This is a genomic window from Sporomusa sphaeroides DSM 2875 (genome assembly GCF_001941975.2).
Lineage (GTDB): Bacteria > Bacillota > Negativicutes > Sporomusales > Sporomusaceae > Sporomusa > Sporomusa sphaeroides.
Genome location: NZ_CP146991.1, coordinates 510172 through 566276, shown reverse-complemented (window position 1 = coordinate 566276; position 56105 = coordinate 510172). Strand labels below are relative to the sequence as shown.

Sequence of the window (56105 nt, the reverse complement as noted above, 5' to 3'; positions counted from 1 at the left end):
CAATCTAACCCAAGAAAGTCTGAGTGAACAGATCGACAAGTCAAGGTCGTACATATCCAAAATAGAGGCGGAAAATTCTGAGATGGAATTTAGTCTAGACATTCTTTTCGATATTGCGGATGCCCTAAAGGTGGATGTCGCAGCTTTTTTCAACCCCATTGATGTAGAAATCCGGGGCAGATATTTAAAGAACAAATAGATACAAAACGATCGTTCTGTGACGTACAAAAAATCAGCAACCATGCCCTCACATTACAATGAAAGGCAAGTTGCTGATTTTTATTATATTTGTTGGTTTTATCGTTTATAAACCCAATCAAACGCTACCAAATTCGTCCTACTCCACCGTAACGCTCTTCGCCAGATTCCTCGGCTTATCAACATCACAACCACGGGTCACAGCCGCATAGTACGCTAAGAGCTGCAGCGGAATGACTGACAGAATCGGCGTCAGGAATTTATCAGTGGCAGGAATATAGATGGTATGGTCAACATATTTTTCAATTTGCTCGTCACCTTTAAGACCGATGCCGATAACGACGGCATCGCGGGCTTTTACTTCTTTGATGTTACTGAGCATTTTTTCATAGACATCTTTTTGGGTAGCTAAAGCGATAACTGGTACTCCCTCAATGATAAGGGCCAGGGTGCCGTGCTTGAGTTCACCGGCAGCATAAGCCTCAGCATGGATATAGGATATTTCCTTAAGTTTTAGCGAGCCCTCCAGGGCTACTGCATAGTCTAAAGAACGGCCGATAAAGAATACGTCTTCTTTAAAGCCATACTGTTGGGCAAAGGTTTTTATCGGTTCCACGTCTTCCAGCAATTCATGAATCTGGTTAGGCAGATTCCGCAGCTCCCGGCAGAGTTCCCGGGCCTTTTCCTGCGCCAGCGTGCCTTTGAGCGAACCCATATGAATGGCTAAGAGCGCCATAACAATAAGCTGGGTGGTATAGGCTTTGGTGGAGGCCACGGCGATTTCCGGGCCGGCCCAGGTATAAATGACCTGGTCGGATTCACGGGCAATGGAAGAGCCGACAACATTGGTTATGGCCAGTGTACGGGAACCCAGTTTTTTGGCTTCTTTGAGCGCCGCCAGGGTATCCAGCGTTTCACCGGACTGGCTGATAATAATGGTTAGGGTTTGATCATCAATGATGGGGGAACGGTAGCGGAATTCTGAGGCGACATCGACTTCTACCGGGATGCGGGCCAGATTTTCCATCAGATATTTACCGACAATACCGGCATGATAGGCTGTGCCGCAGGCGACAACAGCAATTTTTTTGATGCCGGCAATATCCTCTTTGGTCCATTTGAGTTCGTCAAAGGTTACGCCGCTGTCATCTTTGGCCAGACGGCCGGTCATGGTTTCCCGGACAGCCTTGGGCTGTTCGTAAATTTCTTTAATCATGAAATGCTCATAACCGCCTCTTTCAGCGGCTTCGGCATCCCAGTTAACTTCAAACACTTTTTTGGTTACAGGCACACCCTGGCGGTTCATAACCCAAACAGAATCTTTGGTTACAATGGCCATTTCACCGTCATTGAGAATATAGGTTTTACGGGTGCGGCTGATGATGGCGGGAATATCGGAGGCAATAAAGTTTTCACCTTCTCCCAAACCGATAACCAACGGGTTATCCTGTTTGGTGCAGATGAGCTTGTCTGGTTCATCCTGGCACATAAATACCAGCGCGTAGGAGCCCTCGATTTGTTCGAGCACCTTTTTTACAGCAGCTTCAAAATCGCCCTGATAGCATTCTTCGATGAGATGGGCCACAACCTCGGTGTCGGTTTCGGAGGTAAATTTATGGCCTTTGGCAATAAGCTTTTCTTTCAGGTGCAGGTAATTTTCGATAATACCGTTATGCACGACAACAAATTTGCCGGTACAATCGGTATGGGGATGAGAATTGGCGTCAGACGGACGGCCATGGGTAGCCCACCGGGTATGGCCAATGCCAAGCTGGCCTTTGAGCGGATGGCTATCTACCTTTTTCGCCAGTACATTCAAGCGACCTACGCTTTTATCCACGTGTATTTCAGTGCCGTCAAACACGGCAATTCCCGCTGAATCATAACCGCGGTATTCCAGTTTGCTCATGCCTTCCAAGAGAAACGGTGCGGCCTGATCGGGTCCGATATAGCCTACGATACCACACATATATATAAACCTCCTAAATGTTAAATGCTGCAGAAAACTAGGAGTGCCCCGCACAGCAATACTACTGCCAGGCAATCCTGCTTTCCTTTTTGCTTGTAATCCGATAATTGTCCTGCATGCCGCCGTTTTGTTCCGCAGATCACCCTGCGGGTTTGTCGGCCGGCTAACGACTGACAGGGGCCGAGAGGCATCCGCTGACTGCTCGATAAACCTCTTCCTCGTCTGCTTGGAAAACCTCCAAGCACCAGCGCTTTTTTAATTTAGTTTCTGCCATAATGATTGTTATTATCCGGCTTATGCTGTTCATTCTCACCCCCCTGTTATTATCCCATACATATGCAAGGGAGCACTATTTAGTGCTCCCTTGCTGTATTCTATCTCATTGTAATATAGTTTACCATATTGGTCAATAACGTTTATTCCTGTTCTTGTTTAATTACCCCGGCAATGGCAGCGACAATGCGCTCCAGGTCAGGCAGCGAGGGGCCTTCAGCCATTACGCGGATCAGCGGTTCGGTGCCGGAAGGACGTACCAGTATCCGGCCATTATCCCCCAGTTCTGTTTCCCCGGCTTTAATGGCGGCAGCAATATTGGTGTTGGTTTCCCAGCCTTCTTTGCTCTTAACCCTGATATTAACTAAGAGTTGCGGGAATCTGGTCATAACCTGAGCCAGCTCTGACATCTTTTTGCCGCTTTGTTTTAAGGCGGCAGCCAGTTTCAGGGCAGTAATCAGGCCGTCACCGGTTGTACTGTATTGACTGAAAATAATATGACCTGACTGCTCACCACCAAGTACCAGGTTATGTTTCAGCATGGCTTCCAGTACATAGCGGTCACCCACCGGTGTGACAAGCACTTTGCCACCGGCATTTTTTATGGCCTGGTGCAAACCCAGATTGCTCATGACAGTAGCTACCAGGGTTTTTTCCGGCAGCGTATCCTGCCTGAGCATTTCCAATGCACAAATCAGCATGATCTGATCACCATCAACAGCCAGACCTGTTTCATCAACAGCCAGACAACGGTCGGCATCCCCGTCATGGGCCAGACCTAAGTGGGCCTGATGCTGTGCTACGGCTGCCTGCAGCTGTTCCAGATGGGTTGAACCGCAGCCGGCGTTGATATTAATGCCGTCCGGGCTGTCATTAAGGATAACGACCTCTGCCCCCAGCTTTTTAAAGGCAGCGGGCGCAGCCTCGCTGGCAGCACCATTGGCGCAGTCAACGACAATTTTAAGGCCGCTTAGCGTGGTTTCCACCGTACCGGCAGCATAGTCGATGTATTCGGCCAGCAGGTCATGGTTCCGGGTAATAAAACCCACTCCGTCAGCCGTAGGCCGGGGCATGGCATCGACTCCGGCTTCAATCAGGCTTTCCAGTTCATTTTCAACAGCATCCGGCAGTTTATAGCCTGTTCCGGCGAAAAATTTGATGCCATTATCCGGATAGGGATTATGTGATGCCGAAATAACAACTCCGGCCTGTGCTCGATATTTTCGGGTCAGATAAGCTACTGCCGGGGTAGGGACAACACCCAGCAGCACGGCTTCGCCGCCTGCCGAACAAATCCCCGCCGCCAGGGCTGCTTCCAGCATGTGGCCTGAGATACGGGTATCGCGGCCAATATAAAACACCGGCCGTTGATGCTCTTTGCCGAAATAATAGGTAGCCGCCCGGCCCATTTTAAAGGCCAGCTCGGGTGTAAGTTCAGCGTTAGCTAAGCCGCGTACGCCATCGGTTCCAAACAGTCTTGCCATAGAGGTTGCTTGCTCCTTTCAATTCCTGCGCAATTAAGGGGTTAAGGCTATGCCTTATATTCTTTTATGAAACTAATGGCCGCGTTCATGCCGTCAAGAGCGGCGCTCATAATGCCTCCCGCATACCCGGCACCTTCGCCAACCGGATAGAGTCCGGCGGTATTTACTGAGGCAAAATCCGGCCCGCGAACGATTCTTACAGGTGCCGAGGTTCTGGTCTCAACGCCGGTAAGCACTGCGCCCGGATGATCAAAGCCGCGAATTTTCCGGCCAAAATCAGGCAAGGCTTTAGCCAGCGTGGCTGTGACAAACTCAGGCAGGCATTGTCTGAGATCAGCCGGGGCTGCCCCCGGACGATAGCTCGGGGTAACCAGATAGTTCTTGCCGCCGCTCCGGCCTGCCAGAAAATCACCGACAGTCTGGGCCGGAGCGGTATAGTTCTTACCGCCTAAGGCAAATGCCAGTTGTTCATAGCGGCGCTGAAAGGCGATACCGTCAAGCACATGAGGACCATAATCGGCCGGATTGACGGTAACCGCCAGGGCGCTGTTAGCGATACCGGAATCCCGGCTAAACAGACTCATCCCATTTGTCACCACCCCGCCGTCTTCCGACGCCGCCGCGACCACCAGGCCGCCGGGGCACATGCAAAAGGAGTAGGCCGTCCGGCCTGCCGCCCGATCCTGATATACCAGCGCATAATCGGCAGCCCCCAGCTTGGGATGACCGGCGCTTACGCCGTATTGAGCCTGATCAATAAGTTCCTGCGGATGCTCGATGCGGACACCGATAGCAAAGGGCTTGGCTTCCATGGCAATACCGGCCTGGTATAAAAACTCATAAGTATCACGGGCGCTATGACCAATAGCCAAAAACAGGGCTTCACACGGCAGATAGCGGTTATCATTAATTGTCAGACCGCGCAGTTGGCCATTCTCAATAGCAACAGCTGTCAGCCTGGCCTCAAATTCCACCTGCCCCCCCAGTTCAATAATGCGGTTACGGATGGTTTTGACAACCTGCCTCAGCTTATCTGTGCCAATATGGGGTTTATGCAGATATTTTATTTCCGGCGGTGCGCCGGCCTCCACCATCAGAGCAAGGATCTCGGCCATTCGCGGGTCATTAACCCGTGTGGTCAGCTTGCCATCGGAAAAAGTACCTGCGCCGCCTTCGCCAAACTGTACATTGCTGATGGGATCGAATTTGCCGGTGCGCCAAAAGCCGGCAACATCCCCGGCACGCTGTTCCACATTCCGCCCCCGTTCAATCAGGAGCGGTTTATAGCCATGCTTGGCCAGCATATAAGCAGCAAATAAGCCGGCCGGTCCTGCGCCAACCACTACCGGCCGGTTATCTAACGGCTTGCTGCCCGGAATGATTTCCTCCGGCACGGCCGGAGTTACCATCGCAATATCTTTATCCCCTGGCAGCCGGGACAACACCTGCGCAGACGAAACGGCGGTCCCAACTTCTAACGTATAGACAAAATTAATAGTATGCTTCCGCCGGGCATCGACTGCCCGGCGGCTAATCACCACTTGACGGATTGCCGCGGCCGGCAGTTTAAGACGCTTGGCCAACAATTGTTCCAATGGCGCATCTTCGGTTAACGGCACGCGAAAATTGCTGATTTTGAGCAATAACCTTATCTCCTTTAACTATATATAACATGCTAACTACTGTTGCCGGCAGGTGGTGTGTTGACAACAGCGAAAATCAAATGCCAGTGGTGGAACATTGTCGATGCACCACCCGCCTGTTCCTGTCAGATTCTTTAACACAAACTACCGGGGTCCGATTTTTATAGTGACAGTAACCGTCGGCGGTGTGCCTGACACACCTTCGGGCAGTTGGAGTCTGACCTCTTTGTTCGTGTCTTTATTAATGCCGGCTAACATGACCGGCTCGGTATAAACGGCATCAAGCTTCTCAATCGTTTTGCCTGGCGTGTTCTCGCTTACCTCCACTTTCTCAGGCTGGGTAATAATACTCTGAATGACAAAACCTGCTGGCAGTTCCCCCTGGGTCACCGGCTTCACATCCACTGTTTTTTTGACTACCGCCGCCATTAACACTACGGTTACCCGCGTTTTTTCCGGATAAATAGTCAGGCCTTGTACTTCTCTGCCTTTGGTATTGACCGGAATTAGCTGCGCATCGATGGCAATATCGGCGTTTTTGCCTGCCAGATCCACAGGCGCCATTACCTTTTCCACGGTTTCAATAAGATGCTTCGGCCCTTCAATGGTAACCTTTTCATTCGCAATAGTAACTTTGCCTGTCAGCGTCCCCTTAGCCGGTGCGCCGGTCAGGCGCGCCTCCACCGGCACCTCACGGCTGACAACAGTTTCAATCTGTATCTGCACCCGCTCCGGGCTGACTTCAACAGCTTCCAAATTGGAAGGCAAGGCAGGCGTGACCTTAAGGTTATGACGGCCTTCTCCCAGGCCCTTTACATCAACATAGGCCGTAAGCTCCCGGTTAATCAGCCCGGCCACAATGCTCCGCGGACCGCGGACCTTCACCCGGACAGAGTCCGGCACCTCAGTAATGACATAACTGGTAGCTGCATTGCGCGCTTCCAACGGCATGGTGACCCAGGATTCTATGGGTGGATTTTGTTCATTCATAACATACAACCAGAGTATCACGGCTAAGATAACGGCAAAAATTTTAGGTGCCTGATTTTTATCTTCGCCGGGTTTTTTTAAGTATTTTTCAAACATTACGAAGGCCTCCAGCTAAAGAGATCGCTAAGCGAAGAGGTTTTGGCCACAAATAATGGGGCAAGGTGCTCTTTTAGTTTGTCGGCATCCAGATACCGGTGCAGTCTGCCGCCTCTGGCCAGGGAAATAATCCCGGTCTCTTCGCTGACAACAATGACAACCGCATCCGCCTGCTCGCTGATACCAATGGCGGCCCTGTGTCTGGTGCCAAGTTCTTTGGTCAGCGTCCTGTCGTCAGATAACGGCAGCAGGCAGCCTGCCGCCTGTATTCTGTTGCCGCGGATAATAACGGCACCATCATGCAGCGGCGTATTGGGAATAAAAATATTAATCAGGAATTCACTGGTCACCAAACCGTCGACTTTAATGCCTGTTTCAATATAGTCATTTAAGCCGGTATCGCGCTCCAGCACCATCAAGGCCCCAATTTTATTTTTGGACAGAGCCGTGACGGTTCGCGTCAATTCGGTAAACAGGGTTTCTTTTTCTTCCGCGTTGAGCTGGGAGCTGTTTTTGAAAAAGCGTCCCCGCCCTAATTGTTCCAGCGCCCGTCTAAGCTCAGGCTGAAAAACAACAGGCAAGGCCACCAGCACCACGGTCATGGTTTTTTGCAGCAGCCAGTTGATAACATTAAGCTCCAGCCATTTACTGACAAGGGTAGCCAGTAATAGCACGGCCAGGCCCTTTAACAGCGCGACCGCCCGGGTATCCCGGATCATAATATATAATTTGTATAATACATAGGCAACAATCGCCATATCGATGATATCAAGAAAGCTGATTGTAGAAATTATGCCCCGTATTTGTAATAACATGCTGTACACCTCAAACACACAATAAATTGCAGTACGACTATAACTTTATTCTCCCCAAAAATAGGAAAACCTTTTAGGTAATTAAAAAATATTAATATAAATAATATCAAAATTAGGCTTGTGCCTTTAGCACAAGCCTAATTGTTTCAATTGATAGATTACAGTTTTGCCATTTCACCGGTCCAGCCAAATTTGTCAGCAACACGTCCCTGCTGAATGTCGGTAATATAATCAAACAGTTTTTGCGAGGTTTCACCAATCTCATTATTGTTGATAGTGATTTTCCTGCCCTTCCAGGAAAGCTCGCCAACCGGAGAAATAACGGCAGCCGTGCCGGAGCCGAAAACTTCCTGGAGACGCCCCTGCTCATGCGCTTCGTATACTTCCTCAATGGAAATACGGCGTTCCGATACTTTCATACCCCAGTCTTTCGCAACGGCAAGCACCGAACGGCGGGTAATGCCGTTGAGGATACTGCCATTCAATGCCGGAGTAATAATTTCATTATCAATTTTGAAGAAGATGTTCATGGTACCTACTTCTTCAATATATTTTTGTTCAAGCGCGTCAAGCCACAATACCTGGGTATACCCTTCCTTTTTGGCGACTTCCGCCGCTTTCAGGCTGGCTGCATAGTTCGCCGGCGTCTTGGCTTCACCCAGGCCGCCTTTGACGGCACGGACAAAATGCTCCTCAACCTTAATGGCGACAGGCTTGAAGCCGGAAGCGTAGTACGCCCCAACAGGTGACAGAATAATAAATACAGTGTACTGATCAGCCACTTTTACACCGACAAAAGGATCGGTGGAAATGACAAATGGCCGGATATACAAGGAAGTCCCCAGCGATTTGGGCACCCACTCTTTATCAATTTCGATAAGCTTCTTCAGACCGTCATGCAGCACATTAACATCCATCTGCGGAATGCTCAGGATATCTGCCGAATGGTTAAACCGGTTCAGGTGGTCAAGCGGACGATACACAACAATACGATTGTCCGCAGTCCGGAAGGCCTTCATCCCTTCAAAAATAGCCTGACCATAATGCAGCACCATAGCTGCCGGGGAGATTTCAATTTGTCCGTATGGAACAATACGGGCATTGTGCCAGCCTTTACCGGTAGCATAATCCATCACAAACATATGGTCGGTAAAAATTTTGCCAAAACCGAGTTTGTCTTCCGGTGGAAGCGTACCGCGTTTATCAGCCAGTGTAACAGCAATATCTGTCATGTTAACAGGCCTCCTTGGGTTGTATATTTATGGTTATTATAGAGTGATTTTTGTATACATGTCAAGGTGTTTTTGTTGTTTTTCCAGGATAGACTTAGCAATAGTTACTGCGTGTCCTACCTGAGTGGGCGATGTACCACCCATGGAATTACGGGCGGCCACACAGGTTTCCACCGAGATCGCATCGATAATGTCGGCGGCAAATAACGGGGAAAATTGCTCGAACTCCTTCAGAGTTAAGTCGGTGAGCGTTTTTTGCTCACTTAAACAATAGGCCACGCATTTGCCGACAACCTCATGAGCCTGCCTGAAGGGCAAGCCTTTCTTAACCAGATAATCCGCCATATCGGTAGCATTGGAAAAGTCGGTCCTGAGCGCCTGCCGCATGGCACTCACATTGACCTTCATACCGCGCAGCATGGCGGCATATACTGTCAGGCTGAATTTCACGGTATCGATAGTGTCAAACAGGCCTTCCTTGTCTTCCTGCAAATCCTTGTTGTACGCCAGCGGCAAACCTTTTGCCACTGTCAGCATAGCCATCAGATGGCCAAACACGCGTCCGGTTTTGCCCCGTACCAGTTCGGCAACATCCGGATTTTTTTTCTGCGGCATAATGCTGGAACCGGTGCAGTGGGCGTCATCCAGCTCAATAAAAGAAAACTCGGTGGACGACCAGAGGATGATTTCTTCACTGATGCGGCTTAAGTGCATCATCAAAATGGAGGCAAAGGAAAGAAACTCCAGAATATAATCGCGGTCGCTGACAGCATCCAGACTATTTTCATAGATGCGGCCAAACTTCAGTTCACGGGCAACGGCTTCCCGGTCAATGGGAAAAGTAGTACCGGCCAGCGCACCGGCTCCCAGCGGCATAATATCGGCAGATTCCCACACACCCTTGAGACGCCGGAAGTCACGTTCAAACATGAAGAAGTAAGCCATCATATGATGGGAGAACAAAATCGGCTGCGCCCGCTGCAGGTGAGTGTAACCGGGCATGATTACGTCCGGATATTTCTCGGCGGTATCCAGCACAGCTTGCTCAAGCTCAAATAACAGTCCGGCAATCTCAGCCACTTGCTCACGCACATACATGTGGGTGTCAAGCGCCACCTGATCATTGCGGCTGCGGGCGGTATGGAGCCGTCCGCCAGCCGGGCCGATGCGTTCGGTCAGGCGTTTCTCGATATTCATGTGGATATCTTCGAGGGAAACCTCGAAGCTGAAGTTGCCGGCCTCAATGTCGGCCAGAATACCTTGCAGGCCGTCAATAATAAGTTTTGCATCTTCCTGGCTGATTATACCGCACTTGGCCAGCATGCGGGCATGGGCAATGCTGCCGGCAATGTCCTGGCGGTACATGCGGTTATCAAAAGAAATGGAGGAGGTAAACTCCTCCACCATTACATCCGTACTTTTGGCGAAACGTCCGCCCCACAATTTACTCATTGTTTTTCTTGGCCTCTGCTTTCATCATGGCTCTTACTTTGAGCGGCAAGCCGAACAGATTGATAAAGCCCTCAGCATCGCCATGGTTATATAATTCTTTGCTGTCGCCAAAGGTTACGATTTTTTCGTTATACAGCGAAAACGGTGATTGCGAACCGGCACTCATGATATTGCCTTTGTACAGTTTCAGACGGACAGTCCCGGTAACATTTTCCTGGGTGGAATCCACAAAAGCGTCCAGCGCCTCTCTGAGCGGGGCAAACCACATGCCGTCATACACCAGTTCGGCGTACTTGATGGCTACCTGTTCTTTGTAGTGCAGGGTAGCACGGTCAAGGGTCAGATATTCCAGTTCGCGATGAGCATAGTAGAGTATCGATCCGCCGGGATTTTCATACACGCCGCGGGACTTCATCCCGACAAGGCGGTTTTCTACGATATCGGCAATGCCAATACCATGGGCGGCACCGATGTCGTTAAGTTTGGTCAATAAGCTTACGGCATCCATTTTTACGCCGTCAACCGCTACAGGAATCCCCTTTTCAAAGCCAACTTCGATATAAAGCGGGGTATCTGGCGCTTTTTCCGGCGGAGTAGTGATCATATATACATCGTCTTTTGGTTCATTCGCCGGGTTCTCCAGGTCAGCGCCCTCATGGCTCAAGTGCCAGATGTTGCGATCCATGCTGTAAGGACGCGCCTTGGTAACAGGCACCGGAATACCGTGCTTTTCCGCGTAGTCGATGGCGTCTTCGCGGGAGCGGATGTTCCATACCCGCCAGGGAGCAATAATCTTGAGATGCGGAGCCAGTGCCTTTACGGTCAGCTCAAACCGCACCTGATCGTTGCCTTTACCGGTAGCACCGTGACAGATGGCGTCTGCGCCTTCCTTCAGGGCCACGTCAACCATCGCCTTGGCAATAATCGGGCGGGCAAAGGAAGTACCCAGCAGGTATTTGCCTTCATACACGGCTCCTGCCTTCAGTGTCGGCCAAACATAGCTCTCGACAAATTCTGCCGTTAAATCTTCAATATATACTTTGCTAGCACCGGACTTAATGGCTTTTTCCCGGACAGGAGCCAGTTCGTCGCCCTGACCAACATCAGCGCACATCGCAATGACTTCGCAGCCATAGTTTTCTTTCAGCCAGGGGATGATAACCGAGGTGTCCAGGCCACCGGAGTAGGCCAGTACTACTTTTTTAATATCACTCATTATGTATTGCCTCCTACTGTCTATATGGTTTCTTGAATTCCCTATGATAAAGTTTACACCGAATCAGGTATGAATGTCTATATCCTGCGGTGAATTGCCACCTAATCAGCCATCAACAATGCCATTATGGCTTTTTGCACATGCAAGCGATTTTCGGCTTCATCAAACACCACCGAATTAGGGCCTTCAATCACATCGTCGGTAATTTCCTCGCCACGGTGCGCCGGCAGGCAATGCATAACAAGGGCATCCTTTCTGGCCACTTGCATGATGGAGCTGTTGATTTGGAAACCGGCAAAGGCTTGCTTGCGGATGGCCTGTTCGCCTTCCCGGCCCATGCTGGCCCACACGTCGGTGTAAAGCACATCGGCGTCCTTGGCGGCGGCATAGGGATCATCCAGAATGGTAATCTTGCTGCCTGACGTTTTGGCAATGGCGGCAGCCTGCTCGACAATGACAGCATCAGGCGCATAGTTCTGTGGTGTGGCAACACTGATATCCATACCGACTTTAGCGCAAATATGGAGCAGTGAGTTGACCATATTGTTGCCGTCACCGATATAACACAGCTTGCGTCCCTTCAAGTCTTCGCCTTTATGTTCAATGGCAGTAAAGATATCGGCCATGGCCTGACAGGGATGCAGGAGGTCTGTCAGCGCATTGATAACCGGGATATTGGCATATTCAGCCAGTTCCTCAACTTCCAGGTGAGAAAATGTGCGGATCATAATGCCGTCAAGATAACGGGATAAGACGCGGGCGGTATCTTTGACCGGCTCGCCCCGGCCAATTTGCAGATCATTGGAAGATAAGAACAAAGCCATCCCGCCAAGCTGCCACATGCCGACTTCAAATGATACCCGGGTGCGGGTGGACGCCTTTTGAAAGATCATGCCCAGAGTCTTGCCCTTTAAGAGCTGATGCGGTTCTCCCGCCTTTTGTTTGGCTTTTAGGACTTTGGTAAAGTCCAGAATCTGATAAATTTCATCAACCGTCAAATCATGTATTGATAGAAAGTCTTTTCCTTTAAGACCCATTCGCTAAACACTCCCCCATAGTAAAGTTAAACAGCTGCCAGTGCTGCATCCAATATCTCTATCACTTCGTCCACATGCGCTTTGGTTATATTGAGCGGCGGCACAAACCGGAGCACATCGCCGGCGGTGCAGTTGATAATAGCGCCCTCTTTCATGCATTCATTTACGATGTCACGACCCGGGCGGGTAAGTTTTGCGCCGACGATCAGGCCCTTGCCGCGCACTGCCGTGATGAGGGCCGGATATTTGCCTTTAAGTGCATTAAGTTTAGTGACAAGATATTCACCCATTGCCTGTGCATTGTTCAGCAGTTTTTCATCCTCAATAACCTTCAGCACAGCATTGGCTGCCGCACAGGCCAGCGGATTGCCGCCAAAGGTGGAACCATGGTCGCCGGGGCCAAAGGCAGCGGCGGCTTTATCTGTGGCAATAAAGGCACCAATCGGCACACCGCCGGCCAACCCTTTGGCCAAAGTAACAATATCAGGCTTAATGCCAAGATGCTCATAGGCAAACATTTTGCCGGTCCGCCCCATACCTGTCTGAATTTCGTCCAGGATTAACAGGGCGCCATAGGTATCGCACAGGGCTCTTACCTCGGTAAAGTAATCCGGATCAGGAATATTTACGCCGCCTTCCCCTTGTATGGGCTCAAGCATTACGGCACAGGTTTTATCAGACATAGACTGCTTAAGAGCTGCGATATCATTGAACGGAACATGTTTAAACCCGCCAGGCAGCGGCTCATAGCCTTTTTGATATTTAGGCTGGCCGGTAGCCGTCAAAGTGGCTAAGGTCCGTCCATGGAAGGAATGTTCGGCAGTAATAATTTCCACCTTGTCGGCGGCAATGGTCTTGCCGTATTTCCGGGCTAATTTTATCGCGCCTTCGTTGGCTTCCGCCCCGCTATTGCCGACAAATACTTTGTCAAGGCCGCTTAGCGCAGCCAAAGTCTTGGCAAGCCTCGCCTGCTCCTCGGTGTAGTAAAGGTTGGAGCAGTGAATGATTTTACCGGCCTGGTCGGCCACGGCCTTCACCAGCTTAGGATGGGCATGACCTAAGACATTAACGGCAATGCCGCCAAGAAAATCTATATATTTTTTACCTTCATTATCATAAACATAAGGCCCTTCACCAGTCTCAAGCACAACCTGATACCGGGCAAACACCGGCAGGTAATTTTCCTGGTCCATATGAAATACTGTTTGTTTATCCACCAATATACCTCCTATATTTAACCACTTCAGTACCAATGCCTTCGGTGGTGAATATTTCTAAGAGCAGGGAATGGGGTTTACGCCCGTCAATAATATGGGTCTTGGCTACACCGGCTGCCAGGGCTTTTACGCAGGCTTCCACTTTGGGTATCATGCCGCCGTCAATGCTGCCTGACTTAATCATTTCCTGGGCTTCGGCCAGCGACAGGGTGGAAACGAAGGAACTCTTGTCATTATAGTCACGGTAGATGCCTTCCACGTCGGTAATCAGGGCCAGTTTCTCCGCACCTAATGCGGCGGCCAGTTCACCGGCCACATAGTCGGCGTTAATGTTGTAGGTAGCACCGTCTTTGCCCACGCCAATCGGGGAAATAACCGGGATGTATCCCTGGTCTAACAGGGTTTCGAGAATACCGGTATTGAGTTTGAGGACATCGCCGACAAAACCGATATCCACTTCTTTGACCTGACCGTTCTCCCTTACTTTGGCCAAATGCTTAGACGCAATAATGAGATCGGCATCTTTGCCGCTCAGGCCAATGGCTTTAGCGCCAAGGAAATTTAAATATTTAACGATTTCGCTGTTGATTTTGCCGACAAGCACCATCTCGGCGATGTCTACCGTTTCGGCATCGGTTACTCTGAGACCGCTGACAAAATTAGATTCTTTGCCCAATGCTTTCAGCATCGAGGTGATTTCCGGGCCGCCTCCATGGACGACGACAGGGCGGATACCGGCATATTTAAGGAAAATGATATCCTGCATGACGCTCTTTTTCAGTTCTTCATTAATCATGGCGTTGCCGCCGTATTTGATGACAACCGTGTTGCCGGAAAACCGTTGCAGATATGGTAAGGCTTCAATAAGTACAGCCGCTTTTTCTACTGAATTAATCATATAATCATCCCTTTCCCATTTTGAAATACTGTCTGGGCCTAAGCAAGCCAGCGCACCGGCTCATGTAGTATATTCACCGTTAATCTTGACATATTCATAGGAAAAATCACAAGTCCACACAGTGGCCGAGGTTTCGCCAAGCCCTAAGTCAACGGTTATAGCAATATCCTTAGCCGCCATGACTTCTTTGAGCTTAGCCGTATCAAAACCAACCGCTCCCTGACCGTTGACCACAATCGTCAAATCGCCAATGGTCAATGAGGTTTTATCAGGCTGGGTTGCTGCACCGGAGTAACCGACAGCACAAAGTATCCGGCCCCAATTGGGGTCCTGGCCGAAGAAGGCCGTCTTAACCAGCGGCGATTTGGCGATAGCCATAGCCGCCAGCTTGGCATCGGCGAACGATACCGCGCCGGTAACGTTGATTTCCAGGAATTTAGTGGCTCCTTCGCCGTCACGGACAATGAGCTGGGCCAGTTCGGTGCATACCGCCCGGAGCGCGGTGTAAAATTCCTGATAGGTTTGACTGCCGGCTGAGTCAATAAGCGCATTGCCGGCCTGACCGTTGGCCAGTACGGCCACCATATCGTTGGTACTGGTGTCGCCATCTACGGAAATCATGTTAAAGGATAATTCCGCCGCCTGGTTAAGTGCCTGCTTCAGTACTTCTGGCGCAATGGCGGCATCGGTAGTAATAAAACATAACATTGTCGCCATATTGGGGTGAATCATGCCGGCCCCTTTGGCAATCCCGGCAATTTTGCAAATCTTGCCGCCAAGGTTGAATTCATAGGCACAAGCCTTGGGAAACGTATCGGTGGTCATGATCGCGGCCAAGGCCTGCTCATGCCCGGTTTCCGATAAGGCGGCAGCCGCCTGGGCAATGCCTGACTTAATTTTATCCATTGGCAGACTGACACCGATTACACCGGTGGAAGCCACCAGAACTTCACAATCATCCAGGTTCAGCGCTTTGGCTGCTTCGTGGGCCATTGTCTTAGCATCTTTAAGGCCCTGGTCGCCGGTGCAGGCATTGGCGCAGCCGGAGTTGACGACAATAGCCCGGATTTTACCGCGGTCGCTGGCTTGACGCGAAACAATTACCGGCGCGGCCGCCATTTTGTTGGTAGTATACATGGCTGCCCCGGCTGCCGGCACCTTGCTATAAATCATCCCGATATCGGTTTTGCCGTTTTTCTTGATACCGGCGTGAACACCGGCTGCGGTAAACCCTTGTGGCGCGGTAATGCCGCCAGTAATTTTGGTTAGCATGGTATCTTCCTCCTGTTACTACTCGTATCCCCTCGGTGGTAAACCCTTTTGTTATCCTACTGCGTTATCACGGGTAGAGCGGAGCGTTGTCCAAGCCGGTCCGTTCTTCTATCGCAAACATAACGTTCATATTCTGTATTGCCTGGCCGGCTGCACCTTTTACCAGGTTGTCAATGGCGGCAATAGCAATGACCCTGCCGGTCCGTTTGTCAACATGCCAGCCCAGGTCGCAGAAATTAGTGCCGCGGGTATTCTTGGTAACCGGATAGCCGCCCCGTCCCAGTAGACGCACAAAATATTCATCGCCGTACAGGCTGCTGTAGGCTGCATCAACGGCTTCAGGACTTACCCCCTCTTGCAGTTGGGCATAGCAGGTGCTCAGTATGCCTCTGGCCACCGGAATAAGATGGGGGGTAAAGTTTATCACCAGTTCCTGTCCTGCCAGTTCTCCCAGTACGGCCTCAATCTCCGGCGTATGGCGATGACCGGCAACATTATAGGCTTTGACACTTTCGAACAGCTCGGTAAAGTGCGAACCCAGGCTCAGGCCCCGCCCGGCACCGGATACACCTGATTTGGCGTCAATGATAATGGATCGCAAATCGATAAGACCGGCTTTTACCAGCGGTGCCAAGGCCAGGATGCTGGCCGTTGTATAGCAGCCCGGGTTGCCGACAATACCAGCCTGCTTAACCTGGCTGCGGTTTAATTCTGTCAGGCCATATACGGCCTGCGCTTGCCTGTGGGTATGGGGTACTTTGTACCATTGTTCATATATATCAAAATTTTTAAAGCGATAATCGGCGCCAAGGTCAATAATTTTTACATTGGGATTTATCGCGGTGGCTTTGCGGCCTACCTCCATGGCATGCCCATGCGGCAAACCGATAAAAATCGCTTGACTCTCGGTCGCAATGGCATCTAAATCAGCCAAGCTTGCCAGCCTTTTTTCACAAAAACGGGTAAGGTGGGGATATATCTCATGAATAGGTGTATCTGGCTGGCTTTCTGAGGTAATATATAAAATTTCGGCAACCGGATGGGCTGCCAGCAGACGGAGCAGTTCCGCGCCTGTATAGCCGGTAGCTCCCACAATACTTATTTTCATGAACCTCGCTCCTTTGTAAATAATTATACATCACTCTTGAATAATAATGCAAGTATTTTCGTATTCATGTATACACTTTGTTAGAATAAAAAAATCCATAAGAAAAAAGAGGCTACAGATAAGTAACACCAGCCTCCTAAAATCGAATATCTCCGGTAATACATATACTGCGCCCGCAACGGGGGCATACTTTTTCGGTGCCGTTGTCCCGGCCTGTCAAACAACTGCAGCCACCGGCGCGATCAATTACTTTATAGCCGCATTCAGGGCAGAAGGTATTCGTACCGTCACCGCCAACATTGCCTATATATACATAGTTCAGGTATTTACGGGCTGTTTTATAGGCTAGCTGCAGTGTGCTCAGCGGCGTTGGCGGCGCCTCCAGCCGGTAGCTGGGAAAGTACCGGGAAAGATGCAGTGGTATATCGGCGCTTATGCCTGACAGCCACTCGGCCAGAGCCGCTATCTCGGCTGCCGTGTCATTAAGTCCTGGCACCAGTAGGGTGGTAATTTCAATATGACATTGTCCGGCTGCCTGCTCCACCGTACGTTTAACCTGCGCTAACTGTCCGGCACACAGTTGTTGATAAAAATCATCGGTAAACGCTTTAACATCAATATTCATAGCAGCAATAAACGGCAGCAGCTCGGTTAACGGCTGCTCCTGGATAAAGCCGTTGGTGACCAGCACATTACGTAGTCCTGCCGCCTGTACCAGCCGGGCAGTATCCATAATGTATTCATACCACACGCCAGGTTCAGAATAGGTGTAAGCAATCCCGATATTTCCCTGGTTAGCAAGCCGGAGGGCTAAGTCGAGCGCTGCCTGCGGCTCAAGCATTGTCACCGGCGGCTGCGCCTGGGCAATATGCCAGTTTTGGCAGAATTGGCAGGCAAGGTTGCAGCCCCAGGTGCCAAGTGACAATATCCTGCTGCCAGGGTAGAAATGGTATAGGGGTTTCTTTTCGATAGGGTCAAGCGCCTGGGCTGTAACCTGCGCATAATTTAGACTATAGAGTTTACCGCCGGTATTTTGGCGAACCCGGCAAAACCCTGTCCGCCCCTCTGTAATGGTGCAGCTTTTCGGACATAAACGGCAGAGCACCGCTTGTCCCTGCTGCTGGTAATGAAGCGCCTCATACACTGTTTTCACCTGCCGCCAGCTATATATACCGGGTTACGGTAAAACGGTATAACTCAATTTCTTCTTCCGGCCTGATCCCGGCCTTCTGCATCGCAATGCTTACCTGCCCGGCAACTGTATCCACACCTTCAAGGTCAGGCAGCAGCAAGCCGGAGCGCCGTCCCTTGCGCACAATAACCCCATAGGTTTTGGGGTCAAGCATGTCCATGCTCTCAATAGGCTCCGGTGCCTCCAATACATCTACCGAAATTTCAAGGTCAGCCAATTCACCCGGCGAGATGGGGTTAAACCGGGGGTCCTCTGTTCCGGCACTAACAGCATTCTGAATAATTTCCTCGGCAACAGTCGGCTGGGTAGGAGCAAAAGTGCCAATACAGCCGCGCAGTTGGCCGGCTTTTTTGAAGGAAACAAACACTCCCGCCCGCCTGCACAATTCCGCGGCAAGCTCTGCCGGCTTGTCCATCAGGCGGCCATGTTCCAGATAATAGGCAAGGCTTTCCCGGGCCAATCGCACCGGCACGCTTGGTGAACGCATGGCAACAACCTCCTATTTTTTCCCTTTGATTTTATAAGCCACGACAGCATACCCCACACCAAACGGGCCTTCATAAGAAGATACGACCTTTTCGGCGTCCAGCCCGCCCATAACCCCCATCAGGAAAAAAGCCGGTCTGAGCCCGCATTGTCCGGCTTCTTCAATCAGGTTTTCATCCAGATTGAGCAACGCTTTAACGTCGGCATTTTCCAAAGCCGCTACCAGCTGGCGGTCAAACTCAGCGCCTTTAGGACTATAGCCGGCCGGAGCATCGGGTGTAAGCCGGTGCGATAAGTCACCTGACGCAATGACGACTACCCGTTTGTCCATATGGCTGATAGCCGCCTGAACCGCTTTGCCAAAGGTATACATTTCCTCATAGGCCAGCATACCTATGGATAAATGCACAATCTGGCCTTTAAACCCGGCTTTGGCCAAATAGTAAAGCGGGACAAAAGCGCCATGATCAAGCTGCAGTGAAATACGATAGTTTTTTGCCACCGCATCGGTCAGCTCATTCAAATTAATGCCCAGCCGCTGCGAGTTGCGGATTATATGTTTAATTAGCAGATTATCTGTCTCAAAGCCAAGTGTCACATCAGGTGCATCAAATTGTGCCATACTGCCCCTGAGTCGGGGATGAATACTGACGGTGACGGCATCTTCAAATACCGGCCCATGCGGCGTAATGATAACAACCGTTTGCGGATTGGCCTCTTTTAGCATTTCAGATACCCGGACAGCCGCTTCCACGGTTTCCTTAATCCGCGCCAATTCCTCTTTTCCCACTTCCGGGATCATCAGTGGCGGGTGCGGCATGAACGCACAGCCAACCAAATTATCCATAGAATCTCTCCCTTTTCGGTATTACGCATGCTTCTTATCTTCCCACATTCTGGCTGAAATGATACGCAAGTCCTTTGGCAATATACTCAGCCAGTTTTTGCTGGTACGTTTCGCTGTTTAACTGCGCCGCTTCTGCCGGATTGCTGATAAAACCCGCTTCAATAAGCACTCCGGGTGTATTAACAGATTTCAATATAAGAATGTCAGAATCCTGCTTAACTTGACGTTTATTGCCAGGGGGAAAATTCTTTAATGCCTGCTGCATGGTTTCAGCTAATTGTTTGTTGCCGGCAAGCTTAGGATTGTAAAATACCTGGGCACCCGACCAATTCGTGCCTTTAATGGCATTGCAATGCAGGCTGACAAAAACATTGGCACCGGAACTATCGATAATTTCAACCCGTTTTAAGATATCATTGCGTTTGCCGCCTTTACCCCGGGTATAAAAGTCAATATCTCCCTCGCGGGTAAACACGGGGGTTGCGCCGTTGGCGGCTACGACTTGTGCCACTTTAAGGGCAATGGCCAAATTTATATTCTTTTCTTCAATGCCATTCCATTTAGCTCCGTCATCAATGCCCCCATGGCCGGCATCAATAGCAATCGTCTTGCCTGCCAGTACCGCTAAATTGGCATTCTCAATGTCATCCACCACAAGGTATCGTAATGTCAGGAGGTTTAATACCACTACGGCGATACTAAATACCACCGCATGCAATAATCGCTGGCGTCTCACTGCCCATAGCCGCATTTTTATCGCCACCTTCTCTGCCACTCTACTTACACTGTATTCTCTACCAGGCAATTACATGCTAAAATAAAGAGTAAGAATAGCTTTAACCTTTAGGGGTGATACGTTTGAAAACTACGCGTTTACGGGTAGGACGGATTGCAGCCTTGTTAGCCATAGTATTTGCCGTAACCTTTTTCTGGGCCGGCGGTGAGCTTTTGCTGCGTTCGTCTATGCCGAAAATCAATATTCTCCCGGCAGGAGCGGCTGAAACAGCAGCAGAGGTTGGCAGCGCCTGGGAACGGGTGCATCGGGTAATCTTTCTGAAGAGCGCCGTTGATGCCAAACTGGATAAAAGTACCTATGTCCGCCTGTCCGATATACCGTTGCCCATGCAGCAGGCCATCATTGCCGTTGAAGACAGCCGGTTTTATCATCATATGGGCTTCGATATTGAAGGAATTTTCCGGGCCACACTGGTTAATGTACAAACCGGGGCATTTACAGAAGGCGGCAGTACCATTACGCAGCAGCTAATTAAAAATTTATTTTTAACCCATGAACGGACACTGGTCCGCAAAGCCGAGGAATTTGTCCTCGCCATTGCGCTGGAAATGCGCTATTCCAAAGAAGAAATTCTGGAAATGTATCTCAACACCATCTACTTCGGTTCCGGTGCTTATGGCATTGGTGAGGCTGCTGCCATTTATTTCGGCAAACCGCCCTTCCACCTGAATTTAGCCGAATGTGCCCTGTTGGCCGGACTGCCTAACGCCCCGTCACTGACATCACCGTATGTCAATTTTACCGCCGCTAAGCAGCGGCAGGCCGTTGTGCTGGCAGCTATGGCCCGCAACAGCTATATTGGCCCGTCACAAGCCCAGGAAGCCAAGTTAACGCCAATTCTATTGGCTAAGTAAAGAGGTCCGGCAAAAAACGCCGGACCTTTACTATTTCGTTACAACCGTACTGCTACTGAGGCGCGTTAACTGAAAAAACCGCACCCCAAAGGATACGGTCAGCTGTCTACACTGCGGTCCATTACAACAATAACCTTAATCCGCCACTGTCCATCAATGCATTCAAGGTATTCGGCGTTGGCAAAATGCTGCAATACTTGAAGCAATGCAGCTCTCGCCGCCATTAATTCTGCCGTCCTCGCCGGTGTTATCGCGGGATCATCCAACTGTTTAAGCAAAGTGTTATAACTACCAATGGTAGACAATAGGGCCTTTTTAAGTTTGCGTTCCATATTTGCCCCCCTTTCCCCGGCTATTGCCGGGCTTTTTTCGTCCACATGAAGTGCATGCTTTCACCGGTTGCGTCTATGGTCCTATTTCTTATCTAACATATTACATCATTAGTACAACTTTATAAACATTTTTTACCCATATGCACAAGAAAATATTAATATAGCAGAAAAAACCAGCGGTGCGGTCCCCTCAACCGTCAGCATTACGGGCCGCCTTTATGCAAAATATGTGGGATACTGCCATTTATTTTTCCTCCTTGAAAATGGACATAAAAAACGCCGTAGGTATTTCCTACAGCGTAATATAAATTGAATTTATAGATATAATTCTTTAGATAGCTTCAATATCTATCTCAACAGCATTTTTTATTTCAGTTACTATTGGTGTGTACAAATCTACATCTATTTTAGGGGTAGAAAGTGAAACTATCATAGAATATCTAACTTTACTATCATATTTACCTAAATAAGCACGTTCACGCCACCAACCAATAACAGGGTAAACAGCAATAAAATTACAATCACATAAATCAACCGCACTTAGTTCACAAAAGTCGGAATGAATCGAACCCACATCCCTATTATCTGAACCTAAGTACCATCTTTCACTACCACTACTACCTTCGCCTTTATCTTTCTTGTCTTCACCTCGCATTTTAACATTAACACGCTTTTTAAAATCCTCAGGAGTTTCGTTAGCGTTAATAACATCAAATCTAAGTCCACAGGATGGATACCTATATTTATCTTTCCAACCAACTTCTCCAGGCCCAGGCTCGATAAAATATGATAAAGTGACTTTTAGCGTAACCGGCACCTCACCGAGAGATCGAAGTTGTTCTTTAGGCCAAGGTAATTTATGAAAGTGCATTTCATTCATGCTATTTTTTTCGAATGGTTGCAATTCGCCTTGAACTATAAGATTTACGCTATTATTCATGCACTGAATAGCTTTTTGTAAATCTGGAACGCCATATCCACATGCTTTTAGTAGGCGCCTACGACCTTTTGTTTTTGTATCTTCAATACAAAATTGTTTTTTCATTTTATCTGTCCAACTGGCCGAATGGATAATAAGTGCACGTATTGTTTCGGGCCAAGCATTAGGGTATTCTGCTAAAAGTTGTGCTCCCATCCATGCTGCCTGGGCAGTAGCTGAGCTGGTTCCCCATATAGTAGAAAACTGTTTCAATAAAGGACGATAGTTTGTGGTTAACAATGACAAATCTGTACATTCTGTAAAATCAAATCCATTAGTGGCCATATTGCCACCATCAAGGAGTATTTCTGGTTTTATTGGCCATTTACTACTCCAAGTTTCAGAGGTTGAGCTATATGGAGAAAGTTCACCAGCATCAGCCACAGCAGAATAGTCTTTATAGCTTGAATCAGAGATAACAATGCTTTGAGAATACGCACCAACAGTTATGGCATTCCATGCTTGTCCTGGGCTTTCGATGCTATGTAATGTACTTGAATCGGGATAACCAACTTTTGTAAGTTCATCAGGATAAACATTACCTGAACTAATAAAGAATAACCTTTTTTCACTTTCCTCATCTGCAGCAGAAGTTATGCTGTCAATGGATGCAGACCAAGAAGTCGGGCTACCATCTCGTGTATTATATTCTGGAGAGGTCACTGCCATACAAAGGATTCGTTTAGTGTTAGGATTGGATATTTCCGCCAAAGAAACAGCTTGTTCTGTTATTGCTCCATATAACTCATAGGGGTTTGCACCTTTAGGAGGCAAAATCTTCACGGACTCTAACTTTTGCGGAATAAAAATATTTCCGGTATCTTCTAAAGCTTGTCTTAAATCTCTATATAGTGCAATACCAGCCATTTCTGTTCCATGACCTTGGTGATCTCCAGTTCCCCATACCGATTTTACCGCTTGTACACCATCATCTTGAATGGCCTTATTCAGCAGAGGATGGGAAGAGGTGAGCCCTGTGTCCAATAAACAAATTGCTACATTATCATTCTGAAAATGAGTTCTTCTTAAAAGCTCATCAATCCATTCTTGTTGTTCAGTATTAGATAATTCTGCAAAGAAAGTTGTAGCCTCCTGTGCCCGTCTTATTTCCGCAATATATGGACATGTACTTATAAATATTTTTAGTTGTTCTTCATTGGCTAACACAAGCTTAACAATACGCTCTGGAAAAATAATTCGGTTATCATCTACTCTAACTTGATTTTGTTTGCAAATCTCCAAAAAGCTTATTTCTGCTTTTTCCCAAACTTTAAGTTCTTTATCGCTATAATCATAACGTAACCATACCTCACACCAAACAGGGGTGGAAGTTGGCATGGTCTTTTTATCACCAATCCCAAAGGAATCTAGCATAGCTAACTTGACATCTTCAATACTTCCAATCAAATCATTATTTTTGGGGTTACCGGTATGCGTTTGTTCAGTAGCATAAGCTTCTACTTTGTTAATAAAATAAGATTCTTTTCCGGCGGGGATATATACCGTTGCTTTAATTGTGTCAGATTCGCTATCCTCTTGAACATTTAAAAGACGTATGCCTTGCTGTCGATTTTCTAAGCGCTGAATTGCCAAATCATGTTGTGAGGCACTTGAAAATTCAAGGTATACGCCTTCTTTATAGCGAATTGCAGCAGCCTGCTTTTGCGTAATTGCGGCTTTATAAGAATTTTGCAATTTTGCTTGAATGAACGCTGCATGAGATTTGACATCTCTTTTTGGGTAAGAAGCCCCTCCCATTTGAGGTTTTGACACATAGGGCATAGCTTCTGCCGTATTAGTAAGGAAAATGTTCTTTTTATCTACAGCCATCCACTATGCCTCCTTTTTTCCATATATAGTATGGCGTTGCTTGACTAAATCTATCACCTGATGCTGAGAAATAGGAGTTCCACTTAGTATAGAATCCTTTATAGCATCTTCGCATACACGAGATATTTCTGCCTGACTAAGACCATCAGCAACTTTAATAAGTTGATTTGTAATTCTGAATTTTTTATCGTATGATTTTAACCTATAAGCAAATAATCGTTCAATTTCCTTATCTGTAGGCAATGAATAATGGAGAACATCATCAAAACGTCTGAATAATGCCTGGTCCAGCATTTTGGAATTGTTTGTTGCGGCAATTATTATACTATCAGATGAATCTTGTTCAATAAATTGGAGAAAAGAGTTTAATATTCTACGCATTTCACCAACTTCATTATCTAAATTTCTGTCTGCACCGATAGCATCAAATTCATCAAATAAATAAACTCCGATCATAGCTTCTATATTATTAAATACTTGACGTAGCTTGACACTTGTTTCACCCATGAATTTGGTGACAAGTTTATCCATCTGTACAGTATAAAGGGGAAGTGTTAATTCAGATGCAATTACCGAAGCAGTCAATGTCTTTCCAGTTCCGGGGCTGCCCTCTATTAAAATTTTTCGCCTATTTGTCAACCCATAAGAATATAACTTATTCCTATTTTTATACTCGTTTAAAATCCTTTTAATCCTATCAGAAATGCCATCGCTAACGATTAGCTCTGACAGACTATGCGAAGGAATGCTTAGTTCTAACATAGGATTTTGAGAATTTAACTGCACGATACTTCCACGTTTTGTTCCAACCTTGTCAATAAGTGTTTTTAGGTCACGAGCCATTTTGTCATGTCCTAATTTTGCTTCATGGGCAGCAATTTGCAACACAACGGTTTTGAACTTTTCATCATTATGGTCAACATATGCTTTCACTAAACTTTTTATTTGTTCCGCCGTTGCCATAGGAAATCACCTCCCATAATCATACTTATACATAATATATGATACTCTTTTAATAAAAAAACGGCAACAAAATTGTTGTTAGAAAATAACTTTGTCAACTGTACATGAATTGAAAAAATGTCATCCTTAGCTTGTGTGCCATTCAGACAGCGTTGGGTATGGTTATTCGGTTATATGTTTTAGTTTGTCGTTGCGTGAAACCCTTGTAAACAAAGGCTTTTTGGGCTTTAAGCATAAATCTATGTAGCCGTATCGCCAGTAAGCCCGGGGCTTGCCGGTCATGAGTAATATTTACCGCTCAATAAACCACTTACCATCAACGCAAAACAAATAAACCTGCTTGCCAGCAATTCTGCATGTGTACCTCATGCCATGTCCGCCAACCTTTAAGGATGCTGCCATTCGAACGTCCACAGTACGCGGTCAACCTCAAACTTGCGACCGTCTTCCCAATGCATGTAGAGGGACTTTATTTTTCCGTCCTTGCCATGATAAGCAGTTATACCGATAGATATTTTGTATTTGTTTTCCATGTCGCACCTCACCACAGAACATGCGTTTGTTTTCAGTATAAAACACTCGTTTGCAGTAACCACATAGTAATGGATAACCTAAACACACATAGGCCAGCATCGCTTTATAAAGTCTTTGCGCCGCAAGAAGCTCGAAGAATTATAAAACGCTTAGAACTACATTACACGCCTAAACACGGAAGCTGGCTTAACATAGCAGAAATCGAATTGAATGTTATGACCAGACAATGTCTTTCCCGAAGGATTGATACTATGTTTCGTCTAAAGACACAATTGCGATGCTGGGAAAATGAACGAAACCAAAAAGTATCGAAAGTTAGCTGGCATTTTACAGCGGATAATGCCAGGGTAAAACTAATATCTTTGTATCCCAATTTTGACTTGCAACAACATTAATTTTGAGTCCTCACATTAATATTTGTTTTAAATATCAACGTGTCGACAAACTAGCCTGTCACTAGTTTGTTACTAGCGATTAAATTTTTACTCGTTTTTAAGTGTTCTTAAAATCGAGTAAGAGGCTACGCATTAGTTGAGTAGCCGACTTCTCACACCACCGTACGTACGGATCCGTATACGGCGGTTCAATAGCTTAAGTGCAATACCTCGTATCTTTTGGCTATATCATCATAGCCGATGGATGCGAGGTATTCGTTCGTTAATGACCTGCATAAAATCCAGCTACCTGCAATACGCCAATATCCTAGTCGGGAATAAGACCATTCTCTAGCCTTCTGCTTTGGTATACCGTGGAGCATGAGGTTCTTAAATTTTGCGGAGGGTTTCTTCCACTGTTTCCAAAAGATTTGCCTTATTCTTCGGCGTATCCATTCGTTAAGAGATTTTATCTTGGAACTCATTTCAGCTATTGCATAATAGCCTAACCATCCGGTTGTATATTTCCTGATATTGTTTAGAATTGCCGGGATAGGCTTGGCTTGCTTTCTGCTTGTTAATTGCCTGATTTTGTTCTTGAATTTCTCCATCGACTTGGCATGTGGCCGTATACCCATTCTTTTCCCTGTCTTAAATAGGGAAAAACCTAGGAATTTAAGTTTTAATGGGCTCCCCGCCTTGCTCTTTTCCTGGTTTACCTTAAGTTTTAATTTGTTCTCAAGATATTTCGTGCTGCTGGTCATTACCCGCTCGGCCGCTCTTTGACTTTTGACGTAAATATTGCAGTCGTCCGCATACCTTACAAACTTATGACCTCTGCTTTCCAGCATTCGGTCGAAAGCCGTAAGGTATATGTTGCTGAGAAGTGGTGAAAGGTTGCCTCCTTGTGGCGTTCCCTCCGTTGTCGGACTGACTAAGCCGTTTGCCATAACGCCGCTCTTTAAGAACTTACGTATCAGCTTGATGACGTGCTCATCCTTAATTACTTCTCTTATCCTATCTATGAGAATGTCATGATTGACTGTATCAAAATATTTAGCGAGGTCTATGTCTACGACTCTGATATAACCCTGCTTATAATATTCTTCGGCCTTCTTCATGGCTTGATGGGCGCTGCGCCCCGGTCGGAAACCGTAGCTGTTTTCGGAGAAATGGGGCTCAAACATGGGTTGCATTACCTGTACTACGGCTTGTTGTACCATACGGTCTATGACCGTTGGTACTCCAAGGTTTCTCTTTCCCCCGTCTGGCTTTGGTATTTCTACTCGTCTGACCGGTTTGGGGTTGTACCATCCGGCACGAATACTTGCCAACAGTTCCTCTTTATGGTCCTTTAGATAGGGCAGCATTTCTTCTACTGCCATTCCGTCAACTCCCGGAGCGCCGCCGTTTCGCTTTACTCGTAGGTAGGCTGCATTGAGGTTGTCCCTGTGTAATATGGCTTCGAGCAAACGACTTGCACCGTCTTTCTCTGCGGTTTCAGGCGTAACAATGCTCCGCGCTCCGCTATTACTCTCTGTTTCCAACATACCCTCACACCGGTAGCCGACTTTCGTCGTTTTCTGCTCTCTTTGCATTGCTTCACCGTCCTCTCGTTCAAAGACTACTATTGTTCGGTCCTTCCCGGAAAAAAAATCCGGTACTATGACCTCTGCTGACTTCTTGCAATTTAGCCATACATCACTGCATGGGTTCTCCGGGTGTCATGGGGTTGCCTATGTCTTTCGGAGCCTTGCGAGACCTCCCCCGTTAAGAGCGATAACCTTCCCCTCATATATCTGCTACATTTACACCACAGGGTTCGGGCAGTATTGGACTTTGTTTTAGTTAGCAAACTCGTCCTCCCTGCATATGCCTTATATGTAGTTTCTATTCGTCAGACCAAGGGTTTGCATTAGGCTTACTTCAGATTCCGCCTCACGGCGGACACCCTTGCCCTCTGCTAACAGTTCCTACTGCCAAGCCTGTAGTGGACTTTCACCACCAAGTTATCACCCATTCGAGGCAAACTAAACAAAACCCCCTGCAGGAGTGGACCTGCAGGGGGTTCGCATTTTGATAAAATTAACGTTTCGAGAACTGAGAAGCTTTACGCGCTTTTTTGAGGCCGTATTTACGACGCTCTTTTTCGCGCGGGTCACGGGTTAAGAGACCGGCTTTTTTCAGTGGCAGACGGAATTCACCGTCGACCTTTAAGAGTGCACGGGCAATGCCATGGCGGACTGCGCCAGCCTGACCGGATACACCGCCGCCCTCAACCTTTGCCAAAACATCATATTTACCGACAGTATCGGTAACGTTCAGGGGTTGAGTAACGATAAGCTCAAGAGTTTTTAAACCAAAATATTCGTCCAGCGGACGCTGATTCACGATGATTTTGCCTTCTCCCGGAACCAGACGAACTCTGGCAACCGAGGTTTTTCTGCGGCCTGTGCCGTAGTAAGTAACCAATGCCATATATATGTTCCTCCTTTCCGGTATTACCTAATATTAAGTTCCAGCACTTCCGGCTGTTGCGCGGAATGCGGATGGTTAGGGCCAGCGTAAACATTCAGTTTACGGTACATTTGACGTCCAAGGCTGTTCTTCGGCAGCATGCCTTTAACAGCTATTTCAATAACGCGTTCAGGTTTGGTTTCCAGCATTTTACCGGCAGTGGTGAAAGTGGTTCCACCAGGATAACCGGAATGACGGAAATAAGTTTTCTGTTCCAGTTTTTTACCGGTAAAGACCACTTTGTCCGCGTTAACCACGATCACATGGTCACCTGTATCAACATGGGGAGTAAAGGTCGGTTTATTTTTGCCGCGAAGAACTTTCGCGACTTCAACGGCCAGTCTACCAAGGGTTTGGCCCTCAGCATCCACGACATACCATTTACGCTGGATGTCGGCCGGGTTTGCCATAAAAGTTTTCATTGTCTATCCTCCTCGTAAAAGCTAAAGGACTATGTTTAAAGCTTGACTAAACTATGATTGTTTAAACCTTGAATTCCGGGGCTAATGGAATGCATGGCAAAAATCTCATAACGCTATTGTAATAAATTAGCGGGTTGATGTCAAGGGTTATGCCTTGGCAGAATAAAATTATTTTGGACTGGCCGTCTGCCAGGGCCAAAACCAGGGCTGAAAAGCCAATAACACCATGGATTTGGGCTGACAAGGTGCTAATATTTAACTTCTATTAAATACAAGCCCTGGGGCGGGGCGGTAATGCCTGCAGCGTGACGGTCACCTCCTGCCAGTACCCTGGCAAAATCTCCAGGGGTCCGGCGGTGTCCACCTACTTCTACCAGCGTCCCAACCAGATTACGCACCATATGGTATAAAAAGCCTGTACCCCAAAATTCAAATTCAATGCCACAAGTCCCAACCTCACGGCAGGCTGCCGCCATAATGGTGCGTACCGGGCTTACCGGCGCTCCCCCGGCTGCCCGAAAAGCAGAAAAGTCATGCGTACCGACAACCGCTTGCGCCGCCTCATGCATCAGGGCGGCATCAAGCCTGGTGGCAATATGCCAGGCATAATTCCGTTCAAACGGATTGGGCAATTTCGTATTTAAAAGCCGGTAGCGGTAAATTTTCCCTGTGGCTGAACGGCGGGCATGAAACCCGGGAGTTTCTTCGGCGGCGTCCACAACGACAATATCCGGCGGCAGCAGTCCTTTAGCCGCCAAGACAATGCGTTCGGTGGGAATGGTGCCTTGAGTATAAAAGTTGACAACCTGGCCATATGCGTGCACCCCGGTATCGGTCCGGGCTGAACCGGTAAGTTTTAAAGGGTGGCCGAACAGCCTGGCAAGCCGCTCCTCTACTATTTGCTGAATGGTCATGGCGTTTGCTTGCCGTTGAAAGCCGTGATAGGCGGTGCCGTCATAAGCCAGTATAAGCTTAATGTTTCTCATAGGGCTATTTTATATGCTTAACAGCAAGCAGTATTACCGGCAATATTGCCAGCACAACAGCCGCCAGCATGTCTCGCGTACCAAGTTTAAGCTCTTTCATCCTGGTGCGGTTTTCGCCGCCGCGGTAGCATCTGGCCTCCATGGCGACAGCCAGTTCATCAGCCCGGCGAAAGGCACTGATAAACAGTGGCACCAATAGCGGCACCATATTTTTGGCCCGTTTTAAAATATTGCCTGAAGCAAAATCTGCACCGCGAGCCATCTGTGCTTTCATAATCCGGTCAGTCTCTTCCAGCAGGGTAGGAATAAAGCGCAGGGCAATGGTCATCATCATCGCCAGCTCATGAGCCGGTACGCCCAGGCGGCGGAACGGATTTAACAGCCGCTCGATACCGTCAGTCAACGCAATGGGCGAAGTGGTAAACGTCAGCAGGGAGGATACGGCAATAAGCAGCACCAGCCGCAGCGACATGAGTACGCCCATGCGTGTCCCTTCCTGGGTGACGGTCAGCGGGCCCAGGTTACCGATCACATTACCGGGAGTAGTAAAAACATGAATGGCCAGTGTCAGTAAAACGATAATCCATAATGGTTTAATTGACTTGAGGACCAACCGGAAAGGAATAGCTGAAATGAGCACTGCCATAACTGCAAAGGCTATCAGGATGGCGTACGCCAGATAGCCCTCCGCCAGAAAGATGGTGAAAATATAAAGAACAATACCCAGGATTTTAGTGCGGGGATCCAGCAAATGAATGGGCGAATTTCCGGGGAAGTATTGTCCCAGTGTAATATCATTGAGCATGTGTCCGCCCCCTAATGGCTTTAGAGATTTCCCGGGCCGCAGCTTCGGCCGTCAGAGCGGTATTGCTGATCGCCAAGCCCTTAGCCTGCAGCTTGTCAATAAGTGCGGTAAGCGGCGGTACATCAAGTCCTGCCGCGGTAAGTTCCTCCCGTCCGTGGGTAAAAATATCCTCCGGCGGCCCGTCAAGAGTAATTTGTCCGCCGTTCATCACCAGTACCCGGGTGGCAAACCGGGCGACGTCCTCCATATTATGTGATACCAATATGACGGTTGTATCTGTTTGCTGGTGCAGCTTGACAATTTGACCAAAGATCTCGTCACGCCCGCGCGGATCAAGCCCGGCCGCCGGTTCATCCAGCACCAGATAGGCGGGCTCGAGGGCAATAACGCCGGCAATGGCTACCCTGCGCATTTGACCGCCGCTCAGGTTAAACGGGGAACGGTCTTTAAAGGTGGCAAAATCCAGGCCGACAAAATCCATCGCCCGGCGTACCCGGCTCTCGATTTGCTCTTCCGGTATGCTCAAGTTTTTAGGTCCGAATGCAATATCCTGGTAGATGGTTTCTTCAAACAGCTGGTGCTCCGGATATTGAAAGACCATGCCTACCCGCCGTCTGGCATCCCGCGCCGCCTGATTCTTGTCCTTTAAGTCAATGCCTTCCACGCGCACATGGCCGGAGGTAGGGGTAATCAGTCCGTTCATATGCTGCACAAGCGTGGATTTGCCTGAACCGGTGTGCCCAATAATGCCGACAAACTCGCCATTCTGGATGGTGAGGTTAATATTCTGGATAGCAGTCCGCTGATAAGGAGTTTTCGGCATATAGGTGTAGGTAACGTTTTCAAAGCTTATGGACATAGCGCCACCACCAGTTGTTCATCACTTATTATCGTTTCGTCCAGTGTCATGCCTTGCTCCCGCAGGCAGGCAGCCACTTCTGCCGCTGCCGGAACATCTAAGCCCATAGCTTTTAACTTTTCTACCTGACAGAAGACCTCTGCCGGTGTCCCTTCCAGGACAACCTTGCCTTGCTCCATAACCACTACCCGATGGGCAGCAACCGCTTCTTCCATGAAGTGGGTAATATAAACAACAGTAATACCTTCCTTATTTAACCGGTACACGGTATCAAGCACTTCCTTGCGCCCACGGGGGTCCAGCATGGCCGTAGGTTCATCAAGCACCAGGCATTTGGGCCGCATTGCCAATACACCGGCAATAGCTACCCGCTGCTTTTGTCCGCCGGATAGGAGATGGGGACCATGATGACGGTATTCCTCCATATTAACCAGTGCCAGTGATTCGGTCACCCGCCGGGAAATTTCCGCAGGTGGTACACCTAAATTCTCCGGGCCAAAGGCTACATCTTCTTCCACAATCGCAGCCACAATTTGGTTGTCAGGATTCTGAAACACCATGCCTACTTGCTGGCGAATGTTCCACACGTTAGCCGGGTCGGAAGTATCCATGCCGGCTACCAGGCACTTACCGCCGGTGGGCAGGATAAGGGCGTTGAGATGTTTTGCCAGGGTTGATTTTCCCGAACCATTGGTGCCAATGACGGCAAGAAATTCACCCTGTTCAACGGTGAGATTAATATCGGTAAGCGCATGGACCTCCTGGCCATCATAGCCGGGATAGGTATGACGCATGTTTTCAATTTTAATAAGTTCTCCCATATGAGGTGCTGCACCCCTTTTGCGAAAAGTACGCTGACTAGTAGTCCGCCAAGTCTATTGTATAACTTCTTGTCAGACATTTGAATAGGAAACCGATAGTTTGTAAGAATAAAGGCGACCCGCCGGGCCGCCCTCGTCTTTTACGTGTTACACTAATTCGATAATCGCCATCGGAGCTGCATCGCCGCGACGCGGTCCCAGCTTAAGCACCCGGGTATAACCACCTTGACGCTCAGCATATTTAGGGGCAATTACATCAAACAGTTTTGTTACAACTTCTTCGTCGTAGAGGCTTGATAACACTTGGCGACGTGCATGCAGGTCGCCCCGCTTGGCTAAAGTGATCATTTTTTCGGCCATGCCGCTGATTTCTTTTGCCTTAGCTTCTGTTGTCTCAATACGCTCATATGCAAAGAAGGAAGTTAACATGCTGCGAAACAACGCTTTACGCGCACTGGTGTCCCGTCCTAACTTTCTGTAGGCCACAACTCTTCCCTCCCTTTACTCTTCGTGTTCTGCAAGTGACAGACCCATTTCAACAATCTTTTTCTTAACTTCTTCCAGTGACTTCCTGCCCAAGTTGCGAACTTTCATCATATCTTCTTCGCTCTTTTGTACAAGTTCAGCCACAGTGTTGATTCCGGCCCGTTTCAAGCAGTTGTAAGAACGCACCGAGAGGTCCAGGTCTTCAATGGTCATTTCCATTGTCCTGTTTTTACCCTCAGCCGGTTCTTCAGAAACCAAACCCTGACCCTCATCCTCTTCAGGAGGTTCTCCGGCAATATTTTGAAATAATTTCAGGTGCGACACCATTATGCCAGCAGCTTTGCTGACAGCTTCTTCGGGACGCATACTGCCATCTGTCCATACTTCCAATGTCAGCTTGTCATAATTGGTTACGTTGCCGACACGGGTGTCGGATACGTTATAATTGACGCGGACAATGGGCGAGAAGATGGAGTCAATAGGTATAACCCCGATGACATGGTCGGGCTTTTTATTTTTGTCAGCCGGTACATAGCCTTTGCCTTTTTCAACCATGATTTCCATGCGGAGCTTGCCGCCGGCACCTACTGTCGCCAAGTGGAGTTCAGGGTTTAGAATTTCAATGTCAGCGTCGGCCTTAATATCGCCTGCGGTGATTTCACCGTCTTCAGACGCTTCAACCAGTAAAACTTTTGGCTCGTCACTATGCATTTTAATACACAATTCTTTTAGGTTGAGAATTATGTCGGTGACGTCCTCCCGAACACCGGGGATAGTGGCAAATTCGTGAAGTACACCGTCGATTTTCACCGAGGTTACAGCCGCGCCAGGCAAAGAGGAGAGAAGTACCCGTCTTAAACTGTTGCCCAGCGTAATGCCAAAGCCCCTGTCAAGCGGTTCCCATACAAATTTGCCATATCGGTTGTCTTCACTTATTTCCACTATATCGATCTTCGGTTTTTCGATTTCAATCATCCGGAAAAACCCTCCTCATTTGGCCAAACTCTTACGTTACGCCATCGCCACGGTTGAGGGCAGATTATCTTGAATACAACTCGACAATGAGATGCTCCTGGATAGGAATATCAATTTCCTCCCGGGTGGGGTAGCGCATAACCTTACCGCTCATATCTTCAGCATTCACTTCAAGCCAAGCCGGAGCTTGCTTAGATCCTAAAGATTCAGCAATTTTTTTGATAATAGGTGATTGTTTACTTTCTTCGCGTACACCAACAGCGTCGCCTGCTTTTACCAGGAAAGACGGAATGTTGACGCGGCGGCCGTTAACTCTGATAAGTCCGTGACGTACCAGTTGTCTTGCCTGGTTACGGCTTTCAGCCAGCCCCATGCGGAAAACAACATTGTCAAGTCTTCTTTCCAGCATTACCAAAAGGTTTTCACCGGTAATGCCTTTTTGGCGGTCAGCTTTTACAAAGTAGTTGTGGAATTGGCGTTCAAGCACACCGTAAATACGGCGGGTTTTTTGCTTCTCCCGCAGCTGAATGCCATATTCGGAAACTTTTTTACGGGTTTGACCGGCGCCATGCTGGCCGGGAGCAAAGCCGCGCTCTGTGAACGAGCATTTATCACTATAGCATCTGTCGCCTTTAAGATACAGTTTTGCACCTTCGCGGCGGCATAATCTGCAAACAGGTCCTGTATATTTTGCCATTCTTACCAAACACCTCCCAATTCCTTAAACTCTTCTTCTTTTCGGCGGACGGCATCCATTATGCGGAATGGGTGTTACGTCTTTAATCATATTTACTTCAAGGCCAGCAGCCTGAAGGGAGCGGATAGCCGCTTCACGGCCTGATCCGGGACCTTTTACAAATACTTCGATTTGCTTGAGGCCATGTTCCATGGCAGCTTTAGCTGCAGTTTCGGCAGCCATTTGAGCAGCAAACGGTGTGCTTTTGCGCGATCCTCTAAAGCCCAGTCCGCCAGCGCTTGCCCAGGAAATGGCATTGCCTCTGGTATCAGTAATGGTGACGATGGTGTTGTTAAAAGTCGAACGAATATGAGCAACACCATGTTCTATATTTTTACGTTCTCTGCGTTTTGGTCTTGCAACTTTCTTTTGAGCCAAAGGTTACCCCTCCTTACTTCTTCTTTTTAGCGCCGACAGTCCGTTTCGGGCCTTTGCGGGTACGGGCATTGGTCTTGGTACGCTGACCGCGTACAGGAAGACCCATGCGATGCCGCTTGCCACGATAAGAGCCGATCTCAATGAGCCGCTTAATATTTAGAGCTTCTTCCCGACGAAGGTCGCCTTCTACGTGATAGTTTTTGTCAATGGATTCACGCAGTTTAGCAACTTCTTCCTCAGTCAAGTCCCGAGTCCTGGTGTCCGGGTTGATTCCGGTCTTGGCAAGGATCTCTTTTGATAAGGTAAGTCCAATACCATAGATATATGTTAAAGCAATTTCAATGCGTTTGTCACGCGGTAAGTCTACACCGGCAATACGTGCCATGGTTTAATCCACCCCCTCACTTTTTTTTAGCCTTGTTTTTGTTTATGTTTGGGATTTTCACAAATCACCATTACCCGGCCATGCCGTTTGATGATTTTGCATTTCTCACATATAGGCTTAACTGATGGCCTTACTTTCATAATTAAACCTCCCTTTAGCGGTCATCCGCCGTCAGTGGCCAGTTGTCAGGACAGAACCTGACGACCGACGACCGATAACTAACAACCTATTTAAACCTATAGGTAATACGGCCGCGTTTCAAATCGTACGGTGTTAGTTCAATAGTAACTTTATCGCCAGGTAAAATCCGAATAAAGTTCATGCGAATTTTTCCTGATACATGCGCCAGTACAATATGACCGTTCTCCAATTTTACCTGGAACATAGCGTTAGGCAGAGCCTCAACGACTGTACCTTCCACTTCAATTACATCTTGTTTGGACATGAGCTATTCCTCCTCGTCCGCTTTTACCAGCTTATCCGGCCGCCTAAATTGGGCGAGCGCCTGACGGATGTTTTCATCGGTAATTGTTAGAGCACCGGTGACTGTTTCCGTCATAGGATTAGCAATAGAAAGCCTTCTTACGTGTTTAACGTTCTTTTTCTTAGGACTGGTGACTTTACGTCCGCGTCCGTCAGCTACCAGAAGAGTTTGCGGCTTATACCACCCTATTACCATATAAGCGTGGCCAGCATCACGTCCTGCTGATGATATTACAATGTGCCCCGGGATTATAGTTCCATCTGGCACAAGCCGTCTCCTCCTATAGTTTTGTTAATATTTCCGGACCATCGGCCGTAATGGCAATGGTGTGTTCAAAATGAGCCGAACGCTTGCCGTCAGCAGTCACTACTGTCCAGTTGTCACTCAAGGTCTTGACCTCATGAGTCCCTGCGTTAATCATAGGCTCTATTGCTAATGTCATACCAGCTTTTAATCGCGGGCCGCGTCCGGGAAGCCCATAGTTAGGTACTTGCGGATCTTCGTGCATGTTCCTGCCGATGCCGTGCCCGACAAAATCGCGCACCACACCGTAACCATGCCCCTCAGCGTAGGCTTGAATGCTATGGGAGATATCGCCCAGGCGATTTCCTGCGATAGCTTGCTCAATCCCTTTATATAACGACTGCTCGGTTACTTCGATAAGTTTCTCAACTTCAGCGTCTACTTCACCGATAGCAACAGTTATCGCAGCGTCACCACAATAACCATTAATGAAAGCGCCAATGTCAATACTTACATTATCTCCAGTTTTTAACCTTTTTAATCCAGGAATGCCATGTACTACCTCATCGTTGATCGAGGCGCAGATATTGCCGGGGAAGCCGTGATAGCCTTTAAATGCCGGCGTTGCACCCTTGCTTTTAATATACTGCTCAGCAATCCTGTCAAGTTCAAGCGTAGTGACATCAGGTTGCGCCGCTTTTTTTATTTCTGCAAGCGTTTCGGCCACTATTCGCCCGGCATCACGCAGGTAATTAAGTTCCCTTTGTGACTTTAAGATAATCATACTTGGCCGCCTCGCAAGCTGCCGACAATATCATTTAGAACATCGTCAATCGGTTGAAGCCCGTTAATTTCGGTATATAGTCCCTTATCCTGATAATACTCAATCAGTGGCTGGGTTTGCGCTTGATATACCGATAAGCGGTTGACTACCGTTTCTTCCGTATCATCAGCCCGCTGGTACAGTTCGCCATTACATTTGTCACAAACGCCGCTTTTTTGCGGAGCATTAAAGGCTACATGATACGTAGCACCGCAGCTTTTGCAAATCCGGCGGCCGGTCATACGGCCAACCAATTCTGAACTCGGAGCCGTAATATTAATAACCCGGTCAAGCTTAATGGCGAGCTCTGTCAATGTGCGGTCAAGCGCTTCGGCTTGGACAGTGGTACGGGGAAAACCGTCAAGGATAAAACCTGTTTGGCAATCCTCTTTCGCCAGGCGCTCTTTGACAATGCCGATAGTGACACTGTCTGGCACCAGTTGACCCGCATCCATACAGGCTTTAGCCTGTTTTCCAAGCTCGGTGCCTTCTTTAACGGCTGCCCGGAACATATCTCCTGTGGAGATATGGGGAATTTTGAATTTCTCTACCAGTTTGGCCGCCTGGGTGCCTTTACCGGCACCAGGCGGGCCCATTAACAGAATAAACATGACCACTACCTCCTACTTCATGAAGCCTTGATAATGACGCATGAGTACCAGCGCCTCAATTTGCTTCATGGTGTCTAAGGCCACGCCTACTACAATGAGCAGAGCTGTACCGCCAAAATACACTCCCTGGATATTGGTTATGGCTCCGATGAAGTTTGGCAATATGGCGATGATGGCCAAGAATATGGATCCGGCCAGGGTAATTCTGGTCATAATCCGGTCTAAATAATCGGCGGTGGGTTTACCCGGCCTGATGCCCGGAATAAATCCGCCGTGTTTTTTCATGTTCTCTGCCATATCTGATATATTCACAGTAACCGCAGTGTAGAAATACGTAAAGAACACGATTAAGAGCGCATACAAAACTGTTTGTATCGGCGTGCCCCACGCAAACCACTCTGCCACGGTTTTTACCCAGGGTACATTAATAAACTGAGCAATGGTTACTGGGAACATCAGCACAGATGACGCAAAGATTATCGGAATAACGCCCGCTTGATTTACTTTCAGCGGAATGTGAGTAGAATGGCCACCATACATTTTCCGGCCAACTACCCGTTTGGCATACTGAACAGGAATTCTGCGCTGGCCTTGCTGTATTGCGATAACAAATACAATCATGGCCAAACCAATTATTAAGAACAATAGCAGACTAAATATACTAATTGTTCCGGCACTCAAATACTCAAACATCGTATAGATGCCACCCGGCAGGCTTGATACGATACCGGCAAAGATAATAAGCGAGATACCGTTCCCAATCCCTTTATCGGTGATTTGCTCACCCACCCACATTAGGAACGTCGTTCCTGCGGTCAGGGTAATCGCCACAAGAAGGATGGAGCCAACCCCGGGGTTGATGATAGCTACTTTTAGGCCAAAGGCCATACCAATGGCTTGGATAAAACCAAGCACAACAGTACCATAGCGGGTAATTTGGGTAATTTTTTTACGACCTTCATCGCCTTCTTTGGACCATTGCTCAAATTTCGGTACAACTACGGTGAGTAGCTGCATGATAATCGAGGCATTGATATAGGGCGTTATGCTCATCGCAAAAATTGAAAACTTGCTGAGAGCACCACCTGAAAACATATCCAGAAGCCCAAACAGATTACCTTGAGTAAACAGCTGCTCGATGACAGAGGCATTCACTCCCGGTACCGGGATATGTGTGCCTAAGCGAAACACCAGGAACATAATTAAGGTAAATACTACCTTTTGCCTCAGTTCGGTAATCTTTAAAACGTTCGAGAGCCCTGCCAGCAATTAAATCACCTCGACAGAACCGCCGGCTGCCTGAATTTTTTCAGCGGCCGACTTAGTAAAGCCATTGGCTTTTACTGTTAGAGCCTTGTTAAGCTCGCCATTGCCTAAGATTCTAAGACCGTCAAGCACTTTTTTGATTACACCAGCTTCTACCAATGCCTCAAGATCAACCACCGTTCCGTTATCAAAGCGGTTGAGTACAGCTACGTTAACTTCGCTGTATTCTTTGGCAAATATATTGGTGAAGCCACGTTTGGGCAATCTTAAGTACAAGGGCTTTTGGCCGCCTTCAAAACCAGGACGCACACCGCCGCCGGCACGGGCTTTTTGACCTTTGTGGCCTTTACCGGAAGTTTTACCAAGACCGGAACCAAGTCCACGGCCTACACGGGTGCGAACTTTTTTTGAACCAGGCGCTGGAGCTAATTCATGTAATTTCATTAACAGCACCTCCTTGAACTAGTATATTGGCTAACGCCATTTTGTAATTTATTCAGCTACTTCTGCTACAGTAACAAGGTGTTCTACTTTGCGAACCATGCCTCTGATTACCGCATTATCTTCCTGTACGACCGAGCTGTTGGTTTTCTTGAGACCTAAAGCTTTTACGGTTGCGCGTTGGTCTTCGGGTCTGCCAATCAAGCTACGGGTCAAAGTAATTTTGATTTTCGCCATGATGTTACCTCCTTAACCCAACAGTTCCTGAACGGTCTTGCCGCGCAGGCTGGCAACTTCTTCAGCGCGTTTAAGTTGGCTAAGGCCGACTATGGTGGCACGTACTACGTTGTTGGCATTAGATGAACCAAGTGATTTGGTTAAGATATCTTTAATACCAGCAAGTTCAAGCACCGCACGGGCCGGACCGCCGGCAATTACGCCAGTACCTTCGGAGGCAGGCTTTAACAATACCTTGCCTGCGCCAAATTCACCTGTAATTTGATGGGGAATGGTGGTGCCGACAAGAGGAACCTTGATAAGACTTTTTTTAGCGTCTTCTACGCCTTTACGAATAGCTTCCGGTACTTCGGCAGCTTTGCCCAAGCCGAAACCGACATGGCCGTCGCCGTCGCCGACAACTACCAGCGCACTGAAGGAAAAGCGTCTGCCGCCTTTTACTACCTTAGCAACCCGGTTAATGAACACTACTCTTTCTTTAAGGTCAAGACCGGTATAATCAATTCTAGCCACTAATTTCCCTCCTTTTCTTAGAATTCAAGTCCGGCTTCGCGTGCAGCAGCTGCCAGAGCAGCCACGCGGCCGTGATAGATATAGCCGGCGCGGTCAAATACCACTTTAGTGATTCCTTTTTCGAGGGCCCGTTTAGCGATTGCCTCGCCTACAGCTTTGGCTGCATCTGTATTTCCACCGTATTCAACTTTAGCACTGATGTCTTTATCCAGTGTGCTGGCCGCTACTAAGGTAGTACCGGTTTTATCGTTGATAATCTGAGCATAAATATGCTTCAAACTGCGGAATACGTTTAGACGCGGGCGTTCAACGGTGCCAATCAGAGTTTTCCGTGCTCTTAATTGCCGCTTTTGGCGCGCGATGTTTTTGCTTGGTTTACGCAGCAAGGTGTTCACTCCTTTCGCCTAAATTACCTTTTTTGAGTTTATTTCTTGCCTTTACCGCCGGCTTTACCGACTTTGCGGCGGATAATTTCGCCTTCGTATTTGATGCCTTTACCTTTATACGGTTCCGGTTCGCGATAACCGCGAATTTTAGCAGCAAGTGCACCGACCGCTTCTTTATCAATACCGGAGACAACAATCCGGTTAGGTGCGGGAACATCAATGGTGATACCTGTAGGCGGTTCAACTTCCAACGGATGGGAGAAGCCTAAGGTAAGCGCCAGTTTTTGACCAGCTTTAGCAGCACGATAGCCTACACCGGCAATCTCTAAGGTTTTCGCGAAACCCTGGGTTACTCCGGTTACCATATTGCTGACCAACGTCCGGGTCAAACCGTGGAGCGAACGGTGTTGTTTATTATCTGTAGGCCGCTTGACGTTGATGACGCTGCCTTCCAGCTCGATAATCATATCAGGGTGGAGTTGGCGGGTCAGTTCGCCTTTAGGGCCTTTAACTGTTACGAAATTGCTGTCGCCGATGGTTACGGTAACGCCAGCAGGAACAGCTATGGGAGTCCTACCAATTCTAGACATATTGCACCTCCTGTATCACTAGACTACCAAACGTATGCGATTACTTCGCCGCCCAGACCTTCTTTACGAGCGGTTTTATCGCTCATGATGCCTTTTGATGTTGAGATAATCGCAATCCCGAGACCACCCAGTACGCGCGGCAACTGTTCTTTCTTAGCATAAACGCGAAGACCGGGCTTAGAAATGCGCTTGATTCCTGTAATTACTTTTTCGCGATTTGGGCCGTATTTTAGGCTAACCCGCAGCATTCCCTGCTTGCCATCTTGGATCATGTCGTAATCTTTAACAAAACCTTCGTCTTTCAGGATTTGGACTACGGCTTGTTTAATTTTCGATGCCGGAATCTCGACTTTATCGTGATAAACCGAGTTGGCGTTGCGAATGCGCGTAAGCATATCTGCAATCGGATCGGTCATTACCATGTGTTAGAACCCCCTTCCTATATGTTGCTGCTACTACCAGCTTGCCTTGGTTACTCCAGGAATGGCGCCTTTGTAGCTCAGTTCCCGGAAACAAATCCGGCACATTTCGAATTTACGCATATATCCGTGCGGACGTCCGCAAATTTTGCAGCGGTTATACTTACGCACCTTAAATTTAGGCTCGTTTTTCCATTTCTCAATCAAAGCCTTTTTGGCCACCGAATTCCCTCCTTCTGTTTAAACTGTCCCATCTAGAGACGGGCGTTAATGGACAGATTCAATTATGCGCTAAATGGCATACCCATTAGTTTCAGTAACTCTCTTGCTTCTTCGTCAGTCTTGGCGGTGGTAACAATGATGATATCCATACCGCGGATTTTGTCCACTTTATCGTAGTCAATTTCCGGGAAGATCAATTGCTCTTTAACACCAAGCGTATAGTTGCCGCGTCCGTCGAAAGCTTTCGGGTTAATACCGCGGAAGTCACGTACCCGGGGCAATGCGATGTTGAACAGTTTATCAAGGAATTGATACATCCGTTCACCGCGCATGGTAACTTTGGCACCAATCGGCATACCTTCACGAATTTTGAAAGCAGCGATGGATTTTTTTGCTCTGGTTATAACCGGTTTTTGACCGGCGATTAAAGTCATATCATTTACAGCCGCATCGAGAACTTTGGGGTTGCCTACTGCTTCGCCAACACCCATGTTGATAACCACTTTCTCGACTTTGGGAATTTCCATGACGTTTTTGTATCCAAATTTCTGCATCATAGCTTGCGCTACTTCATTTGCATATTTTTCTTTAAGTCTGGTTGTAGCCATGAGTTAACCTCCTTTCAGGAAAGAATGGTTTTACTTATCTTTATCAATAACTTCGCCGCATTTTTTGCAGGCACGGACAAACGAGCCACTGGCCTGCTGCGATTTTTTAATGCGGGTAGGTTTGTCGCATGCCGGGCAAACAAGCATAACTTTGGCCGAAGCAATAGGAGCTTCTTTCACAATAATGCCGCCCTGGGGAGCTTTTTGGCTCGGCTTAGTGTGGCGTTTTACTTTGTTTACGCCTTCAATCACAACTTTGCCCTTTTTCGGCAGAGCTTCAACTATTTTGCCTTCTTTGCCTTTGTCTTTACCAGACAGCACGACGACTTTGTCGCCTTTTTTAACGTGCAGCTTTTGAGCTTCTGACACTTAAGGACACCTCCTTAATCTAGATAACTTCCGGTGCCAGTGAGATAATTTTCATGAATTCTTTGTCCCTGAGCTCGCGGGCTACTGGTCCAAATATCCGTGTACCTCTCGGGCTTTTGTCTTCTTTAATAACAACTGCGGCATTTTCGTCAAACCGGATATAGGAGCCGTCCGGACGGCGTAATCCTTTTTTGGAGCGAACGACAACGGCTTTAACTACATCGCCTTTCTTGACAACGCCACCGGGTGTAGCGTCTTTAACGGATGCAACGATAACATCGCCAATGTTGGCATAGCGGCGATATGAGCCACCCAGTACGCGGATGCACATAATTTGTTTGGCGCCGGTATTATCAGCAACATTCATGATGGTCTGCTGTTGAATCATAGTGCTTATCCTCCTTCCTCATGAGGCTCGATGCGCGTGGCAGCCGAGCATTAGAAGCTAGCTTGCTTGGTTTAACTAAATACTACTTTGCTCTTTCGAGAACTTCCACTACGCGCCAGCGTTTTTCTTTGGAAAGCGGGCGGGTTTCCATAATTTTAACGGTATCGCCGATATGGCTTTCGTTATTCTCATCATGAGCTTTAAACTTCACGGTTTGTTTAACCGATTTATGGTACAGTGGGTGCCGTACTAAACGTTCCACGGCCACTACAACTGTTTTTTCCATTTTGTCGCTTACGACTTTGCCAATCCGGACCTTGCGTTCGTTTCTTTCAACGGTCACTAGTCATTGCCTCCCTTCACTCATTAACATTGCGCCCCCAAATTACTGGGCCTTAAGTTCACGTTGACGCTGAACGGTTTTGATACGGGCAATTGTTTTCTTGACGGCAGGAATCCGCATTGGGTTATCCAATTGGCCGGTTGCGTGTTGGAACCGCAGGTTGAACAATTCTTCTTTTAACTTGTTCAGGTTTTGGTCAAGTTCGGCTGCACTCATATCGCGGATATCATTAGCCTTCATTTATTTCACCACCCAGTTTAGCATTGACGCCCGGTGCGTCCATATCCAAATGAGCGGTATCCTCCCGCTTAACGAATTTGGTTTTGATCGGCAGTTTGTGAGCTGCCAGACGCATAGCTTCACGGGCTACTTCTTCAGCCACACCGTCCATTTCAAACATAACACGACCTGGCTTAACAACAGCTACCCAATATTCAGGTGAACCTTTACCGCTACCCATGCGAGTTTCGGCCGGCTTAGCAGTAATCGGCTTGTCCGGGAATATTTTGATCCAAACTTTACCACCCCGTTTAATGTAACGGGTCATAGCAATACGGGCTGCTTCGATTTGACGGTTGGTAATCCAAGCCGGCTCGAGAGCAACAAGTCCGAATTCGCCATGGGATACAGTATTGCCTTTAGTGGCTTTACCGGTCATACGTCCGCGGAATTGTTTGCGATGCTTTACTCTTTTTGGGATCAGCATTATTTTTCGCCCCCTTCAACGGCAGCGGCGACAACAGTTTTTTTGGCTTCAGGCAGAATTTCGCCTTTGTAAATCCAAACTTTTACGCCAATACGGCCATAGGTGGTGTGTGCTTCTGCTGTGCCGTAATCAATATCGGCACGCAGGGTGTGCAAAGGAATACTGCCTTCACGGTAGCTTTCGGTACGGGCAATTTCAGCGCCGCCCAAACGACCGCCAACCATTACTTTGATTCCTTTTGCTCCCATACGCATGGTACGGGTTACTGATTGCTTCATCGCCCGGCGGAAAGCAATACGCTTTTCAAGCTGAGCGGCAATGTTTTCCGCAACTAAGGTAGCATCCAGTTCGGCTTGCTTGATTTCGGCAATGTTTACGTCAATGTTTTTGCCGGTAAGCTCTTTAAGCCATTTTTTGATATTTTCAATCCCACTGCCGCCACGTCCGATTACCATACCTGGCTTAGCAGTATGAATAGTAACTTTCACCCGGTTAGCCGCACGCTCAATAATGATTTGCGACACATTTGAAGTGTAAAGTTTTTCTTTCAGCATATCACGGATTTTGATATCTTCATGCAGATTTTTAGCATAGTCTTTATCGGCATACCATCTTGCATCCCAAGTTTTGATAATGCCAAGGCGAAGACCATGCGGATTAACTTTTTGACCCACTAAATTTCCCTCCTTCGTCCTAGCTTATCTTTCTTTAACGGCCAATGTTACGTGGCTGGTACGCTTTAAAATCTTGAACGCCTGACCGCGTGAACGCGGATGAATGCGTTTTAAGGTCGGGCCCTGATCAACAAACGCCTGTGAGATGTAAAGTGCATCAACGTTCAGGTCATAGTTGTGCTCAGCATTAGCGATAGCTGATTTCAGTACCTTTTCCAAAACCTCAGCTCCGACTTTCGGAGTATGCTTTAAAATTGCAAAAGCCTCGCCCACGTTCTTGCCGCGAATTAAGTCAATTACGATGCGGATTTTACGGGGAGCAATGCGAATGTGTCTGGCAATTGCTTTAGCTTCCATTATTTAACCCCCTTCCGGCTATTATCAGTTCCGGATTTTTGCTAAGAGTACTATCTTACGCCGGTGGACCGTTCCGAGCCGCTGTGGCCTTTGTAAGTCCGGGTGGGCGCAAATTCGCCAAGCTTGTGACCAACCATGTCTTCAGTAACATATACCGGTACATGTTTGCGGCCGTCATGGACAGCGATGGTGTGACCAACAAAGGCTGGCAGAATGGTCGAGCTGCGTGACCAGGTTTTGATAACCTTTTTATCGTTATTGGCATTAAGTGCATCAATTTTCTTGAGCAGGCTTTCATGCACATAAGGTCCCTTTTTAATGGATCTTGACACCTAAATAGCCTCCTTTCGTGTGTTGGCATGTTCGCGAGTTCGTATATTCGCAAGTTCGCGGGAGCACCCTCCGGCTTTCCCTGCGGGCTTCGACGTATCGAACCAAGAACTTCGAATTTATCGACTGCCGCGACTACTACGTCTCTTAACGATCAATTTATCAGAAGCTTTGCTTCTACGGGTTTTGGCACCCATAGCGCATTTGCCCCAAGGAGTAACCGGATGTTTGCGGCCAACCGGCGAGCGGCCTTCGCCACCACCATGCGGATGGTCGATCGGGTTCATGGAAACACCGCGGTTGGCAGGGCGGATACCCAGCCAGCGTGAACGGCCGGCTTTGCCGATAGTGATGTTTTCATGCTCAAGATTGCCTACCTGCCCAACAGTAGCCCGGCAGTTAATATGAACTTTTCTCAGTTCGCCTGACGGCAGTCGGAGAAGTGCGTGGCTGCCCTCTTTAGCCATAAGCTGAGCCGAAGCACCGGCTGAACGAACCATTTGGCCGCCTTTACCGATTTTCATCTCAATGTTATGGATTTGCGTACCTACCGGCATATTCTTAAGCGGCAATGCATTGCCCACTTTGATATCAGATTCCGGGCCGCTCATAATGGTATCGCCTACTTTAAGGCCGTTAGGAGCAAGAATATAACGCTTTTCGCCGTCAGCATAATGCAGCAGTGCAATCCGTGCCGAACGGTTGGGATCATATTCAATAGTAGCAACTTTTGCCGGAATACCGTCTTTGTTGCGCTTAAAGTCAATGATACGATACAGACGCTTGTGGCCGCCGCCTTGATGCCGGACAGTCAAACGACCTTGCTGGTTGCGACCGGCGTGTTTTTGCAGGCGCTCGGTCAGGGAACGCTCGGGACGATCTGCGGTAATGTCCGAAAAATCGGCTACCGTCATAAATCTTCTGCCAGGAGCGTATGGTTTAAAACTTTTAACTGGCATGTGTGCCCCTCCTTTTTAGGAAATTCTGGTTATACACCTTCAAAGAATTCAATACGCTCGCCGGGAGCCAGTTTTACAATGGCTTTTTTGAAGTCCGAACGTTTGCCAAGGTTCTTGCCCATCCGCTTGGTTTTACCCATTACGCGGATTGTGTTAACATCAAGAACTTTTACTTTGAAGATTTGTTCAACAGCTTGGCGAATTTCAATTTTGTTGGCGGTAAGCGGCACAACAAAAGTGTATTTGTTTTCAGCCATCAATGCTGTGGTTTTTTCAGTAATGTATGGTCTAAGAAGTACGTCGCGTGGATTTGCCATTATGCCAGCACCTCCTCAATCTTGGCGACTGCCTCTTTGGTTACCAGCACTTTATCATGGTGCAGCAGATCGTATACATTAAGTCCAATAGTTCCAATGGCTTTTACACCAGGAAGGTTACGGGACGATTTTGCTACAATCTCGTCATTGTCTGCGGTGATGATGAGGGCTTTGGCTTCCTGTGCTTCAAAGTTACCAAGGAATTTTATTACATCTTTGGTTTTTGGAGCTTCAAAATTAATGGTTTCAACAACCACCAGGCCACCAGCATTCACTTTCGCAGTCAGTGCTGATTTAATCGCCAAACGGCGGACTTTTCTCGGCATGCTGAATTTGTAGCTGCGCGGATGCGGTCCAAATACAGTGCCGCCACCCACCCACAATGGGGAACGGATGGTGCCAGCCCGTGCCCGGCCGGTACCTTTTTGTTTCCAGGGTTTTCTGCCGCCACCGCGTACCATTGCTCTGGTCTTAGTCGCGTGAGTGCCTTGACGCTGGCTTGCCAGTTGCATAACAACAGCCTGATGAACCACGGCTTCGTTTATTTCTACGCCAAATACGTTATCATTGAGTTCCATTTCACCGGTTTGTGCACCGGTCATATCATATATTGCCACTTTCGGCATATAGCACATCCTCCTTTCGATGCTATGAGCCCACGCTTTGCGGTTTGCCGCAAAGTCGCAAGCCTAAGATTACTTAACGGGTTTTACTGTATTTCTAACAACAACGAAACTGCCTTTAGGTCCGGGAACCGCGCCTTTAACCAACAGCAGGTTACGGGGCACATCCACACGAACAACTTGCAGGCGCTGAACGGTTACTTTTTGTCCGCCCATGCGTCCGGGAAGTTTCTTGCCTTTGAATACTTTACCACCGCCACCGCTCATTCTGGAACCGATGGTACCAGGCTCACGATGGGATTTGGAACCGTGACCCATAGGTCCACGAGCAAAGTTATGCCGCTTAATGCCGCCGGCAAAGCCTTTTCCTTTAGCAGTACCGGTCACATCAATGAGTTCTCCTTCGCTGAATACATCAGCGCTCAGAACTTGACCTACTGTATATTCAGAAGCTCCAGGCAGGCGCAGCTCACGAATGAATTTTACCGGTTTGACGTTGGCCTTTGCAAAGTGACCCTTCATCGGCTTGTTGACATGTTTGTCTTTGACAGCGCCAAACCCAAGCTGCACTGCATTGTAGCCATCATTTTCAACTGTCTTGTTTTGTACTACGACGTTGGGGCCGGCTTCAATAACAGTAACCGGAATAACTCTACCCTCAGCCGTAAAGATTTGGGTCATACCCAGTTTTTTTCCTAAAATTCCTTTAGCCATTTATCGCACCTCCTCCTACAGCTTGATTTCGATGTCCACACCAGCCGGCAAGTCGAGACGCATTAAGGCATCTACCGTCTTGGGGGTCGGCTCAAGGATGTCAATAAGACGCTTGTGTGTCCGCATTTCAAATTGTTCGCGGGAGTCTTTGTTGACATGGGGTGAACGCAAAATAGTGAAAATGTTTTTCTCCGTAGGAAGCGGAATAGGGCCGGAAACCATAGCGCCAGTACGTTTTGCGGTTTCAACAATCTTGGCCGCACTTTGATCAAGCGCCTTGTGGTCATACGCCTTGAGGCGGATTCTGATTTTTTGCTGTTTAGCCATTTATTTATTCCTCCTTATCGCCCAGTTTCTCTGAACGGACATTCTCGGTGGAAATTTCCCCGCGCGTGCGGGCCACCTTCCACGTCATCGCCGGTCCAATATCCTGGCAAAAGGCGGCCACGCCGCCCTTGCCGGATACTATGTTAAACTTTTTTTATTACTCGGTAACAGCGGTTACAACACCGGCGCCAACAGTACGGCCGCCTTCGCGAATAGCGAAACGCAGACCTTCTTCGATAGCGATCGGGGTGATGAGCTCGATGCTCATTTGAATGTTGTCGCCAGGCATTACCATTTCTACACCTTCCGGCAGATTTACAACACCGGTTACGTCAGTTGTTCTGAAGTAGAACTGCGGACGATAGTTGGTGAAGAACGGGGTATGGCGGCCGCCTTCTTCTTTGGACAATACGTATACTTCGCCTTTGAATTTGGTGTGAGGTTTAATGGAACCAGGCTTGGCAAGTACTTGGCCGCGCTCGATTTCTTTACGCTCTACACCACGCAAGAGCGCGCCGATGTTGTCGCCGGCTACTGCCGAATCCAGAAGTTTCCGGAACATTTCTACACCGGTTACTACTGTGGATTTCGGTTTATCGGTCATACCAACGATTTCGATGGTATCACTTACTTTTACCACACCGCGTTCTACACGGCCGGTGGCTACTGTACCACGACCGGTGATTGTGAACACGTCTTCTACAGGCATCAGGAAAGGCTTGTCGGTAGCGCGTTCCGGGGTCGGAATGTATTCGTCCACTTTTGCCATAAGCTCGTGGATTTTACCGCACCATTCGCATTCGGCTTTAGCGCAGCCGCAGTTAAGAACTTTAACGGCAGAACCGCTTACTACCGGGATGTCATCACCAGGGAATTCGTAGCTGGAGAGAAGTTCGCGAACTTCCATTTCTACCAGTTCCATCAGTTCTGCGTCATCAACCAGGTCGGCTTTGTTTAAGAATACAACCATGGCAGGTACGCCTACCTGACGGGACAGCAGGATGTGTTCACGGGTTTGCGGCATCGGGCCGTCGGCGGCCGATACAACCAGGATAGCACCGTCCATTTGGGCTGCGCCGGTAATCATGTTTTTTACATAGTCGGCGTGGCCCGGGCAGTCAACGTGAGCATAGTGGCGGTTTGCAGTTTCGTATTCCACGTGTGAGGTGTTGATGGTAATACCGCGTTCTCTTTCTTCCGGGGCTTTGTCGATTTGGTCATAGGCCATGAATTCTGCGCCGCCTTGTTTTGCCAGGGTCATGGTAATTGCGGCAGTCAGTGAGGTTTTACCATGGTCAACGTGACCGATGGTGCCAATGTTAACGTGGGGTTTGTTTCTTTCAAACTTTTTCTTAGCCATTGAGTGTTACCTCCTAAGTTTATTAAATCTGCTTATTTATTTTTCGCTGAAATAACTTCAGCAATATTTTTGGGCACTTCTTCGTAATGGTCAAATTCCATGGAGTAGTTGCCACGTCCCTGTGTCTTGGAGCGCAGGTCGGTTGCATAACCAAACATCTCGGAGATCGGTACAAAGGCTTTAATGGATTGAGCGCCTGAGCGTGCTTCCATGCCTTCGATCCGGCCGCGGCGGGAGTTTAAGTCGCCGATAACATCACCCATGTAATCTTCCGGCACAATAACTTCCACTTTCGCGTATGGCTCCAGGATAACCGGACCAGCTTTGGCTGCACCGGCTTTAAAGCCCATTGAACCAGCAATTTTGAAAGCCATTTCCGAGGAGTCAACATCATGGTAAGAACCGTCAACAACGGTTACCTTAATATCAACCATCGGATAGCCGGCTGATACGCCGGTTTCCATAGCTTCTTTAATACCGGCTTCAATCGGGTTGATGTATTCTTTAGGAATAGCACCACCGACAACTTTGTTTTCAAAGATAAATCCTTGGCCGGGCTCAAGCGGCTCTATTTCCAGCCAGCAATGGCCATATTGACCACGGCCGCCGGACTGACGGACAAATTTGCCTTCTGCTTTAACGGCTTTACGGATGGTCTCACGGTAAGCAACCTGAGGTTTGCCGACGTTGCAACCCACCTTAAATTCCCTAAGCATCCGGTCAACAATAATGTCAAGATGAAGTTCACCCATACCGGAAATAATGGTCTGTCCAGTCTCCTGATCAGTGTGCATTTTGAAGGTAGGATCTTCTTCAGCCAGACGATTAAGGGCCACACCCATTTTTTCCTGGTCAGCTTTGGTTTTCGGTTCAACAGCTATCGAGATAACCGGGTCAGGGAAAACCATAGATTCCAGAATAATGATGTTTTTATCGTCACAGAGCGTATCACCGGTGGTGGTGTCTTTAAGCCCTACGGCAGCAGCAATGTCGCCGGTGTAAACGATTTCAATCTCTTCCCGGTGATTAGCGTGCATCTGGAGAATACGGCCAATGCGCTCACGTTTGCCTTTTGTTGAGTTATACACATAGGAACCGGAGGCCAACTGACCGGAATACACTCTGAAGAATGCCAGCTTACCAACATAGGGGTCAGCCATAATCTTAAAGGCCAATGCCGAGAACGGCAGGCTATCGTCAGCTGCACGTTCATCTGCTTCACCGGTGTCAGGGTTAACACCCTGAATGGCCGGGATATCAGTCGGTGCCGGCATATAGGCGACAACAGCATCCAAAAGCGGCTGTACACCTTTGTTTTTGTAAGATGAACCACAAATTACAGGTGTCATTTTACAAGCAATGGTGGCACGACGAATCGCTGCCTTGATTTCCTCGAGGGTCAGTTCTTCTCCTTCGAGGTATTTCATCATCAGCTCATCATCGCTCTCAGCAACTGCGTCCAAGAGATTTTGCCGATAAAGCTCTACATTTTCAGCCATATCTTCAGGGATTACGGCAGCTTCGCTTACCTTGCCCAGATCATCGGTGTAAACAACAGCTTTCATTTCAACAAGGTCCACAAAGCCCTTGAAGGTATCTTCAAAGCCTATTGGCAGTTGAATCGGCACCGCATTAGCACCAAGACGGCTTTTCATCATATCAACAACCCGGTAGAAATCCGCGCCGGTGATATCCATTTTATTTACATACGCCATACGGGGAACCCCGTATTTGTCAGCCTGGCGCCAGACAGTTTCTGATTGCGGCTCTACGCCGCCTTTGGCACAGAAAACTGCAACCGAGCCGTCAAGCACTCTCAACGAACGTTCTACTTCAACTGTAAAGTCCACGTGTCCTGGTGTGTCAATGATGTTAATACGATGCCCATCCCATTGGGCTGTAGTGGCCGCCGAGGTAATGGTGATACCTCTCTCTTGCTCCTGCACCATCCAGTCCATAGTCGCAGCGCCATCATGCACTTCGCCAATCTTGTGTACTTTGCCGGTATAAAACAGTATGCGTTCGGTGGTAGTGGTCTTGCCAGCGTCGATGTGCGCCATGATACCGATGTTCCGCGTCTTTTCAAGAGGAAACTTTCGGGCCACTATCTTCACTCCTTAGTATTGTGCGTCCGGGTGGTTACCCATTCGATTTAAGAACGGGTTGCTTACGCAACCCTTTAATCGGACAGATTTTATACCCGAACCTCGATTATTACCAGCGGTAATGTGCAAAAGCCTTATTGGCTTCAGCCATTTTATGGGTATCTTCACGCTTCTTAACAGATGCACCAGCATTGTTTGCGGCATCCATCAATTCCGAAGCCAGACGCTCGTGCATGGTTTTTTCACCACGTTTGCGCGAATAGCCAACCAACCAGCGAATGCCCAGTGACAGCTTGCGGTCAGGCCGCACTTCAACAGGCACCTGATAGTTAGCGCCACCAACACGACGGGCACGAACTTCAAGAACCGGCATTACGTTTTTAAGCGCAACTTCAAATACTTCCATCGGGTCTTTGCCGGTTTTAGCGCGAATGGTTTCAAACGCGTCATATACAATGTTCTCGGCAACGCCTTTCTTGCCGTCCAACATAATTTTATTGATAAATCTGGTGACAAGCTTGGAGTTATATACCGGATCCGGCAATACATCCCGCTTGGGAACAGCACCTTTTCTTGGCATCAGTATCCCTCCTTCTTCCAAAACTCTGCAGGTCTCTTAACAACTATTTCTTGGCAGCGGTTGCTCTTTTGGCTCCGTATTTAGAACGGCCCTGGTTGCGTTTGGCAACACCAGCGGTGTCAAGAGCACCACGGACAATGTGATAACGTACGCCTGGCAAATCTTTTACCCTGCCGCCACGGATCAATACAACCGAGTGTTCCTGCAGATTGTGACCGATACCCTGGATGTAGGCAGTTACTTCGATGCCGTTAGTTAAGCGTACACGGGCAACTTTGCGGAGTGCAGAGTTAGGTTTTTTCGGAGTAGTTGTATATACTCTCGTGCATACGCCACGTTTTTGCGGACATTCTTTCAATGCAGGAGCGGTGGATTTTTGCACCAGTTGCTCCCGGCTTTTGCGCACTAACTGACTAATTGTTGGCATGTTATTTAGCGCACCTCCTTCCCCAATCTCGTTATTTATTATTAAAAATTTCGCCAGCCGGCATGCAGTTGGCAAAATTATTAACGACCTGTCCCACTGACCGGCTATTTTAAAAGAGCTACAGCCGCAGCGCCCACTTCAATGCCGCAAGCTTTACCAAGCTCAGTCATGGTCATTTTTTCGTTAACCTCAATTCCTTTTTGGTCGCATAATTGCGCAAGCGGCGCAACCACCCGCCGGTCGGCATCATCAGCAAGGTATACCTTAGCGGCCAGACCCTTTTCCACAGCCCGCACTGCTTGTTTAGCGCCAATGGCTTTCCTGGCAGTCTTTAACCCTTCAAGTTCCTCACTGCTCACAATTCCAACTCCTTTGGAAAAATAAGTGATGTTTTTCAAGGCACTCTAATATATTACCATTTCATATATCAAATGTCAATAAACTATTAGATTTTCTGCAGTGATTTAAATCCACTAAACCGGGTGTATCGCCGGCACTATTTGCCACTGGTTATTAATGCCCATAAACACTGGGTTTATGCACCTTTTTTCAACAAAACCGGGGACGGTTTTGTTCCCGTCCCCGGTTGTTAGTGTTACATGATATTGTATCTATTCGGTAACCAGCTCTACCGGAGGCTTTCTGAGATGAACATTGCGGTAACGGCTCATGCCGGTGCCGGCAGGAACAAGCTTACCGATAATGACGTTCTCTTTCAAGCCTAAGAGCGGATCAACCTTGCCTTTGATGGCAGCTTCAGTAAGTACACGGGTGGTCTCCTGGAAGGATGCGGCCGACAGGAAGGAATCTGTCGCCAGTGATGCCTTAGTGATACCCAGCAGAATCGGTCTGGCAATGGCCGGGTCCCCACCTGCCTCAATGGCATTGGCATTCTCTTCCTCGAAGGTGTTAAGGTCAATGTACTCGCCTGGCAGAAGTTCGGTATCACCGGCTTCTTCCACTTTAACCTTGTGCAGCATCTGGCGAACCATGACCTCAATGTGTTTGTCGTTAATTTCAACACCCTGAGATTTGTATACTTTCTGTACTTCATATACCAAATAGCGCTGCGTGGCTTTAAGGCCGCTAACCCGGAGAATATCATGCGGATTAACTGCACCTTCTGTCAGACGGTCGCCGGCTTCAACCTCCTGGCCGTCGCTGACAATAAGTCTTGCACCATAAGGTATCTGATATACGCGTTCTTCGCCAAGCGAAGCGTCTGCCGGATAAACGGTAACCTTGCGCATACCTTTGATTTCTTTCACTTCCACCCGGCCGGCCACTTCGGTAATGATAGCCTGGCGTTTCGGCTTGCGGGCTTCAAACAACTCTTCTACCCTCGGCAAACCCTGGGTAATATCATCACCGGCAACACCGCCGGTATGGAAGGTTCTCATGGTAAGCTGGGTACCAGGCTCACCAATGGACTGGGCGGCAATAATGCCGACAGCCTCACCGACATCCACCATATGGCTTGTGCCCAGGTTGCGGCCATAGCAGTTAATGCATACGCCATAACGTGAACGGCAGGTAAGCACCGAGCGAATAGCGACTTTTTCCCGCACTTTAACGACCTTGTCGGCCAGGCTTTCGGTAATCAGGTCATTGATTCTGACAATAACCTCACCGGTGGCCGGATCAAGAATGTCTTCTGCCGACATTCTGCCGACAATGCGGTCTTTCAGTGATTCAATAATGCCTGAGCCTTCTTTGATGGCTTCCACTTCGATGCCTCTGACATTATTGTTCCGCACCTTAACTTCTTTGACCGAGCTGGCCAGAACGGCTTCTATGTGCTCTTCCGTGAAGGGGGTGTCTGCCGGAACCAGTTCCACACCTTCACTGGTTTTAATAGCTTCGGTTGTGTTTTTACCCAGCATCTCCCGGATCATGGCCTCTTTAAGAGCTTCCCGGACTTTTTCTTCCGGTGCGCCAAGCATAATGGTCTCAGCACCGGCTGCCCAGGCGACATCGGCTTCTGTTTCCTCAGTCTCGCCCTGAATCATGATTTCCGGAACGCCATGTTCACCAATTAAGCGCAGATTATTCTCATCAAGTACGGTTCCCTGCGGCAATAACACATCGGCCGTTTTGGGATCCAATACTTCTTGAGCCAATACCCGGCCACACAGACTGTCTTTAAGCATATCGATAGCACCGGCACTGGATTTGGCGAGACTCGCCCGTTCCCGTACCAGGTTTATGCCGACAACATCGCAGTCCTCTTCCCGGACAATGACATCCTGAGCCACGTCGACAAGCCGGCGGGTAAGGTAACCCGAGTCGGCCGTCCGGAGAGCGGTATCGGCCAAGCCTTTACGCGCACCATGGGTAGAGATAAAGTACTCCAATACGGTCAAACCTTCACGGAAGTTTGCCTTGATCGGCAAGTCAATGATCCGGCCGGAAGGATCGGCCATAAGGCCCCGCATACCGGCTAACTGACGAATCTGCTGGATATTACCGCGCGCACCGGAGTTAGCCATCATGTAAACCGGGTTAAACCGGTCAAGGGTATTCATCAGCGCGGCAGTAACATCATCGGTAGCTTTGGTCCATAGATCGATAGTCTTCTTATACCGTTCATCATCGGTAATCAGGCCGCGGCGGTACTGTTTATCAATGGTATTGACTTTCTCTTCAGCAGCCGCTAATATCTCTTTCTTTTCAGGTGGTATTTTAATATCCGAGATAGCAATGGTTATGCCTGCCCGACAGGCAAACGAGAAGCCAAGACGCTTAACAGCATCCAGTACCACGGCTGTTTTGGCGTTGCCAAAAATGTTATAGGAATCCGCAACAAGTTTGCCAAGCTGCTTTTTATCCATGAGCTTACCCAGATGCCAACCGTCTTCTTTTTCCTCATAATGTCTAAGCTCATGCGGCAATACTTCGTTGAAAATTACCCGGCCTAACGTAGTGTGCACCAAACCATAGCCCTCTAAGCGCATTTTGAGTTTTTCATGTAAACCCAATGCCTTATGCTGGTAGGCAAGCAGTGCTTCATTCATATGGGAGAAGGATTTCAGCTTTCCATCTTCAGGCTCTCTTTCAATGGTCAGATAGTAGGCACCTAATACCATATCCTGGGTAGGTGTGGCTACCGGCCGGCCGTCTTTGGTAGACAAAATATTATGAGCCGAAAGCATCAGCATACGGGCTTCCGCCTGTGCTTCTGCCGAAAGCGGTACGTGTACCGCCATCTGGTCACCGTCAAAGTCGG

68 protein-coding genes (2 of these 68 only partly in view) are annotated in these 56105 nt (G+C 48.2%); 3 read left to right on the top strand and 65 right to left on the bottom strand.

The annotated features are described in order from the left end of the window. Positions 1-199, top strand: partial view of a helix-turn-helix domain-containing protein gene (locus SPSPH_RS02610; RefSeq protein WP_075752935.1) — the 3' portion only. Its footprint begins 68 nt before the window's first position; the window shows 199 of its 267 coding nt (coding positions 69-267); its start codon lies off the left edge, out of view; the stop codon is at positions 197-199. 138 nt (positions 200-337) lie between these two features. Here the strand turns inward: SPSPH_RS02610 and glmS are convergent, their stop codons facing one another. From glmS to SPSPH_RS02525, 17 genes are all read right to left on the bottom strand, one after another. Next, positions 338-2167, bottom strand: coding sequence for a glutamine--fructose-6-phosphate transaminase (isomerizing) (glmS, locus tag SPSPH_RS02605; protein WP_075752933.1), 1830 nt, complete (start codon positions 2165-2167; stop codon positions 338-340). Between the two features lie 416 nt (positions 2168-2583). Continuing rightward, complete coding sequence (gene glmM, locus SPSPH_RS02600; protein WP_075752931.1) at positions 2584-3924, bottom strand: phosphoglucosamine mutase; 1341 nt, start codon at positions 3922-3924, stop codon at positions 2584-2586. A 47-nt stretch (positions 3925-3971) separates the two neighbouring features. Further along, a complete protein-coding gene (locus tag SPSPH_RS02595; protein ID WP_075752929.1) occupies positions 3972-5567 on the bottom strand; it encodes an NAD(P)/FAD-dependent oxidoreductase in 1596 nt (531 codons plus the stop codon). Between the two features lie 144 nt (positions 5568-5711). Then, positions 5712-6653, bottom strand: a complete 942-nt coding sequence (locus SPSPH_RS02590; protein ID WP_075752927.1) for a CdaR family protein — start codon at positions 6651-6653, stop codon at positions 5712-5714. Next, positions 6653-7468 (bottom strand): diadenylate cyclase CdaA, encoded by an 816-nt coding sequence (gene cdaA / locus SPSPH_RS02585; protein ID WP_075752925.1) that lies wholly within the window; start codon positions 7466-7468, stop codon positions 6653-6655. The genes SPSPH_RS02590 and cdaA overlap by 1 nt, the downstream gene beginning before the upstream one ends. A 158-nt stretch (positions 7469-7626) precedes the next feature. Continuing rightward, on the bottom strand, positions 7627-8700 hold the full coding sequence (locus tag SPSPH_RS02580) for a branched-chain amino acid aminotransferase (protein WP_075752923.1): 1074 nt from the start codon (positions 8698-8700) through the stop codon (positions 7627-7629). 36 nt (positions 8701-8736) lie between these two features. Next, entirely contained in the window at positions 8737-10152 is a 1416-nt protein-coding gene (gene argH / locus SPSPH_RS02575; protein WP_075752921.1) for an argininosuccinate lyase, read from the bottom strand. Beyond that, complete coding sequence (locus SPSPH_RS02570; protein ID WP_075752919.1) at positions 10145-11368, bottom strand: argininosuccinate synthase; 1224 nt, start codon at positions 11366-11368, stop codon at positions 10145-10147. Before SPSPH_RS02570 ends, argH begins: the two co-directional genes overlap by 8 nt. Before the next feature lie 101 nt (positions 11369-11469). Then, positions 11470-12405: an ornithine carbamoyltransferase gene (gene argF, locus SPSPH_RS02565; protein WP_075752917.1), complete on the bottom strand. Its 936-nt coding sequence runs from the start codon at positions 12403-12405 to the stop codon at positions 11470-11472. Between the two features lie 26 nt (positions 12406-12431). Beyond that, the gene (locus SPSPH_RS02560) at positions 12432-13598 is read right to left on the bottom strand and encodes an acetylornithine transaminase (protein ID WP_083945500.1); all 1167 of its coding nucleotides are present in this window, start codon (positions 13596-13598) and stop codon (positions 12432-12434) included. Between the two features lie 16 nt (positions 13599-13614). Next, on the bottom strand, positions 13615-14520 hold the full coding sequence (gene argB / locus SPSPH_RS02555; protein WP_075752913.1) for an acetylglutamate kinase: 906 nt from the start codon (positions 14518-14520) through the stop codon (positions 13615-13617). A gap of 60 nt (positions 14521-14580) precedes the next feature. After that, a complete protein-coding gene (argJ, locus tag SPSPH_RS02550; protein ID WP_075752911.1) occupies positions 14581-15792 on the bottom strand; it encodes a bifunctional glutamate N-acetyltransferase/amino-acid acetyltransferase ArgJ in 1212 nt (403 codons plus the stop codon). A 67-nt stretch (positions 15793-15859) separates the two neighbouring features. After that, complete coding sequence (gene argC / locus SPSPH_RS02545; RefSeq protein ID WP_075752909.1) at positions 15860-16900, bottom strand: N-acetyl-gamma-glutamyl-phosphate reductase; 1041 nt, start codon at positions 16898-16900, stop codon at positions 15860-15862. A gap of 136 nt (positions 16901-17036) precedes the next feature. Beyond that, positions 17037-18053, bottom strand: coding sequence for an AmmeMemoRadiSam system radical SAM enzyme (gene amrS, locus SPSPH_RS02540; protein ID WP_331250317.1), 1017 nt, complete (start codon positions 18051-18053; stop codon positions 17037-17039). A 10-nt stretch (positions 18054-18063) separates the two neighbouring features. Beyond that, a complete protein-coding gene (gene amrA, locus SPSPH_RS02535; RefSeq protein ID WP_075752905.1) occupies positions 18064-18579 on the bottom strand; it encodes an AmmeMemoRadiSam system protein A in 516 nt (171 codons plus the stop codon). Between the two features lie 12 nt (positions 18580-18591). Further along, entirely contained in the window at positions 18592-19425 is an 834-nt protein-coding gene (amrB, locus tag SPSPH_RS02530) for an AmmeMemoRadiSam system protein B (protein WP_075752903.1), read from the bottom strand. Positions 19426-19459: 34 nt separating this feature from the next. After that, positions 19460-20176, bottom strand: coding sequence for an N-acetylmuramoyl-L-alanine amidase family protein (locus tag SPSPH_RS02525; RefSeq protein ID WP_181382916.1), 717 nt, complete (start codon positions 20174-20176; stop codon positions 19460-19462). A gap of 107 nt (positions 20177-20283) precedes the next feature. On the opposite strand from SPSPH_RS02525, the gene SPSPH_RS02520 reads away from it, so the two are divergent. Continuing rightward, positions 20284-21075, top strand: a complete 792-nt coding sequence (locus SPSPH_RS02520; RefSeq protein WP_075752901.1) for a transglycosylase domain-containing protein — start codon at positions 20284-20286, stop codon at positions 21073-21075. A 98-nt stretch (positions 21076-21173) separates the two neighbouring features. Here SPSPH_RS02520 and SPSPH_RS02515 read toward each other — a convergent pair whose 3' ends face one another. From SPSPH_RS02515 to SPSPH_RS02505, 3 genes are all read right to left on the bottom strand, one after another. Continuing rightward, entirely contained in the window at positions 21174-21407 is a 234-nt protein-coding gene (locus SPSPH_RS02515) for a hypothetical protein (protein ID WP_075752899.1), read from the bottom strand. Positions 21408-21738: 331 nt separating this feature from the next. After that, positions 21739-24216, bottom strand: coding sequence for a S8 family peptidase (locus SPSPH_RS02510; RefSeq protein ID WP_075752897.1), 2478 nt, complete (start codon positions 24214-24216; stop codon positions 21739-21741). Between the two features lie 3 nt (positions 24217-24219). Next, entirely contained in the window at positions 24220-25179 is a 960-nt protein-coding gene (locus SPSPH_RS02505; protein WP_075752895.1) for an AAA family ATPase, read from the bottom strand. Positions 25180-25535: 356 nt separating this feature from the next. Between SPSPH_RS02505 and SPSPH_RS23495 the strand changes: the two genes are divergently transcribed. Then, positions 25536-26108 (top strand): transposase, encoded by a 573-nt coding sequence (locus SPSPH_RS23495; protein WP_422396973.1) that lies wholly within the window; start codon positions 25536-25538, stop codon positions 26106-26108. Positions 26109-26296: 188 nt separating this feature from the next. On the opposite strand, the gene ltrA is transcribed toward SPSPH_RS23495, so the two are convergent. From ltrA to rpoC, 45 genes are all read right to left on the bottom strand, one after another. Next, positions 26297-27685: a group II intron reverse transcriptase/maturase gene (ltrA, locus tag SPSPH_RS02500; RefSeq protein ID WP_075752891.1), complete on the bottom strand. Its 1389-nt coding sequence runs from the start codon at positions 27683-27685 to the stop codon at positions 26297-26299. A 487-nt stretch (positions 27686-28172) separates the two neighbouring features. Beyond that, positions 28173-28565, bottom strand: coding sequence for a 30S ribosomal protein S9 (gene rpsI, locus SPSPH_RS02495; RefSeq protein WP_075752889.1), 393 nt, complete (start codon positions 28563-28565; stop codon positions 28173-28175). Between the two features lie 23 nt (positions 28566-28588). Then, a complete protein-coding gene (rplM, locus tag SPSPH_RS02490) occupies positions 28589-29026 on the bottom strand; it encodes a 50S ribosomal protein L13 (RefSeq protein ID WP_075752887.1) in 438 nt (145 codons plus the stop codon). Between the two features lie 248 nt (positions 29027-29274). Beyond that, on the bottom strand, positions 29275-30012 hold the full coding sequence (gene truA, locus SPSPH_RS02485; protein WP_075752885.1) for a tRNA pseudouridine(38-40) synthase TruA: 738 nt from the start codon (positions 30010-30012) through the stop codon (positions 29275-29277). 4 nt (positions 30013-30016) lie between these two features. Further along, positions 30017-30817: an energy-coupling factor transporter transmembrane component T family protein gene (locus SPSPH_RS02480; RefSeq protein WP_075752883.1), complete on the bottom strand. Its 801-nt coding sequence runs from the start codon at positions 30815-30817 to the stop codon at positions 30017-30019. Continuing rightward, positions 30807-31676, bottom strand: a complete 870-nt coding sequence (locus SPSPH_RS02475) for an energy-coupling factor transporter ATPase (RefSeq protein WP_075752881.1) — start codon at positions 31674-31676, stop codon at positions 30807-30809. The genes SPSPH_RS02480 and SPSPH_RS02475 overlap by 11 nt, the downstream gene beginning before the upstream one ends. Then, positions 31667-32497, bottom strand: a complete 831-nt coding sequence (locus tag SPSPH_RS02470; protein ID WP_075752879.1) for an energy-coupling factor transporter ATPase — start codon at positions 32495-32497, stop codon at positions 31667-31669. Before SPSPH_RS02470 ends, SPSPH_RS02475 begins: the two co-directional genes overlap by 10 nt. A gap of 147 nt (positions 32498-32644) precedes the next feature. Then, the gene (gene rplQ, locus SPSPH_RS02465; RefSeq protein ID WP_075752877.1) at positions 32645-32983 is read right to left on the bottom strand and encodes a 50S ribosomal protein L17; all 339 of its coding nucleotides are present in this window, start codon (positions 32981-32983) and stop codon (positions 32645-32647) included. A gap of 15 nt (positions 32984-32998) precedes the next feature. Beyond that, the gene (locus SPSPH_RS02460) at positions 32999-33958 is read right to left on the bottom strand and encodes a DNA-directed RNA polymerase subunit alpha (RefSeq protein ID WP_075752875.1); all 960 of its coding nucleotides are present in this window, start codon (positions 33956-33958) and stop codon (positions 32999-33001) included. Positions 33959-34022: 64 nt separating this feature from the next. After that, a complete protein-coding gene (rpsD, locus tag SPSPH_RS02455) occupies positions 34023-34655 on the bottom strand; it encodes a 30S ribosomal protein S4 (protein WP_075752873.1) in 633 nt (210 codons plus the stop codon). Positions 34656-34679: 24 nt separating this feature from the next. Continuing rightward, positions 34680-35072, bottom strand: coding sequence for a 30S ribosomal protein S11 (gene rpsK / locus SPSPH_RS02450; RefSeq protein WP_075752871.1), 393 nt, complete (start codon positions 35070-35072; stop codon positions 34680-34682). A gap of 13 nt (positions 35073-35085) precedes the next feature. After that, positions 35086-35457 carry a 30S ribosomal protein S13 gene (rpsM, locus tag SPSPH_RS02445; RefSeq protein WP_075752869.1) on the bottom strand — a complete coding sequence of 124 codons (372 nt, stop codon included), beginning with the start codon at positions 35455-35457 and terminating at the stop codon, positions 35086-35088. Positions 35458-35483: 26 nt separating this feature from the next. Beyond that, on the bottom strand, positions 35484-35597 hold the full coding sequence (gene rpmJ / locus SPSPH_RS02440) for a 50S ribosomal protein L36 (RefSeq protein WP_028971919.1): 114 nt from the start codon (positions 35595-35597) through the stop codon (positions 35484-35486). Between the two features lie 86 nt (positions 35598-35683). Next, entirely contained in the window at positions 35684-35902 is a 219-nt protein-coding gene (gene infA / locus SPSPH_RS02435) for a translation initiation factor IF-1 (RefSeq protein WP_021168717.1), read from the bottom strand. A 3-nt stretch (positions 35903-35905) separates the two neighbouring features. Then, positions 35906-36208: a KOW domain-containing RNA-binding protein gene (locus tag SPSPH_RS02430; RefSeq protein ID WP_075752867.1), complete on the bottom strand. Its 303-nt coding sequence runs from the start codon at positions 36206-36208 to the stop codon at positions 35906-35908. Positions 36209-36221: 13 nt separating this feature from the next. Further along, positions 36222-36968, bottom strand: a complete 747-nt coding sequence (gene map / locus SPSPH_RS02425) for a type I methionyl aminopeptidase (protein ID WP_075752864.1) — start codon at positions 36966-36968, stop codon at positions 36222-36224. Continuing rightward, on the bottom strand, positions 36965-37618 hold the full coding sequence (locus SPSPH_RS02420) for an adenylate kinase (RefSeq protein WP_075752862.1): 654 nt from the start codon (positions 37616-37618) through the stop codon (positions 36965-36967). The genes map and SPSPH_RS02420 overlap by 4 nt, the downstream gene beginning before the upstream one ends. A gap of 12 nt (positions 37619-37630) precedes the next feature. After that, positions 37631-38887, bottom strand: coding sequence for a preprotein translocase subunit SecY (secY, locus tag SPSPH_RS02415; RefSeq protein ID WP_075752860.1), 1257 nt, complete (start codon positions 38885-38887; stop codon positions 37631-37633). Then, the gene (gene rplO, locus SPSPH_RS02410) at positions 38888-39328 is read right to left on the bottom strand and encodes a 50S ribosomal protein L15 (protein ID WP_075752858.1); all 441 of its coding nucleotides are present in this window, start codon (positions 39326-39328) and stop codon (positions 38888-38890) included. It lies immediately after the preceding gene. 48 nt (positions 39329-39376) lie between these two features. Beyond that, complete coding sequence (gene rpmD, locus SPSPH_RS02405; RefSeq protein ID WP_075752856.1) at positions 39377-39562, bottom strand: 50S ribosomal protein L30; 186 nt, start codon at positions 39560-39562, stop codon at positions 39377-39379. A gap of 12 nt (positions 39563-39574) precedes the next feature. Next, positions 39575-40075 carry a 30S ribosomal protein S5 gene (gene rpsE / locus SPSPH_RS02400; RefSeq protein ID WP_075752854.1) on the bottom strand — a complete coding sequence of 167 codons (501 nt, stop codon included), beginning with the start codon at positions 40073-40075 and terminating at the stop codon, positions 39575-39577. Between the two features lie 17 nt (positions 40076-40092). Then, positions 40093-40461, bottom strand: coding sequence for a 50S ribosomal protein L18 (gene rplR, locus SPSPH_RS02395; protein ID WP_075752852.1), 369 nt, complete (start codon positions 40459-40461; stop codon positions 40093-40095). A 38-nt stretch (positions 40462-40499) separates the two neighbouring features. Further along, positions 40500-41051 (bottom strand): 50S ribosomal protein L6, encoded by a 552-nt coding sequence (rplF, locus tag SPSPH_RS02390; protein WP_075752850.1) that lies wholly within the window; start codon positions 41049-41051, stop codon positions 40500-40502. A gap of 23 nt (positions 41052-41074) precedes the next feature. Continuing rightward, entirely contained in the window at positions 41075-41473 is a 399-nt protein-coding gene (gene rpsH, locus SPSPH_RS02385) for a 30S ribosomal protein S8 (RefSeq protein WP_075752848.1), read from the bottom strand. Positions 41474-41506: 33 nt separating this feature from the next. Then, positions 41507-41692 carry a type Z 30S ribosomal protein S14 gene (locus SPSPH_RS02380; RefSeq protein WP_075752846.1) on the bottom strand — a complete coding sequence of 62 codons (186 nt, stop codon included), beginning with the start codon at positions 41690-41692 and terminating at the stop codon, positions 41507-41509. Between the two features lie 62 nt (positions 41693-41754). Then, positions 41755-42300 carry a 50S ribosomal protein L5 gene (rplE, locus tag SPSPH_RS02375; protein ID WP_075752844.1) on the bottom strand — a complete coding sequence of 182 codons (546 nt, stop codon included), beginning with the start codon at positions 42298-42300 and terminating at the stop codon, positions 41755-41757. Positions 42301-42330: 30 nt separating this feature from the next. Continuing rightward, complete coding sequence (rplX, locus tag SPSPH_RS02370; protein ID WP_075752842.1) at positions 42331-42669, bottom strand: 50S ribosomal protein L24; 339 nt, start codon at positions 42667-42669, stop codon at positions 42331-42333. A gap of 19 nt (positions 42670-42688) precedes the next feature. Continuing rightward, positions 42689-43057 (bottom strand): 50S ribosomal protein L14, encoded by a 369-nt coding sequence (rplN, locus tag SPSPH_RS02365; RefSeq protein WP_075752840.1) that lies wholly within the window; start codon positions 43055-43057, stop codon positions 42689-42691. 82 nt (positions 43058-43139) lie between these two features. Further along, a complete protein-coding gene (gene rpsQ / locus SPSPH_RS02360; RefSeq protein ID WP_075752838.1) occupies positions 43140-43400 on the bottom strand; it encodes a 30S ribosomal protein S17 in 261 nt (86 codons plus the stop codon). Positions 43401-43442: 42 nt separating this feature from the next. Continuing rightward, positions 43443-43640: a 50S ribosomal protein L29 gene (gene rpmC / locus SPSPH_RS02355; protein ID WP_075752836.1), complete on the bottom strand. Its 198-nt coding sequence runs from the start codon at positions 43638-43640 to the stop codon at positions 43443-43445. Continuing rightward, a complete protein-coding gene (gene rplP, locus SPSPH_RS02350; RefSeq protein ID WP_075752834.1) occupies positions 43630-44106 on the bottom strand; it encodes a 50S ribosomal protein L16 in 477 nt (158 codons plus the stop codon). The genes rpmC and rplP overlap by 11 nt, the downstream gene beginning before the upstream one ends. Beyond that, the gene (gene rpsC, locus SPSPH_RS02345; RefSeq protein WP_075752832.1) at positions 44106-44780 is read right to left on the bottom strand and encodes a 30S ribosomal protein S3; all 675 of its coding nucleotides are present in this window, start codon (positions 44778-44780) and stop codon (positions 44106-44108) included. Before rpsC ends, rplP begins: the two co-directional genes overlap by 1 nt. Before the next feature lie 24 nt (positions 44781-44804). Then, complete coding sequence (rplV, locus tag SPSPH_RS02340; protein ID WP_075752830.1) at positions 44805-45137, bottom strand: 50S ribosomal protein L22; 333 nt, start codon at positions 45135-45137, stop codon at positions 44805-44807. A 50-nt stretch (positions 45138-45187) separates the two neighbouring features. Next, positions 45188-45469: a 30S ribosomal protein S19 gene (gene rpsS / locus SPSPH_RS02335; protein ID WP_075752828.1), complete on the bottom strand. Its 282-nt coding sequence runs from the start codon at positions 45467-45469 to the stop codon at positions 45188-45190. A 117-nt stretch (positions 45470-45586) separates the two neighbouring features. Beyond that, positions 45587-46426, bottom strand: a complete 840-nt coding sequence (rplB, locus tag SPSPH_RS02330; RefSeq protein ID WP_075752826.1) for a 50S ribosomal protein L2 — start codon at positions 46424-46426, stop codon at positions 45587-45589. Positions 46427-46455: 29 nt separating this feature from the next. Further along, positions 46456-46743, bottom strand: coding sequence for a 50S ribosomal protein L23 (rplW, locus tag SPSPH_RS02325; protein WP_075752824.1), 288 nt, complete (start codon positions 46741-46743; stop codon positions 46456-46458). Continuing rightward, a complete protein-coding gene (rplD, locus tag SPSPH_RS02320; protein ID WP_075752822.1) occupies positions 46743-47369 on the bottom strand; it encodes a 50S ribosomal protein L4 in 627 nt (208 codons plus the stop codon). Before rplD ends, rplW begins: the two co-directional genes overlap by 1 nt. A 69-nt stretch (positions 47370-47438) precedes the next feature. Further along, positions 47439-48080 (bottom strand): 50S ribosomal protein L3, encoded by a 642-nt coding sequence (rplC, locus tag SPSPH_RS02315; protein ID WP_075752820.1) that lies wholly within the window; start codon positions 48078-48080, stop codon positions 47439-47441. 15 nt (positions 48081-48095) lie between these two features. Further along, on the bottom strand, positions 48096-48407 hold the full coding sequence (gene rpsJ / locus SPSPH_RS02310) for a 30S ribosomal protein S10 (protein ID WP_021168692.1): 312 nt from the start codon (positions 48405-48407) through the stop codon (positions 48096-48098). Positions 48408-48564: 157 nt separating this feature from the next. Continuing rightward, entirely contained in the window at positions 48565-49767 is a 1203-nt protein-coding gene (gene tuf, locus SPSPH_RS02305; protein ID WP_075752792.1) for an elongation factor Tu, read from the bottom strand. Positions 49768-49799: 32 nt separating this feature from the next. Then, entirely contained in the window at positions 49800-51872 is a 2073-nt protein-coding gene (gene fusA / locus SPSPH_RS02300; RefSeq protein WP_075752818.1) for an elongation factor G, read from the bottom strand. A gap of 109 nt (positions 51873-51981) precedes the next feature. Beyond that, complete coding sequence (gene rpsG, locus SPSPH_RS02295; RefSeq protein WP_075752816.1) at positions 51982-52452, bottom strand: 30S ribosomal protein S7; 471 nt, start codon at positions 52450-52452, stop codon at positions 51982-51984. 43 nt (positions 52453-52495) lie between these two features. Further along, the gene (rpsL, locus tag SPSPH_RS02290; protein WP_075752814.1) at positions 52496-52879 is read right to left on the bottom strand and encodes a 30S ribosomal protein S12; all 384 of its coding nucleotides are present in this window, start codon (positions 52877-52879) and stop codon (positions 52496-52498) included. A 104-nt stretch (positions 52880-52983) separates the two neighbouring features. Continuing rightward, a complete protein-coding gene (locus SPSPH_RS02285) occupies positions 52984-53238 on the bottom strand; it encodes a ribosomal L7Ae/L30e/S12e/Gadd45 family protein (RefSeq protein ID WP_075752812.1) in 255 nt (84 codons plus the stop codon). A 252-nt stretch (positions 53239-53490) separates the two neighbouring features. Continuing rightward, a protein-coding gene (gene rpoC / locus SPSPH_RS02280; protein ID WP_075752810.1) for a DNA-directed RNA polymerase subunit beta' crosses the window boundary here: on the bottom strand, positions 53491-56105 show its 3' portion. Its footprint extends 1342 nt past the window's final position; only the last 2615 of its 3957 coding nucleotides appear in the window; its start codon lies off the right edge, out of view; the stop codon is at positions 53491-53493.

What these genes read in the sequence shown, in the direction of transcription:
- argF (WP_075752917.1), bottom strand. Translation starts at nt 12,405, where the DNA reads ATGGGTCTTAAAGGAAAAGACTTTCTATCAATACATGATTTGACGGTT.
- rplO (WP_075752858.1), bottom strand. Translation starts at nt 39,328, where the DNA reads ATGAAATTACATGAATTAGCTCCAGCGCCTGGTTCAAAAAAAGTTCGC.
- rplN (WP_075752840.1), bottom strand. Translation starts at nt 43,057, where the DNA reads ATGATTCAACAGCAGACCATCATGAATGTTGCTGATAATACCGGCGCC.
- amrA (WP_075752905.1), bottom strand. Translation starts at nt 18,579, where the DNA reads ATGCGTTCACCAAGCGTGCCGGTGCGATTGGCCCGGGAAAGCCTTGCC.
- argB (WP_075752913.1), bottom strand. Translation starts at nt 14,520, where the DNA reads ATGATTAATTCAGTAGAAAAAGCGGCTGTACTTATTGAAGCCTTACCA.
- infA (WP_021168717.1), bottom strand. Translation starts at nt 35,902, where the DNA reads ATGTCCAAACAAGATGTAATTGAAGTGGAAGGTACAGTCGTTGAGGCT.
- rplW (WP_075752824.1), bottom strand. Translation starts at nt 46,743, where the DNA reads ATGGCAAATCCACGCGACGTACTTCTTAGACCATACATTACTGAAAAA.
- rpsH (WP_075752848.1), bottom strand. Translation starts at nt 41,473, where the DNA reads ATGGTAATGACCGATCCGATTGCAGATATGCTTACGCGCATTCGCAAC.
- rpsM (WP_075752869.1), bottom strand. Translation starts at nt 35,457, where the DNA reads ATGGCACGTATTGCCGGTGTAGACTTACCGCGTGACAAACGCATTGAA.
- rpsG (WP_075752816.1), bottom strand. Translation starts at nt 52,452, where the DNA reads ATGCCAAGAAAAGGTGCTGTTCCCAAGCGGGATGTATTGCCGGATCCG.
- argC (WP_075752909.1), bottom strand. Translation starts at nt 16,900, where the DNA reads ATGAAAATAAGTATTGTGGGAGCTACCGGCTATACAGGCGCGGAACTG.
- rplP (WP_075752834.1), bottom strand. Translation starts at nt 44,106, where the DNA reads ATGCTGATCCCAAAAAGAGTAAAGCATCGCAAACAATTCCGCGGACGT.
- rpsI (WP_075752889.1), bottom strand. Translation starts at nt 28,565, where the DNA reads ATGGCATTGGTTACTTACTACGGCACAGGCCGCAGAAAAACCTCGGTT.
- SPSPH_RS02420 (WP_075752862.1), bottom strand. Translation starts at nt 37,618, where the DNA reads ATGTTTATTCTGTTAATGGGCCCGCCTGGTGCCGGTAAAGGCACCCAG.
- SPSPH_RS02470 (WP_075752879.1), bottom strand. Translation starts at nt 32,497, where the DNA reads ATGGGAGAACTTATTAAAATTGAAAACATGCGTCATACCTATCCCGGC.
- SPSPH_RS02515 (WP_075752899.1), bottom strand. Translation starts at nt 21,407, where the DNA reads ATGGAACGCAAACTTAAAAAGGCCCTATTGTCTACCATTGGTAGTTAT.
- glmS (WP_075752933.1), bottom strand. Translation starts at nt 2,167, where the DNA reads ATGTGTGGTATCGTAGGCTATATCGGACCCGATCAGGCCGCACCGTTT.
- rpsL (WP_075752814.1), bottom strand. Translation starts at nt 52,879, where the DNA reads ATGCCAACAATTAGTCAGTTAGTGCGCAAAAGCCGGGAGCAACTGGTG.
- cdaA (WP_075752925.1), bottom strand. Translation starts at nt 7,468, where the DNA reads ATGTTATTACAAATACGGGGCATAATTTCTACAATCAGCTTTCTTGAT.
- argJ (WP_075752911.1), bottom strand. Translation starts at nt 15,792, where the DNA reads ATGCTAACCAAAATTACTGGCGGCATTACCGCGCCACAAGGGTTTACC.
- rpmJ (WP_028971919.1), bottom strand. Translation starts at nt 35,597, where the DNA reads ATGAAAGTAAGGCCATCAGTTAAGCCTATATGTGAGAAATGCAAAATC.
- SPSPH_RS02570 (WP_075752919.1), bottom strand. Translation starts at nt 11,368, where the DNA reads ATGAGTGATATTAAAAAAGTAGTACTGGCCTACTCCGGTGGCCTGGAC.
- SPSPH_RS02505 (WP_075752895.1), bottom strand. Translation starts at nt 25,179, where the DNA reads ATGGCAACGGCGGAACAAATAAAAAGTTTAGTGAAAGCATATGTTGAC.
- rplF (WP_075752850.1), bottom strand. Translation starts at nt 41,051, where the DNA reads ATGTCTAGAATTGGTAGGACTCCCATAGCTGTTCCTGCTGGCGTTACC.
- rpmC (WP_075752836.1), bottom strand. Translation starts at nt 43,640, where the DNA reads ATGAAGGCTAATGATATCCGCGATATGAGTGCAGCCGAACTTGACCAA.
- argH (WP_075752921.1), bottom strand. Translation starts at nt 10,152, where the DNA reads ATGAGTAAATTGTGGGGCGGACGTTTCGCCAAAAGTACGGATGTAATG.
- SPSPH_RS23495 (WP_422396973.1), top strand. Translation starts at nt 25,536, where the DNA reads ATGTGTACCTCATGCCATGTCCGCCAACCTTTAAGGATGCTGCCATTC.
- SPSPH_RS02580 (WP_075752923.1), bottom strand. Translation starts at nt 8,700, where the DNA reads ATGACAGATATTGCTGTTACACTGGCTGATAAACGCGGTACGCTTCCA.
- SPSPH_RS02480 (WP_075752883.1), bottom strand. Translation starts at nt 30,817, where the DNA reads ATGCTCAATGATATTACACTGGGACAATACTTCCCCGGAAATTCGCCC.
- map (WP_075752864.1), bottom strand. Translation starts at nt 36,968, where the DNA reads ATGATTATCTTAAAGTCACAAAGGGAACTTAATTACCTGCGTGATGCC.
- SPSPH_RS02510 (WP_075752897.1), bottom strand. Translation starts at nt 24,216, where the DNA reads ATGGCTGTAGATAAAAAGAACATTTTCCTTACTAATACGGCAGAAGCT.
- SPSPH_RS02475 (WP_075752881.1), bottom strand. Translation starts at nt 31,676, where the DNA reads ATGTCCATAAGCTTTGAAAACGTTACCTACACCTATATGCCGAAAACT.
- rpsJ (WP_021168692.1), bottom strand. Translation starts at nt 48,407, where the DNA reads ATGGCTAAACAGCAAAAAATCAGAATCCGCCTCAAGGCGTATGACCAC.
- rplM (WP_075752887.1), bottom strand. Translation starts at nt 29,026, where the DNA reads ATGAAAACTTTTATGGCAAACCCGGCCGACATCCAGCGTAAATGGTAT.
- rplC (WP_075752820.1), bottom strand. Translation starts at nt 48,080, where the DNA reads ATGGCTAAAGGAATTTTAGGAAAAAAACTGGGTATGACCCAAATCTTT.
- rpmD (WP_075752856.1), bottom strand. Translation starts at nt 39,562, where the DNA reads ATGGCGAAAATCAAAATTACTTTGACCCGTAGCTTGATTGGCAGACCC.
- amrB (WP_075752903.1), bottom strand. Translation starts at nt 19,425, where the DNA reads ATGGATAATTTGGTTGGCTGTGCGTTCATGCCGCACCCGCCACTGATG.
- ltrA (WP_075752891.1), bottom strand. Translation starts at nt 27,685, where the DNA reads ATGCAAAGAGAGCAGAAAACGACGAAAGTCGGCTACCGGTGTGAGGGT.
- truA (WP_075752885.1), bottom strand. Translation starts at nt 30,012, where the DNA reads ATGAGAAACATTAAGCTTATACTGGCTTATGACGGCACCGCCTATCAC.
- SPSPH_RS02460 (WP_075752875.1), bottom strand. Translation starts at nt 33,958, where the DNA reads ATGATTGAAATCGAAAAACCGAAGATCGATATAGTGGAAATAAGTGAA.
- SPSPH_RS02560 (WP_083945500.1), bottom strand. Translation starts at nt 13,598, where the DNA reads ATGGACCAGGAAAATTACCTGCCGGTGTTTGCCCGGTATCAGGTTGTG.
- tuf (WP_075752792.1), bottom strand. Translation starts at nt 49,767, where the DNA reads ATGGCTAAGAAAAAGTTTGAAAGAAACAAACCCCACGTTAACATTGGC.
- rplE (WP_075752844.1), bottom strand. Translation starts at nt 42,300, where the DNA reads ATGGCTACAACCAGACTTAAAGAAAAATATGCAAATGAAGTAGCGCAA.
- glmM (WP_075752931.1), bottom strand. Translation starts at nt 3,924, where the DNA reads ATGGCAAGACTGTTTGGAACCGATGGCGTACGCGGCTTAGCTAACGCT.
- rpsD (WP_075752873.1), bottom strand. Translation starts at nt 34,655, where the DNA reads ATGGCAAAATATACAGGACCTGTTTGCAGATTATGCCGCCGCGAAGGT.
- rplD (WP_075752822.1), bottom strand. Translation starts at nt 47,369, where the DNA reads ATGCCGAAAGTGGCAATATATGATATGACCGGTGCACAAACCGGTGAA.
- SPSPH_RS02590 (WP_075752927.1), bottom strand. Translation starts at nt 6,653, where the DNA reads ATGTTTGAAAAATACTTAAAAAAACCCGGCGAAGATAAAAATCAGGCA.
- SPSPH_RS02525 (WP_181382916.1), bottom strand. Translation starts at nt 20,176, where the DNA reads ATGCGGCTATGGGCAGTGAGACGCCAGCGATTATTGCATGCGGTGGTA.
- rplV (WP_075752830.1), bottom strand. Translation starts at nt 45,137, where the DNA reads ATGGAAGCTAAAGCAATTGCCAGACACATTCGCATTGCTCCCCGTAAA.
- rplB (WP_075752826.1), bottom strand. Translation starts at nt 46,426, where the DNA reads ATGCCAGTTAAAAGTTTTAAACCATACGCTCCTGGCAGAAGATTTATG.